Source organism: Pseudogulbenkiania sp. FW507-F1, assembly GCF_058781125.1.
This window is the reverse complement of record NZ_JBYSWM010000003.1, coordinates 170003-215630: the sequence shown is the minus strand read 5'-3', so window position 1 is coordinate 215630 and position 45628 is coordinate 170003. Positions and strand designations below refer to the sequence as shown.

The 45628-nt window shown below is 66.3% G+C and carries 36 protein-coding genes (1 of these 36 only partly in view); 30 read left to right on the top strand and 6 right to left on the bottom strand.

What is annotated here, in order from left to right; genetic code table 11:
* The 7 genes from AC3WG5_RS03570 to AC3WG5_RS03540 all read left to right on the top strand — a co-directional run.
* Positions 1-417 (top strand): dioxygenase family protein (locus tag AC3WG5_RS03570; RefSeq protein ID WP_492567813.1); only part of this gene is annotated, 417 nt, incomplete at its 5' end.
* A gap of 75 nt (positions 418-492) precedes the next feature.
* Positions 493-1860, top strand: a complete 1368-nt coding sequence (gene benA, locus AC3WG5_RS03565) for a benzoate 1,2-dioxygenase large subunit (RefSeq protein WP_492567812.1) — start codon at positions 493-495, stop codon at positions 1858-1860.
* Positions 1857-2348 carry a benzoate 1,2-dioxygenase small subunit gene (benB, locus tag AC3WG5_RS03560; RefSeq protein ID WP_008953949.1) on the top strand — a complete coding sequence of 164 codons (492 nt, stop codon included), beginning with the start codon at positions 1857-1859 and terminating at the stop codon, positions 2346-2348. The genes benA and benB overlap by 4 nt, the downstream gene beginning before the upstream one ends.
* A gap of 119 nt (positions 2349-2467) precedes the next feature.
* Entirely contained in the window at positions 2468-3487 is a 1020-nt protein-coding gene (gene benC / locus AC3WG5_RS03555) for a benzoate 1,2-dioxygenase electron transfer component BenC (RefSeq protein WP_492567811.1), read from the top strand.
* A 3-nt stretch (positions 3488-3490) separates the two neighbouring features.
* Positions 3491-4270, top strand: a complete 780-nt coding sequence (locus AC3WG5_RS03550; protein WP_492567810.1) for a 1,6-dihydroxycyclohexa-2,4-diene-1-carboxylate dehydrogenase — start codon at positions 3491-3493, stop codon at positions 4268-4270.
* Between the two features lie 87 nt (positions 4271-4357).
* Positions 4358-5596: a benzoate/H(+) symporter BenE family transporter gene (locus AC3WG5_RS03545; protein ID WP_492567809.1), complete on the top strand. Its 1239-nt coding sequence runs from the start codon at positions 4358-4360 to the stop codon at positions 5594-5596.
* Positions 5597-5816: 220 nt separating this feature from the next.
* Positions 5817-6755, top strand: coding sequence for a LysR family transcriptional regulator (locus AC3WG5_RS03540; RefSeq protein WP_482582329.1), 939 nt, complete (start codon positions 5817-5819; stop codon positions 6753-6755).
* On the opposite strand, the gene AC3WG5_RS03535 is transcribed toward AC3WG5_RS03540, so the two are convergent.
* The 6 genes from AC3WG5_RS03535 to AC3WG5_RS03510 form a co-directional block, all read right to left on the bottom strand.
* Positions 6745-7008 carry a helix-turn-helix domain-containing protein gene (locus tag AC3WG5_RS03535; protein ID WP_492567808.1) on the bottom strand — a complete coding sequence of 88 codons (264 nt, stop codon included), beginning with the start codon at positions 7006-7008 and terminating at the stop codon, positions 6745-6747. The genes AC3WG5_RS03540 and AC3WG5_RS03535 overlap by 11 nt on opposite strands.
* A 230-nt stretch (positions 7009-7238) precedes the next feature.
* On the bottom strand, positions 7239-8621 hold the full coding sequence (locus tag AC3WG5_RS03530) for an MFS transporter (RefSeq protein WP_014086923.1): 1383 nt from the start codon (positions 8619-8621) through the stop codon (positions 7239-7241).
* A 363-nt stretch (positions 8622-8984) separates the two neighbouring features.
* Positions 8985-9731 carry an alpha/beta hydrolase gene (locus AC3WG5_RS03525; protein ID WP_492567807.1) on the bottom strand — a complete coding sequence of 249 codons (747 nt, stop codon included), beginning with the start codon at positions 9729-9731 and terminating at the stop codon, positions 8985-8987.
* A gap of 247 nt (positions 9732-9978) precedes the next feature.
* Positions 9979-10578, bottom strand: coding sequence for a MarC family protein (locus tag AC3WG5_RS03520; RefSeq protein ID WP_492567806.1), 600 nt, complete (start codon positions 10576-10578; stop codon positions 9979-9981).
* Positions 10579-10799: 221 nt separating this feature from the next.
* Positions 10800-11360, bottom strand: a complete 561-nt coding sequence (locus AC3WG5_RS03515) for a frataxin-like domain containing protein (protein ID WP_492567805.1) — start codon at positions 11358-11360, stop codon at positions 10800-10802.
* Positions 11361-11451: 91 nt separating this feature from the next.
* Positions 11452-12414: a LysR family transcriptional regulator gene (locus tag AC3WG5_RS03510; protein WP_492567804.1), complete on the bottom strand. Its 963-nt coding sequence runs from the start codon at positions 12412-12414 to the stop codon at positions 11452-11454.
* Positions 12415-12581: 167 nt separating this feature from the next.
* Between AC3WG5_RS03510 and AC3WG5_RS03505 the strand changes: the two genes are divergently transcribed.
* From AC3WG5_RS03505 to AC3WG5_RS03395, 23 genes are all read left to right on the top strand, one after another.
* Entirely contained in the window at positions 12582-14285 is a 1704-nt protein-coding gene (locus tag AC3WG5_RS03505) for an AMP-binding protein (RefSeq protein WP_492567803.1), read from the top strand.
* 96 nt (positions 14286-14381) lie between these two features.
* Positions 14382-15890: a CoA-acylating methylmalonate-semialdehyde dehydrogenase gene (locus AC3WG5_RS03500; protein ID WP_492567802.1), complete on the top strand. Its 1509-nt coding sequence runs from the start codon at positions 14382-14384 to the stop codon at positions 15888-15890.
* Positions 15891-16110: 220 nt separating this feature from the next.
* Entirely contained in the window at positions 16111-17271 is a 1161-nt protein-coding gene (locus AC3WG5_RS03495) for an acyl-CoA dehydrogenase family protein (protein ID WP_492567801.1), read from the top strand.
* 35 nt (positions 17272-17306) lie between these two features.
* The gene (locus AC3WG5_RS03490) at positions 17307-18428 is read left to right on the top strand and encodes an enoyl-CoA hydratase/isomerase family protein (protein ID WP_492567800.1); all 1122 of its coding nucleotides are present in this window, start codon (positions 17307-17309) and stop codon (positions 18426-18428) included.
* A 23-nt stretch (positions 18429-18451) separates the two neighbouring features.
* Entirely contained in the window at positions 18452-19348 is an 897-nt protein-coding gene (gene mmsB / locus AC3WG5_RS03485) for a 3-hydroxyisobutyrate dehydrogenase (protein ID WP_492567799.1), read from the top strand.
* A 597-nt stretch (positions 19349-19945) separates the two neighbouring features.
* Positions 19946-22234: a phage tail sheath family protein gene (locus AC3WG5_RS03480; protein WP_492567798.1), complete on the top strand. Its 2289-nt coding sequence runs from the start codon at positions 19946-19948 to the stop codon at positions 22232-22234.
* 64 nt (positions 22235-22298) lie between these two features.
* Complete coding sequence (locus AC3WG5_RS03475; protein WP_008953973.1) at positions 22299-22823, top strand: phage tail protein; 525 nt, start codon at positions 22299-22301, stop codon at positions 22821-22823.
* Positions 22824-22891: 68 nt separating this feature from the next.
* Positions 22892-23602, top strand: coding sequence for a hypothetical protein (locus AC3WG5_RS03470; protein ID WP_492567797.1), 711 nt, complete (start codon positions 22892-22894; stop codon positions 23600-23602).
* A gap of 449 nt (positions 23603-24051) precedes the next feature.
* On the top strand, positions 24052-24378 hold the full coding sequence (locus tag AC3WG5_RS03465; RefSeq protein ID WP_492567796.1) for a hypothetical protein: 327 nt from the start codon (positions 24052-24054) through the stop codon (positions 24376-24378).
* A complete protein-coding gene (locus AC3WG5_RS03460) occupies positions 24375-25709 on the top strand; it encodes a Pvc16 family protein (RefSeq protein ID WP_492567795.1) in 1335 nt (444 codons plus the stop codon). Before AC3WG5_RS03465 ends, AC3WG5_RS03460 begins: the two co-directional genes overlap by 4 nt.
* Positions 25706-27598, top strand: a complete 1893-nt coding sequence (locus AC3WG5_RS03455) for an ATP-binding protein (RefSeq protein WP_492567794.1) — start codon at positions 25706-25708, stop codon at positions 27596-27598. The genes AC3WG5_RS03460 and AC3WG5_RS03455 overlap by 4 nt, the downstream gene beginning before the upstream one ends.
* Positions 27595-27864: a hypothetical protein gene (locus AC3WG5_RS03450; protein ID WP_492567793.1), complete on the top strand. Its 270-nt coding sequence runs from the start codon at positions 27595-27597 to the stop codon at positions 27862-27864. The genes AC3WG5_RS03455 and AC3WG5_RS03450 overlap by 4 nt, the downstream gene beginning before the upstream one ends.
* A 5-nt stretch (positions 27865-27869) precedes the next feature.
* Complete coding sequence (locus AC3WG5_RS03445; RefSeq protein ID WP_492567792.1) at positions 27870-31268, top strand: eCIS core domain-containing protein; 3399 nt, start codon at positions 27870-27872, stop codon at positions 31266-31268.
* Positions 31269-31289: 21 nt separating this feature from the next.
* On the top strand, positions 31290-31946 hold the full coding sequence (locus tag AC3WG5_RS03440; protein ID WP_492567791.1) for a hypothetical protein: 657 nt from the start codon (positions 31290-31292) through the stop codon (positions 31944-31946).
* Between the two features lie 118 nt (positions 31947-32064).
* Complete coding sequence (locus tag AC3WG5_RS03435) at positions 32065-32382, top strand: LysM domain-containing protein (RefSeq protein ID WP_492567790.1); 318 nt, start codon at positions 32065-32067, stop codon at positions 32380-32382.
* On the top strand, positions 32375-33499 hold the full coding sequence (locus AC3WG5_RS03430) for a hypothetical protein (RefSeq protein ID WP_492567789.1): 1125 nt from the start codon (positions 32375-32377) through the stop codon (positions 33497-33499). Before AC3WG5_RS03435 ends, AC3WG5_RS03430 begins: the two co-directional genes overlap by 8 nt.
* The gene (locus AC3WG5_RS03425; RefSeq protein ID WP_008953983.1) at positions 33496-34008 is read left to right on the top strand and encodes a phage baseplate assembly protein V; all 513 of its coding nucleotides are present in this window, start codon (positions 33496-33498) and stop codon (positions 34006-34008) included. The genes AC3WG5_RS03430 and AC3WG5_RS03425 overlap by 4 nt, the downstream gene beginning before the upstream one ends.
* A 144-nt stretch (positions 34009-34152) precedes the next feature.
* On the top strand, positions 34153-34476 hold the full coding sequence (locus tag AC3WG5_RS03420) for a hypothetical protein (RefSeq protein ID WP_492567788.1): 324 nt from the start codon (positions 34153-34155) through the stop codon (positions 34474-34476).
* Between the two features lies 1 nt (position 34477).
* Positions 34478-34837: a GPW/gp25 family protein gene (locus AC3WG5_RS03415; RefSeq protein WP_014086944.1), complete on the top strand. Its 360-nt coding sequence runs from the start codon at positions 34478-34480 to the stop codon at positions 34835-34837.
* Positions 34834-37263, top strand: coding sequence for a putative baseplate assembly protein (locus tag AC3WG5_RS03410; protein WP_492567787.1), 2430 nt, complete (start codon positions 34834-34836; stop codon positions 37261-37263). The genes AC3WG5_RS03415 and AC3WG5_RS03410 overlap by 4 nt, the downstream gene beginning before the upstream one ends.
* Positions 37260-40382: a putative baseplate assembly protein gene (locus AC3WG5_RS03405; protein ID WP_492567786.1), complete on the top strand. Its 3123-nt coding sequence runs from the start codon at positions 37260-37262 to the stop codon at positions 40380-40382. The genes AC3WG5_RS03410 and AC3WG5_RS03405 overlap by 4 nt, the downstream gene beginning before the upstream one ends.
* Entirely contained in the window at positions 40379-42517 is a 2139-nt protein-coding gene (locus AC3WG5_RS03400; RefSeq protein WP_492567785.1) for a hypothetical protein, read from the top strand. Before AC3WG5_RS03405 ends, AC3WG5_RS03400 begins: the two co-directional genes overlap by 4 nt.
* Before the next feature lie 32 nt (positions 42518-42549).
* Positions 42550-45628, top strand: the 5' portion of a protein-coding gene (locus AC3WG5_RS03395; protein ID WP_492567784.1) for a DUF6519 domain-containing protein. Its footprint extends 17 nt past the window's final position; 3079 of the gene's 3096 nt are visible here — the first part of the coding sequence; it begins with the start codon at positions 42550-42552; the stop codon falls past the right edge of the window.

Here is a 45628-nt window from a genome sequence, read left to right as displayed (position 1 = left end):
TCGGACTTCAACCTGCGCCGCACCATCGTCACCGACGCCAACGGCCGCTACCAGTTCCGCAGCATCATGCCGATGGGTTACGGCTGTCCGCCGCAAGGCACCACCCAGCGCCTGTTGAACCTGCTCGGCCGCCACGGCCGCCGTCCGGCGCACATCCACTTCTTCGTGACCGCCGCTGGCCACCGCAAGCTGACCACGCAGATCAACATCGACGGTGACGACTACCTGTGGGACGACTTCGCCTTCGCCAGCCGCGAGGGTCTGGTGCCGGCGGTGAACCGCATCACCGACGCGGCCGAGATCGACAGGAAGGGCCTGCAGAAGCCGTTCGCCTCGATCGACTTCGACTTCCGCCTCAACGGCGAAACCGCGGCCGCACCGACGACCGAAGTCGAACGCAAACGCGCCAGCGCCTGATCGACACCGAGCATAGAGCAACAGGGACGGGCCCTGCCCGGCAGGGTCCACTTGTCCCGATAGAGGAGAACGGCAATGATCCCCATCCATCCCGATGCCACCCCGAAGCTGAAGAAGCTGGACGATTACCTGATCGAGAACCCGCAGACCGGCGACTACCGCGTGCACCGCAGTGTTTTCACCGACGAAGCGCTGTTCGAACTCGAAATGAAGTACATCTTCGAGGGCAACTGGATCTACCTCGCGCACGAGAGCCAGATCCCGAACGTCAACGATTACTACACCACCACCATGGGCCGGCAGCCGGTATTCATCGCCCGCAACCGCCAGGGTGAGCTGAACGCCTTCATCAACGCGTGTACCCACCGTGGCGCCACGCTGTGCCGTCACAAGCGCGGCAACAAGGCGACCTACACCTGCCCGTTCCACGGCTGGACCTTCAACAACAGCGGCAAACTGTTGAAGGTGAAGGACCCGGAAGACGCCGGTTACCCGGATTGCTTCAACAAGGAAGGCTCGCACGACCTGAAGAAGGTGGCACGCTTCGAGAACTACCGCGGTTTCCTGTTCGGCAGCCTGAACGAAAACGTCAAGCCGCTGACCGAATTCCTCGGTGAAGCGGCCAAGATCATCGACATGATCGTCGACCAGTCGGCCGAAGGGCTGGAAGTGCTGCGTGGCTCGTCGACCTACACCTTCGACGGCAACTGGAAGCTGACCGCCGAAAATGGCGCCGACGGCTACCACGTCTCCGCCGTGCACTGGAACTACGCCGCCACCACCAGCCACCGCAAGGAACAGAGCGAGCGCGTCGATACCACCCGCGCCATGGACGCCGGCAAGTGGGGCAAGCAGGGCGGGGGCTTCTACGCCTTCGAGCACGGCCACATGCTGCTGTGGACGCAGTGGGCCAACCCGGAAGACCGCCCCAACTTCGCACGCCGCGACGAGTACGCCGAAAAGCTCGGCCCCGAGATGGCGGACTGGATGGTGCGCAACTCCCGCAACCTGTGCCTGTACCCGAACGTGTACCTGATGGACCAATTCGGCTCGCAGATTCGCGTGGTGCGCCCGCTGTCGGTGAACAAGTCCGAAGTCACCATCTACTGCATCGCGCCCAAGGGCGAATCGGACGAGGCGCGTGCACGGCGCATCCGCCAGTACGAGGACTTCTTCAACGCCAGTGGCATGGCCACGCCGGACGACCTGGAAGAATTCCGCGCCTGCCAGCAGGGTTACTCCGGCATCGCGCTGGAATGGAACGACATGTGCCGCGGTTCCACACACTGGATCGAAGGCGCCGACGAGGCGGCGAAGAAGATCGGCCTCAAGCCGGTACTGAGCGGGGTCAAGACCGAGGACGAGGGCCTGTACACGGTGCAGCACCGCTACTGGCTGGACGTGATGAAGCACGCCGTGCGCGAGGAAGGAGAAGAGGCATGAGCAACGTCAACATGGAGCAGATCCGCAGCTTTCTCTACCGCGAAAGCCGCCTGCTGGACGACGAGCAGTGGGACGAGTGGCTCGAGTGCTACCACCCGGACGCCGAGTTCTGGATGCCGTCGTGGGACGATGACGACAAGCTCGTCACCGACCCGCAGCGTGAAATCTCGCTGATCTACTACGCCAACCGCCAGGGCCTGGAAGATCGCGTGTTCCGAATCAAGACCGAGCGCTCCAGCGCCACCATGCCGGACACCCGCACCAGCCACAACATCAGCAACGTGGAGCTGGAAAAGCAGGATGGCGACCTGGTCACGGTGCGCTTCAACTGGCACACGCTGAGCCACCGTTACAAGACCAACTACAGCCATTTCGGCATGGCACGTTACGTGATCGACTTTTCCGGCGCGAGCCCGAAGATCCGCAACAAGTATGTGGTGCTGAAGAACGATTACATCCACCAGGTAATCGACGTCTACCACATTTAAGCAAGCATAGAGAGCCGCCGGCCCTCCCGGCACAGCGCGCCCGCCGTCTTGTATTGGACAGGACGGCGCGGCGATGCGGGACGGGGGAGGCGCGGCTCGGTACGGCAGGAGTAGGAATCATGAGCTACAACATCGCACTTCAATTCGAGGACGGCGTCACCCGTTTCATCAGCTGCAACGAAAACGAAAAGCTGTCCGACGCGGCGTATCGCCAGAAGGTCAATCTTCCGCTGGATTGCCGCGACGGCGCCTGCGGTACCTGCCGCTGCTTGTGCGAGTCGGGCGAGTACGACCTGCCGGAATCGAGCTACATCGAAGACGCCCTGGCCCCGGAGGATGCCGAGCAGGGCTACATCCTGACCTGCCAGACCCGGCCCAAGTCGGACTGCGTGATCAAGATCCCGGCTTCGTCGGTGGCGTGCAAGACCGGCGTGTCGAGCTTCGGCGGCACCATCGCGGCGGTGCGGCCGCTGTCCGATTCCACCATCGGCTTCTCGATCAAGCTCGACGATCCGGCGAGTCTTTCCTTCCTGCCGGGCCAGTACGTCAACGTCGGCATTCCCGGCACTGAACTGACCCGCGCGTATTCGTTCAGCTCGGCACCCGGCGCCAGCGAGGCCGCGTTCGTGGTGCGCAACGTGCCGAACGGTCGCATGAGCCACTTCCTGAGCCATGACGCCAAAGTGGGCGAGCGCATGACGTTTGCCGGCCCGTACGGCAGCTTCTACCTGCGCGAAGTGGCGCGGCCGGTGCTGTTCCTGGCCGGCGGTACCGGCATCGCGCCGTTCCTGTCGATGCTCGACGTGTTGGCCGAAAGCGGCAGCACGCAGCCGATCCGCATGGTGTTCGGCGTGACCAACGACGTCGACCTGGTGGCGCTGGAGCAATTGGATGCCATCAAGGCCCGGCTGCCGCAGTTCGACTACCGTACCTGTGTGGTGGCGGCCGAGAGCGCCCATCCGCGCAAGGGTTACGTCACGCAGCACATCGAGCCGGAATGGCTCAACGCCGGCGACGTGGACGTCTATCTGTGCGGCCCGGTGGCGATGGTGGAGGCGGTGCGCGGTTGGCTGCAGCAGTCGGGCGTGACCCCGGCGAGCTTCCTGTATGAAAAATTCTCCGCCAGCAGCGAGGCCTGAATCATGAGCACACGTTTCAAGGACAAGGTGGTCATCGTCACTGGCGCGGCCCAGGGTATCGGGCGCGGCGTCGCCCTGAGTGTGGCGGAAGAGGGCGGGCTAGTCGTGCTGGCCGACCGTTCCGAGCTGGTGCACGAGGTGGCCGGCGAGATCAAGGCCAGGGGTGGCCAGGCCACGGTGGTGACGGCCGACCTGGAAAGCTACAACGGCGCCCAGCTCGTGGTGGAAGCCGCCGAGGAGGCCTACGGCCGCGTCGACGTGCTGATCAACAACGTCGGCGGCACCATCTGGGCCAAGCCCTATCAGGAATACGAGGAGGCGCAGATCGAGGCCGAAATCCGCCGCTCGCTGTTCCCCACGCTGTGGTGCTGCCGCGCCGTGCTGCCGGGCATGGTCGAGCGCCAGCAGGGGGTGGTCGTCAACGTGTCGTCGATCGCCACGCGTGGTATCTACCGTATTCCGTATTCCGCCGCCAAGGGCGGGGTGAACGCGCTCACCGCGAGCCTCGCCTTCGAGCACGCCGAGGACGGCATCCGTGTCAACGCCGTGGCCACCGGCGGCACCGAGGCGCCGCCGCGCAAGGTGCCGCGCAATAGCGCGCCTATGAGCGAACAGGAAAAAGTCTGGTACCAGGGCATCGTCGACCAGACCCTTTCCAGCAGCCTGATGCACCGTTACGGCACCATCGACGAGCAGGTGCGCGCGATCCTGTTCCTGGCGTCGGACGAGGCGTCCTATATTACCGGCACGGTGTTACCGGTCGGCGGCGGCGATCTGGGCTAGGCGCCACCCACGAGTCCCTCTTGCATCATCGCGTTCGGACCTCTCATCCTGATGGGTGAGAGGTCATTTTTTGATGAGGCATACTCAATGAACAATTCATCCCAAGACCGTTCTTTGGCGTCCCCGGCACCCGATGCGAGCGGTTCGCTGCGCCAGGACTGGTCGCTCTCCGCCATCACCGCCGGCTTCCTCGCGGTGCTGATTTCCTATTCTGGTCCGCTGGTGATCTTTTTCCAGGCCGCCAAGGTGGCCAACATGCCCAACGAGATGATCTCGTCCTGGGTCTGGGCCATCTCGATGGGCGCGGCGGTGTCCGGCATCGTGCTGAGCTGGCGCCTCAAGGTGCCGGTGGTGACCGCCTGGTCCGCGCCCGGCACCGCCTTGCTGGTGACGCTGTTTCCCGGCGTCACGCTGAACCAGGCGGTGGGAGCCTATCTCACCGCCGCCGTGGTGCTGTTGCTGATCGGCGCGTCGGGTTCGTTCGACCGGATCATGCGCCACATTCCCAAGGGCATCGCCGCCGGGATGATGGCGGGCATTTTGTTCCAGTTCGGCGCCAGCGCCTTCAAGTCGGTCGGCTCGATGCCGGTGCTGGCGTTCGGCATGGTCGGCGCCTACCTGCTGTTCAAGCGGCTGTTGCCGCGTTACTGCATCGTGCTGGTGCTGCTCTGCGGCGCCGCGCTGGCCGTGCTCCTGGGGCAGACCCACCTGGGCGATGTGCGGCTCAGCCTGGCCACGCCGCAGTTCATCCGCCCGGAGTGGACGCTGGGCACCACGCTGAGCCTGGCGCTGCCGTTGGTGATGGTGAGCCTGACCGGCCAGCATCTGCCCGGCATGGCGGTGCTGCGTGTATCGGGTTACGACACCCCGGCCAAGCCGATCATCACCGTCACCAGCCTGGCCTCGCTGGTGGTGGCGTTCTTCGGCGGCATCACCATCGTCATCGCCGCCATCACCGCCGCGCTGTGCACCGGCAAGGACGCGCACGACGACCCGTCGCGGCGTTACGTCGCGGGCATCGCCAACGGGGCGTTCTACCTGATTGGCGGAATGTTCGGCAGCACCATCGTGCTGCTGTTCACCGCCTTGCCCAAGGAATTCGTCGCCGTGCTGGCGGGGCTGGCGCTGATCGGGGCGATTTCGGCCAACGTGCTGGGCGCGGTGGAGGAGGCCGATCACCGCGAGGCGTCGATGATCACCTTCCTCGCCACCGCCTCCGGCATGAGTTTTCTCGGCCTGGGATCGGCCTTCTGGGGCGTGGTGATCGGCTGCATCGCCTACCTGGTGCTGAATAAGCCGCACCAGCGGCAGGCCAAGGGGACTTAGCGGGGCCACGTCCCCGCGGCGCCCGTCCCTCATCCGGAGCCGGACGCGCAGGCCGGCTGGCCGCGCGGCCCCGCTCCACGTTGCCTGTTTTTTGCGGCCAAGTGGCCGGCGCCGACTCAGCCGCCTGCTGCGGGCGGCTATCGACACTCTTTCCGATACGACACTCCAGCCCGTGGCTTTCGGCCAACGGTGCGGTGTCGTGATGCCCTGGAGGTTTGCTATGGAACTGCGCCACCTGCGTTACTTCGTTGCCGTCGCCGAAGAAGGCAACATCACGCGCGCGGCCGAGCGGCTGCATATCGCCCAGCCGCCATTGAGTCGCCAGATTCAACAATTGGAAGACGATCTCGGGGTGGTGCTGATCGAGCGCGGCTCGCGCCCGCTCAAGCTGACCGAGGCCGGGCAGTTCTTCTATGGCCATGCCCTGCAGTTGCTGTCGCAGACGCGCGAGCTCAGGGCGATGACCCAGCGCATCGGGATCATCGACAGCAAGATGTCGATCGGTTTTGTCGGCTCGACGCTGTACGGCATGTTGCCCAAGATCATTCGGCGCTTCCGCGACGCGCACAAGACCATCGAACTGAGCCTGCACGAAATGACCACGATGGAGCAGATCGGCGCGCTCAAGGAGGGCCGCATCGACGTCGGGTTCGGCCGCATCCGTCACGAAGATCCCAATGTGCGCCGCATCGTGTTGCGCGAGGAGCGCCTGATGGCGGCCTTGCCCAGCGAGCACCCGCTGGCGACCAAGCCCGCCTTGTCGCTGCAGGATATTGCCATGGAGACGCTGATCGTGTTCCCGAAATCCCCGCGCCCGAGTTTTGCCGATCAGGTGCTGGCGGCGTTTCATGACCGGGCGCTGGAGCCAAGAAGCATCTACGAGGCGCGCGAGCTGCAGATCGCGATAGGGTTGGTGGCGGCCGGGGTCGGCATCGCGATCGTTCCCTCCAGCGTGCAGGGTCTGAAGCGCGAGGATGTCAGCTATCGGGAGCTGGATGTGCCCAATATGGTGTCGCCGATCATTCTCAGCACCCGCCTGCTCGACGAATCCAACGATGTCAAACTGCTCATCAAGATGATCATCGACATTTACGAGGCGGAATCGATGGCGCATGCCGTTTCCGCACACGACTTGAACGGCGTGCTGCTCAAAACCTGATCGGTGCTGGCCGATCCAGGGCCTTGCGGTATGCCTGGCTCAGGGCCAGCACTTTTGCCGTCACGCTGAAATAGCCTTTTGCCTCGCGCTGGACGAAGCCCATTTTGTTCAGCGTGTACAGGCAGCGATAAACCGCCGCATAGGAAATGCCGGTTTGCGCGCTCACCTCGGTGACGGAAAGGGTTGGGTTGTCGGCGGAGAAAGCCTGCAGTACGGCGAGGCCGCGTTCAAACGGGGTGTGGGAGGCATTCATCGTCAATCCCTCGGGAAAATAAGCGGCTGACACAGGGTGAATCGGCAGGGGTAAAGATGGGGAAATAAACAGTTTGGCGACGGCTGGAAAATAATCGGCACGACATTTGAGGTAACGCGGCCGGGCAGTAATCGGGCGTATCGCGCCATCCGCTCCGGATCGAGCCGGGCTGATATCCAGCCCGGCTCTGCTACGCGGTTTTTGTTTTCCCGCCCGTCAATGCGCCGGGTTTATTCCGCCGGTTTCAGCGAGGGCAGGGCGCCAGCCGCTGCCGTATCACGCCCGGTTTTCACCGACAGGGTCCAGAGGGCCAGCATGGCGATGCCGGCGGGGAGGGTGAGCAGGGTCAGGGTCTGGCTGAACGGCAGTTGCATCCCCTGCAAGACCCCGCCCAGCAGGGCACCGGCGATGCCACCGAAGCGGCCGATGCCCAGCATCCAGGCGATGCCCGTGGCACGCCCCTGGGTCGGGTAGATCGGCGCGGCCAGCGCCGGCAGGGAGGCCTGGGCGCCCGTCACCATGACCCCGGCGAGGAAGATCAGCACGGCGAACAGCGAAACGTTGTCCATGCTCTGGCCCACCGCGACCAGGAACAGCGCGGCCAGCACGTAGACCAGGCTCAGCACGCGGCCGGGGTTGTATTTGTCCATCAACAGCCCGCTCACAAGGGTGCCGATGCCGCCGCCAAGCGGGAACAGCGCGGTCAGCAGGGCCGCCTTTTGCGTGCTGAAGCCGGCGTCTTTCATCATCAGCGGCATCCAGTTGGTCAGCAGATAGAAAATCAGCAGGCCCATGAAGTAAGTGACCCACAGCATCAGCGTCGGTACCAGGAACGGCCTGGACAGAATCAGGCTCAGGGCCGATTTCTCTACCTTGCCCTTGCCGGCCGCTTCACCGATGACGCATTGCTTGACGTGGCTCAGGTCCTGGCGGCAAATCCGCTCCAGCACAGCTTTGATTTTCTCGATCGGGTACTGTTTGGCGGCCATGTAGGACACCGACTCGGGCAGGTGGCGGATCATGAACGGCAACAGGGCCAGCGGCAGGATGCCGCCCAGGATGAAGACGCCTTGCCAGCCATAGTGCGGAATCAGCCCGGCCGAGACGAACCCGCCCGCGGCGGCGCCCAGCGGAAAGCCGACGTAGACGGCGTTGACCACGAAGGAGCGACGTTTGGCCGGGGCGAGTTCGGCGATCAGGGTAACCGCGTTGGGCATCGCCGCCCCCAGGCCGAGGCCGGTCAGGAAGCGCAGCGCCGACAGGCTCGGCACGCTGCTGGCGTAGGCCGTCAAACCGCTGAAGACGGCAAACACGATGGTCGAGGCGATCAGCACGTTCTTCCGGCCGAAGCGGTCGGCACTGGGGCCCGCCGCCATGGCGCCAAAGGCCAGACCGAACAAGGCGGCGCTCAAGACCGGCGCCAGCGAGGGGCGGCTGATGCCCCATTCGGTGACAAGGGCGGGCGCGACGTAGCCGATGGCCGCGGTGTCGAACCCGTCCAGCGCCAGAATGGAAAAGCAGAAAAACAAGACCAGCCAGTGATATTTCGTAAAATCCTGCTCGTTGATTAATGCCGTCACATCGACGACTTCCTTGCTATATTCTCGACTCATTTTTCCTCCGTAAACTGATCGACTTGCCTGCTGGCGCCGGGTTTTTAGGGCGGCGCTGCATGGTTTTATTTTGTTTGAATGGGAGTGCCGAAATGAAAGCGCCGTTTTAATGAACGGCCCATTCAAGGCAGTCGTATCCTGGGGATAAAGAAATCGACCGTCTAATACTGTTTCAGTATCCGACGATACTCGGCCAGTATTGAGCAAGGCGGAGGCCCATTCCCGCTGGAAAGCGGGCTGGTAAAAAGTGCGGGGCGCCGGGGAAAAAAGCCCGCCTCTCGATGAAAGGCGGGCTTGGGGCCGGTATGGTCTGATGTGCCTGAGCGGCGCCTGGAGGGGCGCGGCGGCGGGCGGAGGGGCTCGTTATGCCAGGCAGCGTGCCGTCAGCCAGGCGACAAAGTCGTGGGCCATCACGGAGGTCAACTGATGGCCCACCGGGTAGAGGTGCAACTGGTGGGGTACGCCCAATTCACGGAGCCAGTTGCCGGCTTTTTCCGCCCAGCTCAATGGCAGCTTGTCGTCGAATTCACCGTGCGAGACGAAGCCCTCCAGCCGTGCCAGCGCGTCGGGCGCACCGAGATGCGGGGCGATTTCCGGCAGGATGCGCCCCGACAGCAGGCCGAAACCGCCCACCTGCTGCGGTTCGGTCAGAGCCAGGCCGGCGCTCATGATGCCGCCCTGGCTGAAGCCCGCCACGACGGTGTGCGCGGGATCGATGCCGCTGGCCGACTGCAGACTGGCGACCAGCTGCTGCAACTGCTGCCGGCTGCGTTCGGCTTGGTCCGGATTGATTGACGGGCCTTGCGGACCGAAGCTCACCTGGAACCAGCCGAACTGTCCCGGCCCGAACTCCAGCGGACCGCGCACCAGCGCCACCTTGATGCGGGCGTCGAGCAGCGGTGCGAGTCCGGCCAACTGCATCTCGTTGCCGCCCACGCCGTGCAGCAGCAACAGCAGGGCCTGCGGGCGGGGCGCCGACGCCGCGGCTGGCAGGACCAGCGTGCGGTAGGTTAGCCCCGAAGCCGCGTCGTGCTGCGGGGGCGAAAGCTGCGCGCTGGACAGGGTGAGCGGCTGCGGCGAGGTCGGGTCACGGTCTGGCGGCGGGGTCATTGGGTATCCTTGCAGGAAATGCGGCAACAGGGGCGAGCATGGCGTCCATTCTGAGGCGTCCCCAGGAGCCGATAAACCCGGGTTCAGGAAAATGACTGTCTCCCGACAGGAAACAATCATCCGGTGCTCCCGTGCTCATGCTCCGCCGCCCTGCACGCCCGGGTCCAGGGCGTGCGGGCAGCCGATCCGCAATGTGCAATCGCGGTGGTCGCGCAGGAGGTATTCCAAACGCGCGGGGAGACACGTCCTAGCCCAGCTTCTTGAGGTAGGCCGCCACCCCGCCCATCAGCATCTCAATCGAAATCGCGGTCAGCACCAGCCCCATCAGCCGTTCCAGCGCCGCGATCACCGGCTCCCCGAGCAGCTTCTGCAGCCGCCCGGAGGCCAGGAACACAGTGGTGCTGACCAGCATGGTGATTGTCAGCGCGCCGGTCCACTCCAGCATGCGTGCCGGTTCGCGCGTCGACAGCAGCAGCACGGTGGCCATGGCCGAGGGCCCGGCGATGAGCGGAATCGCAATCGGCACGATGAAGGGTTCGCCCTGGGATTTGCCGGGAAAGGCGCTTTCCTCGCCGGGAAAGATCATCTTGAGCGCGATCAGGAACAGGATGACGCCGCCCGCGACGCGCAGCGACTCGTCCGAGAGCTGCATCAGTTCCAGGAAATGGCGCCCGAAGAACAGGAAGATGAGCAGCACCGCGAACGCGATCAGGCACTCGCGCAGCACCACGCGCCGGCGCCGTTCCGGCCGGACCTGCTTGAGCGCGGTAATGAAGAGCGGGATGTTGCCCAGCGGATCGGTGATGAGGATCAAGAGCACGGTGGCCGACCAGAACGATGTTTCCATGTTTCTCCCGGAGTCAGCGCGGCATCAGGCCGCTGGCGGCGACAAAAAGGCGTCCGCCCGTTTTACCCAGTATGCCGCAGCGGCCGGCCAGTGCGGTATCGTCGACCCGTCGCGAATGTGGCGTTCACCCTGGCTGCAGCACGGGTGTCATAGGCAGGGTGGCTTCGGCCGACGTGTTGCCGTTCAGGGGCCTGGCTGTCGTTGCCGCGTCGCGATGGAAATCAGAAGCAGCTGAATCCGGTCACGAGGGCGAGACGGTCCACGCGAGAGGTCGGTCCGAAGATTTGCTCGAGCTCCTTCACCGTCATGGGGAAACCGACGGGGTGGGTGCCCTGCGCCGTCCTGAATATCTCCTTGAAGGCCGAGCCGCACGCGCCCAGGGTCAGGGAGTCCACCTTGCCGTCGGGTTTGATGTCGAAGGAAAAGTATTGATGTCGGCCCACCACCGATGCCCACAGCGGCAAATCGGGGTGCCAGATGGCCTGGGTGAGCGTGCCGTCCTGATCGATGTGGATGCCGTGTTCGCTCAGGGTCTGCCGGGTGATCTGCCGGGAGTCGACCCACGCGCCATCGGGAAAACGAAACTGGAAGGGGGCCGCCTTGTCCAGCTTGATCCAGAGATCGTCGATCGGATTCTGCTCGTTGCCGGCGTAGCGGAAACCACGCACCACCGGGCTGCCCCGCAGCTCGATGAAATAGTTCTCGCCGTACTGCGGCCGGGCGCAGCCGGAACAGGTCAGCAGCGCCAGCAGCATTACCCCGACCAGCCAATGGGTCTTCATGAACGTACTTCCGGGCGTTGCTTCGCCGCCCTGGCCGAGTCGGGAGCGGCAGGCGATGCCGCCGTGGCGATAGTTTCGCCAGAGCCTCGTTTCATGCCGCTTCCTCCGCTTCCAGGTAGCTCATCCGGGGCGCTTCGCCGAGCAGGAAGTCCTGATTGAGCTGGGCGCAGGTACGCAGGTAGTCCGCCGCCAGCGTGATGCGCTTGAGCTTGCGCAGGTCTTCACTGTAGTACATCCAGAATTGCCGTGTGACGGCCACCTGCTCCGGCAGTACCCGGACCAGCCGCGGGTCGTCGCCGACCAGAAAGCAGGGCAGGATCGCCAGGGCGCGGCCTTGCAGCGCGGCCTGGTACTGGGCGATCACGCTGGTGCTGCGCAACGGGCTCCTGGCGCCGGGCAGCACGTCGTCCATGTACAGCAGCTTGGGGCTGAAGGCCAGGTCATCGACGTAGGTGATGAAGCGGTGCCCGGCCAGGTCTTCCGGCTGCCGGATCGGCGGGTGGCGTGCCAGGTAGTCCGGGCTGGCGTACAAGAGCAGGCGATAGTCGCACAGCTTGGAGCACACGTAAGGCCCGCGCTCGGGCCGCTCCAGCGTGATGGCGATGTCCGCCTCGCGCCGCGACAGGTTGATGAAGTGCGGCACCGGCAGGATATCGACGGTGATGTCGGGGTAGCGGTCCTGAAAGCGGCTGATCTGCGGGGTGACGAAGCCGGAGCCGAAACCCTCGGTGCAGCCGATGCGCACATGGCCGGACAAGGCGAAGCCGGTCCCCGATACCTCTTCACAGGCGGCCTGCAAGGCGCTTTCCATCGCCTCGGCATAACGCAGCAACTGTTGCCCGTCCACGGTAAGGACGAAACCGGCCGAGCGTGACTTCTCGAACAGCAAGGCGCCCAGCGCCTGCTCCAGCGCGCGGATGCGGCGCGACACCGTGGTGTAGTCGACGCCGAGGCGCTTTGCCGCGCTGCTGGCGGTGTGGGTGCGGGCGACCTCGAGAAAGAACTTGATGTCGTCCCAGTTCAGCCGGTCGACGGGTATGGGGCTTTTTTGCATATCGCTCCGGTGTTTTTGTCTATTCCTGGTGGAATTTCTCCTATCTATACTCGTTTTCAACCACCCAGACCAGCGGCTTCGGCGGGTTGAAGCACAACAAAAAAAACGAACCGGGCCGGCATAGAGCGAGACGTGCCGGAGGTGTTCCATCCAGGAGAGAGACGTCAATGAATGCACGTTGCCAGGCCTTCGTGGCCGCGCGGGATTTTCTGCTGACTCACCGTACCGACTACGCCACGGCGTATCGAGACTTCCGCTGGCCTCAGCTCACCGAATTCAACTGGGCGCTGGACTACTTCGACGAACTGGCGCGCGGCAACCAGGCACCGGCGCTGTGGATCGTCAACGAGGACGGCAGCGAGGAGCGTTACAGCTTCGACGAACTGGCGCGGCGTTCCAACCGCGTCGCCAACCATCTGCGCGCCCTGGGAGTGAAGCGCGGCGAGCGCATCCTGCTGATGCTGGGCAACGAAGTGGCGCTGTGGGAAACCATGCTGGCGGCGATCAAGCTGGGGGCCGTGGTGATTCCCGCCACCGCCTTGCTCACCCCGGAAGACCTGTGCGACCGCCTCGACCGCGGCCGCGTCAGCCACGTGGTGGTGGGCCAGGCCCATCTCGACAAGTTCGCCGACGTCGCCGGCAGCTACACCCGCATCGCGGTCGGTCCGGCCACGGCGGGCTGGATCGAACACGCCGCCGCCGCAAGCTACCCGGACCGTTTCGAGCCGGACGGTACGACGCTGGCGACCGACCCCTTGCTGCTCTATTTCACTTCCGGCACCACCTCCAAGCCCAAGATGGTGCTGCACAGCCACCAGAGCTACCCGGTCGGCCATCTCTCCACGCTGTACTGGATCGGCCTGCAGCCGGGCGACGTGCACTTGAACATCTCGTCGCCGGGCTGGGCCAAGCACGCCTGGAGCTCGTTCTTCGCGCCGTGGAACGCCGGTGCCTGCGTGTTCATCCATAACGTGGCGCGTTTCAGCGCCCCGGCCTTGCTCGGCGTGCTGGAGCGCTGCCGCATCACCAGCCTGTGCGCGCCGGCCACGGTGTGGCGCATGCTGATCCAGGAAAACCTGGCGGCCTACCGCGGTCGGCTCAGCCTGCGCGAGCTGGTGGGTGCCGGCGAGCCGCTCAATCCGGAAATCATCGAGCAGATCCAGGCGGCCTGGGGCCTGACGCTGCGCGACGGCTACGGCCAGTCCGAGACCACCGCGCAGATCGGCAATACCCCCGGGCAGCCGCTCAAGGCGGGGTCGATGGGGCGGCCATTGCCGGGCTACCGCGTGGCGCTGATGGGGCCCGACGGCGAACTGGCGAGCGAAGGCGAAGTGGTACTGCCGCTCGAACCGCGCCCGCTCGGGCTGATGCTGGGCTACGCCGACAGCCCGGAGAAAACCGCCGAAGCGATGGCCGACGGCTACTACCGTACCGGCGACACCGCGATGATCGACGACGAGGGCTACATCACCTTCGTCGGCCGCGCCGACGACGTGTTCAAGGCGTCGGACTACCGCATCAGCCCGTTCGAGCTGGAGAGCGCGCTGATCGAGCACCCGGCGGTGATGGAGGTGGCGGTGGTGCCAAGCCCCGACCCGGTGCGCCTGGCGGTGCCCAAGGCCTTCATCATCCTGGCTCCCGAGCAGGTGGCGGATCGCGAGTTGGCCGAAACCATCTTCCGCTTTGCGCGCGAACGGCTGGCGGCCTACAAGCGCGTGCGTCGCATCGAGTTCGTCAGCGAGATGCCCAAGACCCTGTCGAGCAAGATCCGCCGCGTCGAGCTGCGCAAGCTGGAGGCGCAGCGCCGCGAGGAGAACGCGCGCGGCCCGCAGGAATACTTCGAAGACGATTTCCCGGCGCTCAAGGGCTGACCGGCCCATACCGCTCTCATTTCCCCGTTAACGACACATCCCCTCGGCCCTGGCGCCGAGGGGGCTGGCCCACTTCGTCCATAAGGCAGGCTCATCATGACTCTTTCCACCACCGTTCCCACCGTCAAGCTCCTGATCAACGGCGAGTTCGTCGAATCGCAGACCAGCGTCTGGCGCGACGTCGTCAACCCGGCCACCCAGGAGGTGCTGGCGCGCGTGCCGATGGCCACCCCGGCCGAGGTCGACGCCGCCGTGGCCGCCGCCAAGACGGCCTTCAAGAGCTGGAAGAAAACCTCGATCGGCAGCCGCGCGCGCATCTTCCTCAAGTACCAGCAGCTGATCCGCGAACACATGAAGGAACTGGCGGCCATCCTCACCGCCGAGCAGGGCAAGACCCTGGCCGACGCCGAGGGTGACGTGTTCCGCGGCCTGGAAGTGGTCGAGCACGCCGCCAGCATCGGCAACCTGCAACTGGGCGAGTACGCCGAAAACGTGGCGAGCGGCGTCGATACCTACTCGGTGCTGCAGCCGCTTGGCGTGTGCGCCGGCATCACCCCGTTCAACTTCCCGGCGATGATCCCGCTGTGGATGTTCCCGATGGCGATCGCCACAGGCAACACCTTCGTACTCAAGCCGTCCGAGCAGGACCCGATGGTGACCATGCGCCTGGTCGAGCTGGCGCTGCAGGCGGGTATTCCGGCCGGCGTGCTCAACGTGGTGCACGGCGGCCCGGACGTGGTCAACGCCATCTGCGACCACGCCGACATCAAGGCGATCTCGTTCGTCGGATCGAGCAAGGTCGGCACCCACGTCTACAACCGGGCGAGCCTTGCCGGCAAGCGCGTGCAGTGCATGATGGGCGCCAAGAACCACGCCATCGTGCTGCCGGACGCCAACAAGGAGCAGGCGCTCAACCAGCTCACCGGCGCGGCCTTCGGTGCGGCCGGGCAGCGCTGCATGGCGCTGTCCGTGGCGGTGCTGGTGGGCGAGGCGAAAAACTGGATTCCGGAACTGGTGGCCAAGGCCAAGGCGCTGCGCGTCGGCCCCGGCAAGGACAACCCGGACGTGGGGCCGCTGGTGTCGTGCACCGCGCGCGACCGCGTCGAATCGCTGATCGCCCAGGGGGTGGAGCAGGGCGCCAAGCTGGAGCTGGACGGGCGCGGCGTCAAGGTGCCTGGCTTTGAGCAGGGCAATTTCGTCGGCCCGACCATCTTCAGCGGCGTGAAGCCCGGCATGGCGATCTACGACCAGGAAATCTTCGGGCCGGTGCTGTGCCTCACGGCGGCCGACACCCTGGATCAGGCCATCGAACTCATCAACGCCAACCCCAACGGCAACGGCACCGCCATCTTCACCCAGAGCGGCGCGGCGGCACGCAAGTTCCAGGAGGAGATCGACGTCGGCCAGGTCGGCATCAACGTGCCGATCCCGGTGCCGGTGCCGCTGTTCTCGTTCACCGGTTCGCGCGCCTCCAAGCTCGGCGACCTGGGGCCGTACGGCAAGCAGGTGGTCCTGTTCTACACCCAGACCAAGACCGTCACCAGCCGCTGGTTCGACGATGCGGCCAGCAGCGGCAAGGTGAATACCACCATCTCGCTGAACTGATCGCCCGTCCCATTAGGCGGCTGCGCCTGCGCATCTCGAGGTCGGGCCGGACTGCGTGCGAATTTATCGCTGAGCAAATCGAAGGTTTGCACGCAGTAATTCGCTCAGCGATACGGAATCCTCATGGACCACATGTCCACTGCAGTTCCTGCGCCCCGTCCTTCCTCAACCTGCTTTGGCTCGCTCGCCTACTGGAACAAGCTTGATAAAAGGAATGACTATGGATTTCGCACTCAACGAAGAGCAGATCGCGTTCCAGGACAGCGCGCGCGAGTTCGCCCGCCACGAGCTGGCGCCCTACGCCGCGCACTGGGACGAGGAGGAAGTCTTTCCCAAGGACACCCTGCGCCGCGCCGGCGAGATGGGCTTCTGCGGGCTGTACACGCCGCAGCAGTACGGCGGGCTGGGGCTGACGCGGCTCGACGCCGCCATCGTGTTCGAGGAACTGGCCGCCGGCTGCACCTCCACCGCCGCCTACCTCACCATCCACAACATGGTGAGCTGGATGATCGGCAGCTTTGCCCGAGCGGAAGTGGCCGAGCAGTGGGGGCCGGCACTGGCGAGCGGCGCCAAGCTGGGCAGCTATTGCCTGACCGAGCCCGGCGCCGGTTCGGACGCCGCCAACCTGCGCACCCGCGCCGAGCGCGATGGCGACGTCTACCGCCTCAACGGTAGCAAGGCCTTCATCTCCGGCGCCGGCAGCACCGATGTGCTGGTGGTGATGGCGCGCACCGGCGGCCCGGGCGCCAAGGGCATCTCCGCCTTCATGGTCCCGGCCGATCTGCCCGGCATCAGCTACGGCAAGAAGGAAAGGAAGATGGGCTGGAATTCACAGCCCACCCGCACCATCACCTTCGACAACGTGGCCGTGCCTTCGGCCAACCTGTTGGGCGAGGAGGGCCAGGGCTTCACCTTCGCCATGAAGGGGCTGGACGGCGGGCGCATCAACATCGCCACCTGCTCGGTGGGGACCGCCCAGGCCGCGCTGGAAGCCGCCACCCGCTACGTGCAGGAACGCCAGCAGTTCGGCCAGGTGCTGGCCGAGTTCCAGACCGTGCAGTTCCGCCTCGCCGACATGGCCACGGAACTGGTCGCGGCGCGCCAGATGGTGCGCCTCGCTGCCTGGAAGCTCGACAGCGGCAGCCCGGACGCCACGGCCTACTGCGCCATGGCCAAGCGCTTCGTCACCGATGCCGGCTTCAAGGTAGCCAACGAGGCGCTGCAGCTGTTCGGCGGCTACGGCTACATCAAGGAATACCCGCTCGAGCGTCACCTGCGCGACAGCCGCGTGCACCAGATCCTGGAAGGCACCAACGAGATCATGCGCGTCATCGTCGCGCGCCGGCTGCTGCAGGACGGCGCGCTGGAGACGCTGCGCTGATCGCCACGGACAACAGGCTATTGAGGGAATTCGCAATGCAAGACATTGTCCTGTTCGAAGAACGCGCCACCGCCAGCGGCCATCGCCTCGGCATCGCCACGTTGAACGCGGGAAAAACGCTCAACGCGCTGACGCTGGACATGATCCGTCTGCTCCAGCAGCGGCTGAGCGCCTGGGAAGCCGACCCTGGCCTGGTCGCCGTGGTGTTGCGCGGCGCCGGCGACAAGGCCTTCTGTGCCGGCGGCGACGTGCGCTCGCTGCGCCGGGCGCTGCTGGACGACAGCCGCACCCCCAACCCCGACGCCGTGGCGTTCTTCAGCGAGGAATACCGGCTCGATTACCACCTCCACCGCTACCGCAAGCCCCTGATCGTGTGGGGCGGCGGCATCGTCATGGGCGGCGGGCTCGGGCTGATGGCCGGGGCCAGCCACCGCGTGGCTACGCCCTCCACCCGCATCGCCATGCCGGAAATCACCATCGGCCTCTACCCGGACGTGGCCGGCAGCTGGTTCCTGCAGCGCATGCCGGCCAGGCTCGGCCTGTTCCTCGGCCTCACCGGCGCGCCGCTCAACGCCCACGATGCCGTGCTGTGCAACCTGGCCGACCACATGTTGGCCGAAGACGGCCAGGAGGCCCTGCTGCGGGAGCTGGAACGGGCCGACTGGTCCCGCCCGGCGGCGCGGCACCACGGCATGGTGAGCGCACTGTTGAGTGCGCTGGCAGCGTCGCGTCATGAGCCGATGCCGGACGCGAACTGCGCGCGCAACCTGCTCACGGTGCAGCGCCTGATGAGCCTGGGCAGCCTCGACGCCGTGGCGGCGGCGCTCGCCGGCACCGCGTTCGAAGACCCCTGGCTTGCCGCGGCGGCCAAGAGCTTTGCCCAGGGCTGCCCGAGCTCGGCTGCGGTCACCTGGGAAATCTTCCGGCGCGCCCGCCACCTGTCGCTGGCCGAAGCGCTACGCATGGAGCTGACGTTGTCGGTCAACTTCTGCGCCCGGCCGGATTTTCGCGAAGGGGTGCGCGCCTTGCTGGTCGACAAGGACCGCGCGCCGCACTGGCACTACCCGACCCTGGCCGCCATCCCGGACGGCTGGGTGGAAAGCCACTTCATCAGCCCATGGCCGGCCACGGAGCATCCGCTGGCCGACCTCAAGTAACACGCCATCAGAGGAGAAACACCATGCAACACGTCGCTTTCATCGGGCTGGGCAATATGGGCGGCCCCATGGCCCTCAATCTGCAGAACAAGGGCTTCGCCGTGAGCGCCTTCGATCTCTCGGCCGAGGCGCTCGCCAGGCTGCAGGCCGCCGGCGCCCGTGCCGCTAGCAGCGCGGCTGATGCCGTGGCAGGGGCCGAGGTGGTGATCTCGATGCTGCCCGCCGGCAAGCACGTCGAAGGACTGTACCTGGGTGAGGAAGGCCTGTTCGCCCGCCTGCCCAAAGGCACGCTGGTGATCGACTGCAGCACCATCGCCGCCGCCAGTGCGCGCAAGGTGGCCGAGGCGGCCCGGGCCGCCGGTCTCTGCATGCTCGATGCCCCGGTCTCCGGCGGTACCGCCGGCGCCACTGCCGGCACGCTCACCTTCATCGTCGGCGGCGAATCAGCCGATCTGGAACGCGCCCGTCCGCTGCTTGAAGCCATGGGCAAGAACATCTTCCACGCCGGCGCCAGCGGCGCGGGCCAGACCGCCAAGATCTGCAACAACATGCTGCTCGGCATTCTGATGACCGGCACCGCCGAGGCGCTGGCGCTGGGCGTCAGGAACGGCCTCGACCCCAAGGTGCTGTCCGACATCATCGCCAAGAGTTCGGGACGCAACTGGGCGCTGGAGGTCTACAACCCCTGGCCCGGGGTCATGGAGAATGCCCCGGCGAGCCGCGGCTACAAGGGCGGCTTCGGCACCGATCTCATGCTCAAGGACCTGGGCCTCGCCAACGAAGCCGCGCGCGAAATCGAGTTGCCACTGGCGCTGGGCGCGCTGGCCGAGCAGTGCTACCGGCGTTTCAGCGCGGACGGTCACGGCGGACTCGATTTCTCCGCCATCATCCAGAGCTACGTGGCCGAGTTGTCGGCCTGAGCCGCCCCCCTAGACCTTACAGGGCGGCAGGTTGGGGGGGCGTGATGGCGTGCCCCTCCCGCTCTACGCTGTTGTGTGGGCGCGAAGCACTCCCTGCCTCCCGACGCCATCGCTCGGCTCCTGCTCGGTCGTCATTGCCGCAGCGGTGGCGGCCGGGCGGCGGTTTTTGGCCCGGCTTGCTACCGGGCATGGTTATGGTGGAGCAGGGCGGGGCCCTTGTTTCCCGCGTTGTCATGCTCACAACCAGTATGCCTCCGCTGGCCTGCGGTCAGGCTGCTCGGTGCCTTGCGCTCGATCCCGCTGCGGCCGTGTGAAAGCGCTCTAAATGGGGCGCTTTCAAGTCTGTAAATCATTATGTTGATGTCACAAAAAATCTATTTGTAGTGCGCAAAAAGGGTATCTATAGATAACTCACTGCCAAATAGTTTCGCGCACGGAAGAGGCAAAATGGCCCCGCTCGAGGTGCCTTATTGCCCTATCCGGATTGGGGGTGGTCGTGGTTGGGCTACGCGTGAGGCGAGCGGCAATGGCATTTTCTCAAGAAGAATCATGACATTGTTCGGCTGCACTTCGCTTTCACGTTAAGGAGTCGCCCCCATGACTGCTCAACTCAGCTACCCCGGCGTTTATCTCGAAGAACTGCCGAGTGGCGTGCGCACCATTACCGGGGTCGCCACGTCAGTGGCCGCCTTTGCCGGTTCCGCCCCGCGCGGTCCCATCAACAAGGCCGTGCACCTGTTCAGCTTTGCCGATTACGAACGACGCTTCGGTGGCCTGGCGCTGGATTCGGAGATGGGCTACGCCGTGCGCCAGTTCTTCCAGAACGGCGGCACCGAGGCGTACGCGGTACGCATCGTCAAGGATGCCACCGCCGCGGAAAAAATCCTGCTCAACGCCAGCGCCGCCAATGTGCTGAAGGCCACCGCGCTCGATGCCGGTTCTTCCGGCAACGGCATCGAGGTGCGGGTCGATTACCTCACCAGCAATCCGGGCAGCACCTTCAACCTCACCTTCACCCGCGCCTCGGACGGCCGTGCCGAACGCTACGAAAACCTCTCGATGAACTCCGCGGATGCCCGCTACGCTCTCGATCAGGTCAATGGCGTCTCGCAACTGGTGAAGCTGACCCGGCTCGTCAACCAGGCGACCCTGGACGGGCTGGCTGCCGGCACCTCGAGCAGCGCCACCCTCACCGACGTGGCGACGCTGCTCGATGCCAATCACAATGAATTCCGCGTCAGCGTCAACGGCCTGCCGCCGGTCAAGGTGGTGATTGCGCTGCCGGCCGACATCGGCGGCGGCACGCCGACCCAGCGGCTCGACGCACTGTGCGCCGCCATCCAGGCCAAGGTCCAGGCCCAGGCCAACAGCCAGCTGGCTTACCAGAGCTTTGCCTGTGCCCGTCCCGCCGGTACCCAGACCATCCAGATGAAGTCCGGTGTCGGCGGCGAATTCTCCAGCGTGCGCGTGCTGCCGGGGCAGAAGAACAATGCCAGTGCGGTGCTCGGCCTGGGCAGCGAGGCGGGGGGGACGGAAATCGATGCGGTGGCGGCCATTCGCCCGGTTCCGGTGCCCGACCCGGCCATGCTGAAGAGCGATACCTTCGGCGCCACGGATCTGGATGCCTTACCGGATGCAACGCATACCAGCTTCCGCCTGAGCCTGGACGGCAACGGCCCGGATGTCGTCAACATCGGCGATACGGCCGCCGCCGGCGCCAACCTGGCGGCCAAACTGGCCGACGTGGCGGCACGCATCCAGTCTGCCGTCCGGGCACTCAAGCCGAGCAACCCGGCGTACAAGTACTTCACCTGCAGCGTGGATGGCGGCACCAAGCTGGTACTGGCCACCGGCACCCAAGGGGCCGGTGCGAGCATTGCCGTGACGGCGGCGCCGCTCAACAGCATTGCCGACCAACTTCACCTGCTGGCCGGTTCGACGACCGTGCAGCCCGTGAACGTCACCCTGCAGGGCGGCAACGAAACGCCCTATGGCGCGGCCGACGTCTACCCGGCCTTCATCGCCGATCGTGCCGCCCGCACGGGAATCTACGCGCTGGAAGAGGTGGACCTGTTCAACATCCTCTGTCTGCCCGGGGTCACCGATACCGGCGTGTTGATGGACGCGGCGGCCTACTGCGAGGAGCGCCGAGCCTTCTTCGTCATCGACGCGCCCCCGTCCGCGGCCTCGCCCGAGGACATGGTGGCGGCCGTGTCCGGAACCGCCTTGCCCAAGTCCGATCACGCCGCGGTCTACTACCCTTGGGTGTACATTGCCGACCCGCTGAAAAACGGCAAGCTGCGGCTGACCCCGCCGTCCGGCACCATCGCCGGACTCTACGCCCGCACCGACGGCGACCGTGGGGTGTGGAAGGCCCCGGCCGGCACCGATGCCACCCTGGTTGGCGTTCAGGCCGTCAACTACCCACTGACCGATCGCGAAAACGGCAGCCTCAACCCGCTCGGCGTGAACTGCCTGCGCACCTTTCCGGTATACGGTGCGGTGTCGTGGGGGGCGCGCACCCTGCGCGGCGCCGATCAGATGACATCGGAGTACAAGTACATACCGGTGCGCCGGCTCGCCTTGTTCCTCGAAGAAAGTCTCTACCGCGGCACGCAGTGGGTGGTGTTCGAACCCAACGACGAGCCCCTGTGGGCGCAGATACGCCTCAACCTCGGCGCCTTCATGAACAGCCTGTTCCGCCAGGGAGCTTTCCAGGGCAAGACCGCCCGCGAGGCCTATCTGGTCAAATGCGACCGCGAGACCACCACCCAGGACGACATCAACCGGGGGGTGGTGAACATCCTGGTGGCTTTCGCTCCGCTCAAGCCGGCGGAATTCGTGGTGATCAAGATCCAGCAGTTGGCTGGCCAGATCCAAGTCTGACCGAGGGGAGTGCGCGCTCACTCCGGGCGCGTGACTCCGTTCCGGTTCATCAGGGAGAACACCCATGGCCCAATTCACCGTCAACGCGCAGCGCTTCGATCCGTACAAAAACTTCAAATTCCGCGTCAAGTGGGATGGACGCTACGTGGCCGGCATCAGCAAGGTCTCCGCGCTCAAGCGCACCACCGAAGTGGTGAAACACCGTGAGGGAGGGGACCCCAGCAGCAGCCGCAAGTCCCCCGGCCGCACCGAGTTCGAGGCCATTACCCTCGAGCGCGGCGTCACCCACGACCCGGAGTTCGAAAAATGGGCCAACAAGGTGTGGAACTTCGGTTCCGGCCTGGGTGCGGAAGTGTCCCTCAAGGATTTTCGCAAGGACCTCATCATCGAGCTGTACAACGAGGCCGGCCAGTTGGCGGTGGCCTACAAGGTGTACCGCTGCTGGGTCAGCGAGTTCCAGTCATTACCTGATCTGGATGCCAACGCCAACGCCGTGGCCATCGCCCGCCTCAAGCTCGAGAACGAGGGCTGGGAGCGTGATTACGAAGTGGCCGAGCCCAGCGAGCCCAGCTTCACCGAACCGAGCTGACAACGACGTACTGACGCGTGGCGCGGGCTGAACGCGGTACCCGCCACGGCTACGGATGGAGGTCAACCTTGCGCGCACTCACTGCCGATGATTGGTTGCGGGCCTGGGAGCACAGCCAGACCCTGCCGCCGCCCCTGCGCCCCTGTGCCCTGCTCGCGCCCCTCATGGAGGACGGCCAGGCGGCCGCTGAACGACTGCCGTTGGGCCGGCGCGACAGTCAGTTGCTGGCACTGCACGGTGCCCTGTTTGGCTCCCGCCTCGACGCCACCACCCATTGCCCATCCTGCGGCGAACGCCTGGAACTGAGCCTGGATTGTCACGCCCTGCGGCTGGACGCCCCGGCGCTGGACGAGTCGACGCTGAGCGTGGAGTGGCAAGGCCGGTCGTTCCGCTACCGCTTGCCGGACAGTCGCGATCTGGCTGCACTGACGCAGGCCGGCGATGTCGAGCAGGCGCGCACCTTGCTGCTGCGCCGCTGTGTCGACGGCGAGATGCCCGAGGCACCGCCGGCGGAGCTGCAGGCCCTGTTGGCTCAGGCCATGGCCGAGGCCGATCCCCAGGCCGCGACCGAGCTGAGCCTCGATTGCCCCGCCTGCGCCCGGCAATGGGACGAACTGTTCGATATCGGTGTCTACCTCGACGAAGCGCTCGGACACTGGGCGGAGCGTCTGCTGGATCAGGTTCATCTGCTGGCGCAGGCCTATGGCTGGAGCGAGGCGCACATCCTCGCCCTGAGCCCGGCCCGGCGTGCCCGCTACCTGGCACGGGTGCTGGCATGAGCGATCACCTGTCCACGCTGGCCCGCCGCGCCTTGCAAGCCCCGCGCATTCACCCCCGTGCACCGTCGCGCTTCGAAGGGGAGTCGGCCGCGGTCACTTTCTCCGAAACGGCGGCCGATGTCCCCAGCGCTCCGGTCGACACCCCGCCCCCTCGTAGCGTGCCGCCTTTACGGCCCGATGCTTCCGTCCCGCTGCGGCCCGAGACGGAACCGGTTCTGGATATGGAAACGCCGCCACCAGGCGAGCCCCGCGAAGGGCGGAACCCTCTGCCTCCTGCGGTGCCACGGTGGCCGATCGAGACAGTCTCTGCGCGAGTCGAGGAGGCACCACCGCTCACGCAGCCAGTAGCTCTCCCATCCGAGCCGGCGCTGCCTGGCGTTGTGGTGGCGCCACGACTGGAACCTCTGGCGAGCGAGCCGGTGGAGCACCGGGTGCATGAGCGACTCGACGTGCACCACGAGAGAATCGAGCACCGGGACACGGTGGAACACACGCTCGAACAGCGGGTGGAGCGCCTGACTCTGGTAGAGCCGCACGGCTACCCTGCGGTGGCGCCACCGGCCGCTCCGCCGCGATCTGAGCATGCTGCCGTGCCCGCGCCGCAGCTGGGGGCGCCTCGAGTGGAAATCAACATCGGCCGTATCGAGGTGCTGCCGGCGGAGCCACCCACTGTACCGCGTCATGACAATGCGCCGCGGCAGCCGGTGGTGCAGTCCCTCGAGGCGTATCTGCAGGAGCGCAACAACGCCGGGCGTGGCCGGGGAGGGCGAGAATGAGCAACGCGCTCGGGGTCGCCGCCACTGCCGCCGTATTGCAGCAGGTGCTGCAGAGCGGTTTCGCTGCGCTCAAGCTGGACGATGTTCTGGGGGCCAATGCCGTCCCCGTCACCTGCATCCCGCCCGAACGCATCGCGTCGGACAGCGGCTCCAGCCAGCTCAACATTTTCTTGTACAACCAGACGCGCAATCCCGGCTGGGCCAACCTCGATCTGCCAAGCCGCGACGGACGCGGCGAACGCATCGCCAACCCGGCCCTGGCGCTCGACCTGCACTTCCTGCTCTCGGCTTACGGAGTGGCCGACTTTCACGCCGAGATCATGCTGGGGGCCGCCATGCAGATCCTGCACGATACCCCCGCCCTGGGCCGCGCGGCGATCCGCGATGCACTGAAGCCGGCGGCCAACAAGCCCAACCTGCCGCAGGAGCTGGAACTGGCCGGGCTGGCCGACCAGCTGGAACAGCTGCGCATCACGCCCCTCAACCACACCACGGATGAGATTTCGCGCATCTGGGCGGCCTTGCAGACGCCGGCACGGCCGAGTGCCGCCTACCTCGTCAGCGTGGTGCTGATGCAGTCGCCGCAGAGCGTGCGTCGCCCGCTGCCGGTTCTGGCCCGCAACCTCTACGTGGTGCCGTTGCGGGCGCCTCGCCTCGATCGGGTCGAATCCAGCGCCGGAGCCTCGGCGCCTATCGTGCCCAGCGGCACGGTGCGGATCGGCGGCGTCAACCTTGCCGCGCCGACGGTCAGCCTGCTGCTCAACGGCCAGGAATTTGCCGGGGGCGTGCAGAGCCTGGGAGCGGATGAACTGGCGTTTGGCTTTCTTTTGCCCGATCCGCCCAACCCTCCCGCCATTCCGGATACGCTGCGCGCCGGGGTCTGCACCGTGCAACTGATTCACCCGCAGTGGATGGGGCAGCCGCCACAGGTGCACGGCGGGCAGGAATCCAATCTGGCCGCCTTCGTCCTCAATCCCGAGGCGAGCTTCACCGTCCAGCCCGGTGCCACCAGCACCGTCGTGGACGGCGTCACCTACCGCAGCGGCACGATCAAGATCGGCTGTGTGCCGCGTATCGGCAGCCGTCAGCGCGTCCGCCTGCTACTCAACGAGAAGAGCCCGCCGCCCAACCGGCCGGCACGCGCCTACAGCTTTGCCGCGCGCGAGGGAAACGGCATCGTTGCGCCCGCCGAGAGCACCGCCGAGGTTACTGTCGATTACCGCAACGTGGCCCAGGGCAGTTACCTTGCCCGGGTCCAGGTGGATGCGGGAACCAGCCCGCTGGTGCTGGGGCCGGACGGGCGCTTCAGCGGGCCGGAGGTGCTGCCATGAGCTCGCGTCGTGATCTGGCCGCTAACCGGCGCCTGCTTGCCTCCGCGCTGGACGCCTTTGCTGACTACCTGGCTCGTTCGCTTTCCGGCCAGCCCACCCCGTACGGCACCTACCTCGAAACGCCACCGGCGCTGGCCAGTTTGTCCCAGCGCCTGGAACTGAACCGTTTCGAGCAGGACGTCCTGCTGCTGGCCGTGGCCACCGAGCTCGATGTGCGCTTTCGCACCCTGCTGGCCCAGGCGCAGGGCGACGAGAACAAACCCTGGCTGAGTTTCGAGCTGGCGCTGGCTCTGCTGCCCAAACCGGATTGGGCAGCCGCCACGCCGGTCGGTCGTCTGCGGCGCTGGCGCCTGCTGGAACTGGCCGGCAGTGGCGGGCCGTTGCAGGCAAGACTGGTGGTGGACGAGTCGATCCTGCATCAGGTGGTGGGACTGAGCTACCCGGACCCACGGCTGGAGCCCTGGTTCCGGCCTGTTGAGGCGGGCGCGGACACCCGCTTCGACCCCGAGATCGCCCGGCTTGCCGAACACTGGCAGGGCGCCCCGAGTCTGGCGACGACTGTGGTCGCCCGTTTCGAAGAGGGTGACGGAGAGACTTTCGCCAAGTCACTGGCGGCGCAACTCAAGCTGCGGCTGTACCGTCTGCAGGCGCGCGAGTTGCCTGCCGCGCAACAGGAGCGCGAGCTGCTGGCGCGCCTCTGGGAGCGCGAAGCCTTGCTGCACAACGCCTTGCTCTGGGTTGAACTGGAGCGGCCCGAGCCTGCTCAGGCGCAGCGGCTGGGGGACTTCATCGAGGGACTGCAGGGGCTGATCCTGGTCAGCGGCGACGGCAACCTGACGTTGCGCCGCCCTCAATGGCGCGTCGACTGGCACGGCGGTGATACGGCCAGCCGCCTCGCGGTCTGGCAGCAGGCGCTGGGGGAGAGAGGCGAGGGGCTGAACGGTCGTCTCGGCCACATCGCCGAGCAGTTCCATCTTTCGGCCAACGTCATCGTGCGTATCGCCTCAAATTGGGATGGCGCAGCCGGGCAGGGGGGCGAGCAACTGTGGGATGCCTGTCGCAGAGAGGCACGCCACGACCTTGAGCAGCTGGCGACACGCGTCGAGTCTCAGGCGGGTTGGGACGATCTGGTGCTGCCGGAAACGGCCATCACCATGTTGCGCACCCTCGCCGCTCAGGTGCGCCAGCGCCGCCGCGTGTACCGCGAATGGGGCTTCGCCGAGCGCAGCACGCGCGGGCTTGGCATCAGCGCATTGTTTGTCGGCGGCAGCGGTACCGGCAAGACCCTGGCCGCCGAAGTGCTCGCCAACGAGTTGCGGCTCGATCTGTTTCGCATCGACCTGGCGGCGCTGGTCAGCAAGTACATCGGCGAGACGGAGAAGAACCTGGCGCGGGTGTTTTCCGTTGCCGAGCGCAGCGGCGCCATCCTGCTCTTCGACGAAGCCGATGCGCTGTTTGGCAAACGCAGCGAAGTCCGCGACAGCCATGACCGCTACGCCAACCTGGAGGTGAGCTACCTGCTGCAACGCATCGAGACCTACCACGGCCTGGCGATTCTCACCAGCAACCTCAAGCAAGCCATCGACACCGCGTTCCAGCGGCGCATGCGGTTCATCGTGCCATTCCCGTTTCCGGACGCCGCTGCCCGCAGCGCCATCTGGGCGCGGGTGTTTCCGTCGAACACGCCGGTGGCCGACCTCGATCTGGGCAAACTGGCACGGCTGTCGCTGTCCGGAGGGCACATCCGCAACCTGGCGTTGAATGCGGCCTTCCTTGCTGCCGACGAGGACACCGCCATCGCCATGCGTCACTTGCGTACCGCTGCCGAAAGCGAATTCGCCAAGCTCGAGAAACCGCTGTCGGCTGCCGAGGTGGGGGATTGGCTATGAAAGGCGCAACGAAGCCAGTCGCGCCGGCGATCAATCTGCACATCGGCAGCCTGGCCTTGCCGGGGTATTCCTTGCGCGATGGCACCCGGCTGGCCGAGGCCCTCAAGCGCGAACTGGGCCGCCTGCTGGCGGCGCAACCGCTGCCGGCGCAGGGGTTCCAGGCCGATCGGCTGCAGATTGCGCGTTTTCGTCGCCAGGCGGGCGAGCGTCCGGAACTCACCGGGCGGCGGCTAGCACGGCTGATAGCCCAACAGTTGGGAGACTGACCGTCATGGCCGAGCACGTACTGACGCCGCAAGCCGAGCGCGAGCCGCCCGCCAGCAAGGCGTCGGCGCGTGGCCTGCTGCAGCGCAAGTGCGCCTGCGGTGCCAACGCCGGCGGCAGTGGCGAATGCGAAACCTGCGCCGCCCAGCATCAGCTGCAGCGCCATGCCAGCCGCCCGGTGACGCCGCAGACGGGGCTGCCGGCTTCGGTCGGGACCACCCTGGAGCGCCCAGGGCGGCCGCTGGATGTCGATACCCGGCACTTCATGGAAGACCGTTTCGGCAGCGACTTTGGCTCTGTGCGTATCCACGACGACGGCGCCGCCGCCGCTTCCGCGCGCGATGTCGACGCCCACGCTTACACCGTGGGGCAAAACATCGTCTTCGCCGATGGGCAGTACCAGCCCCACAGCGACAGCGGCCGCCATCTGCTGGCTCACGAGCTGGCGCACACCGTGCAGCAGCAGGGGCTGCAGCGCGCCGGCATCAGCAACCTGGCCGACCAGGGGCCTGATTACCAACGCCTGGAACGCGAGGCCGACTTTGCGGCCGACCGGGTGATGAGCGGGCAGCCGCTGCCCAATGGCGCACTCAGCCAGGGTGGTCCGCGCCTGTCGCGCAAGCCGGCCACGCCGACTGTCACGCCACCGGCGCCGGCCGCTACGCCGGCAGGAGCCACTCCCGCCGCCGAAGAAAAGGATCCGGCACCGGGCTTCACCGCCGAGTACGAAACCTCCACCTACAACCGCAGCTTCAGCCTCACCAGCAGCGAGGTGCCGGTACAGGTGTCGGGCTCGGTGAGCAAGACCCAGGCCGACTACGAGGTCGAGAAGCTGGTGCTGCCGGCGCAGAAGGGCCCGTACGCGCTGGCCTTATGCAACAAGCCGTACCGGCCGTTGACGGCCGTGTTCGAGTGGGCCGGCGGCGTCCCCAAGCCGTACAAGAACATCCCGCGCGACCCCACGGATACCCTGCAGCGCACCTGGTTGTCGAAGTATGGCTACAAGCTGGGCAAGGAGGCCCACAAGCGCTGGAAGGAAGTCGGGGGCGAGTCGACGTTCCCCAAAATCCCCAATGGCCCGACCTGCGAAATCGACCATGTCCAGGAGCTGCAGGTGGGCGGAGACAACAACGCTGACAACCTGCAGGTGCTGGACAAGGTGGACAACGGCTCCAGCGGCAACCTGATACAACAGCAATTGCGCTATCTCGCCAGCGCCGCTTTCGATGACGCCAAGACCGCACTGGGCAACAAGCGGCCCAAGCGGGTATCGCTGTCCTTCAAGGGCGCGGTGATGCAGGGCAGCCCGAAGTGCTCGCTGTGCTGCCAATTGGGGCAACGCTTCAACGACCCCTCGATCACGGCCGCCAGTGGCGCCGTGGTGGTGGACTACGACCTGATCATCCTGGGCAACCCGGTGAAGCTCAAGTTGCCGGCGGACAAGAGCAAGTCGATCCCGCTGGCGGGCTCGCCCTATGCCGAGAACAAGGCGGCCGCCGGCAGCATCAAGGGTCTGACCCTGGTCAGTTTCGAGCGCGATGGCAAGGGCAAGGGGCGGGACAAGATCCGCGCCAGCATCGACGGCGAAATCATGCATCTCAAGCCCAATACCAAGGGCGGGGATCTGCTGCTCGGCATCGGTCCGGACGGCTCGCTGTTGCTGCCGAAGGGCAAGCCGAGCGCGCCGATCAAGTTCGAATATACCAAGTTGAGCCCCGGCCAGTTCACCAGCCTGACCGTCGATTCCACCGGCATCAGCGCCGAGGGCACCATCAAGCCGAGCATCCCGCTCTTGCCGACGCTCAACGTGGCGATGGACGCCAACAGTTTCCGTGTCACCAAGGGCATCGACAAGGACAAGATCAAGCCGCCGTTCCCCGGCGTGAAGGTCACCGAGGCGAGCATCGCCCTTGAATTGGCGCCAGTGTTCAAGCCGGTGGGCACGCTGGCGTTGGAGTTCGGAGCAGGAAAAAAACTGGCCGATCTCAAGCTCACCGCCTCGGCTGACGACGCCGGCCTGGTGCTCAAGGGCGATTTGCTGGTCTACCTGCCCGGAATCGATCAGGCCAAGGGCGAGGTCAAGTACCAGGGGGGCGAGTGGAGCGGCGGGGCGCACATCGAATCCGGCCAAATGGCCGGCAAGATACCCTACGTGAAGAGCGGCTCGGTCGACGTCTGGTTCAAGGCCGGCAAGATCGACGCCAGCGGCAAGGTCAACCTGGAACTCCCGGGCAACAACGAGGCCACCCTGGAGCTGAACTACACCGCGAGCAAATGGGTGTTCCAGGGGCGGGGCCGGATCAAGGTCAAGAATCCCTACCTGAAACCGATCCAGGCCAGCCTCTGGTACGACGGGGAGCTGTTCATCGCCAAGGGCCAGGCCGGCTTCGCCTTCTCCGGCCTCGACGGTACGGTGGATGCCACCTATGAGAACAAGGGTGGCAAGGAAAAGGTGTACGGCAAGGGCGACATCAAGATCGACAAGGGCAAGGCCAAGGGCAATATCGTCGTCGAGCTGCACCCCAACGAGAAGATCAGCGGCAAGGGCCGGCTCTCCTACGAGATCAAGAAGGATCTGGTGGCGACCGCCGGCATCACCATCGACGAGCACCAGAAGATCACCTTCGATGGTGAACTGAGTTTTCCGGACATCAAGCTCTTCGGACGTTTCCCCGAGAAGCAGGAAGACCACACCATCTTCCAGGCCTCCGGCAGCATCCCCATTCCCGGCGCCTCGATCGGCAACATCGGCCTCAAGGTCAAGCTCTGGGGCAGTCTCGGGTACTACTACTACGTCGGCCCCGGTGTCCTTACCGGGGTCAAGGCAACGGTCAAGTTCAGCCCGTTCGAGGACAACCCCGACTTCAGCTTCACTCTACAGGCCAAGGCCAGCATCCCGGCGGGCGGTGGCATCACCGGCAGGATCGGCGCCGACGTGGTCATCGACGCCTATATCGCGGAAGTCGGCGGCGGCCTCAACGTCTCCGCCAAGGCCGGTCTGGAGGGAAAGGCGGAGCTGTCGAGCGAGATTGCCTACAGCAAGGACAAGTTCAGCGTCGATGCCAGCGCCTATATCGGTGGCAACGTGGTCTTGGCGGCCGCGCTTTGCGCCCGGGTATATGCCGAGGCCGGCGTATGGCGCTTCAAGGTGCGTACCGAAAAGAGCTGGGAGTTGTTGGGCGGCAAGTTTGACACCGGCCTGGGGCTCGGGGTGCGCCTGCCTCTGCATTACGACAGCGTCGAAGGCTTCCGGATGCCGCGCCTCTCCGACATCAAGCCGGAGCCGTCGGAACTGAAGCTTGATCCATCCAGGATGTTGTCCAGCCTGTTTGGCGACGCCAACAAGAGCGACGAGCGCGAGGCCGGTTCGAAAGAAACCGGCTTGTGCTCGGTCAAGGGCGATTAGGCGCGCGATGAGGACCACGCCATGACCGGATTAACGAATTCACCGAAGTTGCTCAAGGGGGGGCTGATCCTGATCGACCCGTCCAGCGGCACGGTGCAGCGGGTGATCGCGCTGCAGTACAACCCCGACCTGCTGACCCGCAGCCTGCAGCCGCAGAGCACGGGCGGCAGCGCGGCACACAGCGAGCCGCTGCGGCTCAAAGGACCGCCGGTGGAAACCATCAAGCTGGACGCCGAGATCGATGCCACCGACCAACTGGAGTTTCCCGACCAGCATCGCACCGTGGTCGAGGTGGGCATCCACCCGCAACTGGCAGCGCTGGAAACCATCGTCTACCCGGAGAGCGGTGCCCTGATCCGCAACAACCAGATGGCCAACGCGGGCACGCTGGAAATCATCCCGGTGCAGGCACCGCTGCCGCTGTTCGTGTGGAGCAAGGAGCGCGTGGTGCCCGTGCGCATCACCGACTTTGCCATCGTCGAAGAGGCGTTCGACACCCAGCTCAATCCGATCCGCGCCCGCATCACGCTCGGCATGCGTGTGCTCAATGTCAACGACCTCGGTTTCGGTGACAAGGGCGGGCACTTGTACATGGTCTACCACCAGAGCCGGGAGCGGCTGGCGGCCAAGGCATCCAGCTCAACGCTGGCGAGCCTGGGCCTGAACAGCCTGTTCTGAGGCGGGCAGGGCATGCAGGTGATCCGGTGATGCAGACAGATTAGAGGCGCGAGCCGCTCCCCACAAGGGGCGGACGGCGCAGCACAGCGTGCAGGACTTGGCATGGAGGTGTTCGCGAATGAGTGACCGGTTCCCACCCAACAGCCGTTATTACGGCTGCGATACCGCCGAACTGTACGACGCCGACGGCCGCAAGCGGGTCTACCTGCGGCGGCGCTTCGTGCCCGATCCGGCGCGCTTTGTGGCGCTGCAGGAGTACCGCGTGGTCGAGGGTGACCGTATCGACCTCATGGCGGCGACCGTGCTCGGCGATTCCGAGCAGTTCTGGCGCCTGCCAGACGCCAACGGCAGCCTGCATCCGCGCGAGCTGGAGGAATTGGGGCGGCGCATACGCCTGACCCTGCCGGAAGGCATGCCGGGGATGAACGATGCTTAAGGGCATCCATCTCTCCCTGCTGGCGGGCCCGGCGGTTCCGCTACCGGTGCCGAAACCGGTGATGGACGCCCTGGCGAGCGTCCAGGTGACGTCGGCGGCCGGCTCGCGCAGCGGTTTCCAGATCAGTTTCGTGCTGGAGAACAACTCGCCGCTGCATACCCTGCTGGTGCTGACCGGGGGCCGGGTGCCCTGGTTGCGGGTCCTCATCGTGGCCACCCTGAACAGCCTGCCGCTGGTGATGATGGACGGGCTGATCACCAAGCAGGAGGTCAGCGGCTCCAACGAGCCGGGGCAGAGCACCCTGACCGTTACCGGGGAGGACCTCTCGGTGGCGATGGATCAGCAGGAGTTCAACGGCATTCCCTACCCGGCCATGCCGGCCGAGGCACGGGTGGCGCTGGTGGTCGCCAAGTATGCGATGTTCGGCATGGTGCCGCTGGTCATCCCGCAGATCTTCAGCGACGTGCCCATCCCTGTGGACAAGATTCCCACCCACGAAGGCACCGACCTGGCCTATGTGCAGAAGCTGGCCAAGGATGCCGGCTACGTGTTCTATGTCGACCCCGGGCCGTTGCCGGGCATGAACACCGCCTACTGGGGACCGGAGATCAAGCTGGGCGTGCCGCAACCGGCGCTCAATCTGGGCATGGACGCCCACAGCAACGTCGAATCGCTGTCCTTCGCCGTGGACAACACCAAGGCCTCGTTGCCGATCGTGTTCATCCAGAACGCCTTGACCAAGTTTCCCATCCCGCTGCCGATTCCCGACATCAGCCTGGCCAACCCGCCGCTGGGGCTGCTGCCGCCGCTGCCGAAGTCGATCAACCTGATGAAGGAAACCGCCAAGCTGTCGCCCATGGCGGCCTTGTCCAAGGGGCTGGCGGCAGCGGCCGGCTCCGCCGACGTGGTCACCGCCACCGGCTCCCTCGACGTCCTGCGCTACGGCAACGTGCTCAAGGCGCGCCAACTCGTCGGGGTACGGGGTGCCGGCCCGGCATTCGACGGTTTGTACTACGTGAAGAACGTCAGCAGCACCTTCAAGGCGGGCGAGTTCAAGCAGAACTTCACGCTGACCCGCAACGGCCTGATTTCCACACTTCCGAGGGTTCCGGTATGAGCGAAGGCAAGTTCTACGGCAAGTATCGCGGCGTGGTGCTGAACAACATCGACCCCATGCAGATGGGCCGCGTCCAGGTGCAGGTGCCCGATGTGCTGGGTGTCGGCCTGTCGAGCTGGGCGATGCCCTGCGTACCCTTTGCCGGCAAGCAAAGCGGGGTGTTCGTGTTGCCGCAGATCGGCGCCGGGGTGTGGGTGGAGTTCGAGCAGGGCGACCAGGACTACCCGATCTGGGTGGGCGGCTTCTGGGGCAGTGCGGCCGAGGTGCCGGCACTGGCGCTGGCGGGCCTGCCGGTGTCGCCGAGCCTCGTCTTGCAAAGCGGCAACCAGAACACGCTGATGCTGTCCGATCTGCCCGGCCCGACGGGCGGCATCCTGCTGAAGAGCACCACGGGGGCACTGATTTCCATCAACGAGGTTGGCATCACCATCAGCAACGGCCAGGGGGCGACCATCATGCTCAATGGCCCGACGGTGAACATCAACCAGGGTGCCTTGACGGTGATCTGAAATGCGCCACGTGAGCACGCGTCAGCGTCCTGGCCTGAGCCCTCCGAGGACGGCACCGGCGGACCCGCGCCGCATCGCGCCGGGCGAGGGCTGGCCGGCCCGTGCCGATCGACCGGTTTTGCCACGTCAGGGGAGGAGACAGTGATGCCTGGTTTTCTCTTGCACCTTGGCGCCACGGTGATGTGCGCCCACGGCGGGCAGGCGACGCCGACCGCGCCGTTTCCGCGCGTGCTGGTGTCCGGTCAGCCGGTCACCACGCTCACCGCGCCCTACGTCGTCGCCGGCTGCAGCATGCCGCCGCCCAGCGCCGGCAATGGCCCCTGCGTTACCGGGCAATGGCTGGTGGGGGCGACCCGGGTGTTTGCCGGTGGGCAGCCGGTGTTGCTGCAGTCGAGCACCTCGGTCTGCACGCCGACCGGCACGCCGATGATGGTCACGGTGACGCAGCTAAGGGTTTCGGGGGTGTGACATGGCACTGGCTTTCCCATTCGGCATCGATTCTCGCGGGCGCAGCCGCGAGGTGTATGACGATGCCCATATCCGCGACATGATCGAACAGGTGCTGTTCACGGTGCCGGGCGAGCGGGTCAACCGCCCGGACTTCGGCTGCGGCCTGCTGCAGCTCGCCTTCGCCCCCAACAACGACGCGCTGGCCGCCGCCGTGCAGATGACGGTGCAGGGTTCGCTGCAGCAATGGCTGGGCGAGCTGATCGAAGTGGAGGCGGTGCAGGTCGAGAGCCTGGACGCGCGTCTGAGCGTGACGGTGCAGTACATCGTGCGCCGTGATCGCGAGCGGCAGCTGGCCCGGTTCAGCAGGGGGCTGGCATGAAACGGCAATTCCGCACCGACAACCCGCGCCGCCTGCAGTTGCTGCGCGACCTCGATCCGCCGACCCTGAACGGCATCGACTACCTGGAAATCGCCAGCAAGAATCAGCTGACGCTGAAGGTGGTGTTTGTGCACCCGCTGGCGGGCCTGACCCTGGCCAACTGCCGGATCGAAGGCGGGGTGAGGGTACGCGACGTGCGCATCGTCGGGCTGAATGTGAATGGCAACGTGCTCGAGCTGAAGGTCGACCAGCCGGGAGATTTCTCCTGGTACCTGTTCAGCCTGGTGAATCCGGCCTCGCCGGACGACGTGCCGTCCGGGTTCGACCCGGTGCTGTCGAGCATCCGCTTCACTTTCAAGGCGCAATGCCCCTCGGAATTCGATTGTGCCGACGGGCATGTCTGTTCTCCACTGCTGCCGCCGGAACCGCTGCTGGACTATCTGGCCAAGGACTACGCCAGCTTCCGCAGGCTGATGCTCGACCGCATGGGACAACTGATTCCCGGTTTCCATGAGCGCAACCCGGCCGATTTTTCGGTGGCGCTGGTGGAAATGCTCGCCCATGTCGGCGACCAGCTCAGCTACTACCAGGATGCGGTGGCGACCGAAGCCTATTTGGGAACCGCGCGTCGGCGCGTGTCGCTGCGCCGCCATGCCCGCCTGCTGGATTACCCCATCCATGACGGTTGCAACAGCCGTGTCTACCTGGCCCTGAGCGTCAAGGCCGGGGCCGATGGCCAGGAGCTGCCGGCGCGCAGCCCCATGCTCACCCGTGGCCAAGACCCCGCGTCGGTGGTGCCGTCGTCGATTCTCGACACCCTGCCTGACGGCGACACCCAGGTGTTCGAAACCCTGCATGCGCTGCGGCTGCAAGCCGCGCACAGCGAGATGGCCATCCACAACTGGGGTGACCCGAATTTCTGTCTCGCCAAAGGGAGTACCGAGGCGGCGCTGGTCGACCAGCCCAAGCTGGCGTTGCAAAAGGGGATGGTGCTGATTCTGGAAGAGGTGCTGAGCCCCACCACCGGACGGACTGCCGATGCCGATACCAGCCATCGTCATGCCGTACGCCTGGTGGCCGTGGAGCCCGGGCAAGATCCGCTGACCAACACCGCGCTGCAACTGGTGCGCTGGCACGAGGAGGACGCCTTGCCATTTGCGCTGTGCGTCAGCGCCGAGATCATCCAGGGTGGGGGCAGCGAGGTGCATCCGGTTGCCGTGGCGCGTGGCAACGTGGTGTTGGCCGACCATGGCCTGACGCGAGGCTGGGAGCCCTTGCTGCCGGAGCGGGTGCCGGGGCAGGGGCGCTACCGGCCGCGTCTGCGCGAACCCGGCCTGGCGTATGCCGAACCGTATGCCCACGACGAGGTACTCAAGGCCGGCTGGTCCGCGCAGCGCGCACTGCGTCAGGAGCCGCGCCAGGCCCTGCCTGCCGACATGGAACTGCGTGCCGGCGATAACGCCCTGTATGGCACCCAGCCGCTGCCCGACGCCACCCCGTGGCGACCGCAGCGCGACCTGCTGGGCAGCGACCGCTTTGCCCAGGAGTTCGTGGTGGAGAACGAGGCAGACGGCACCGCCAGCCTGCGCTTCGGCGACGGCCGCTACGGCCAGCGCCCGGAAGCCGGCATGCGTCTGCTGGCCCGCTATCGTCAGGGCGGCGGGGTTTACGGCAATGTCGGGGCGGAAAGCGTCACCCGCCTGGTGTGCGACGACGTCGCCATCGCGCCGTTCGTCGAGCGCGTGCGCAACCCATTGCCGGCCGAGGGCGGGGCCGAGCCGGAAAGCGGCGATGCGATCAAGCTGTACGCCCCCGAGGCGTTCCGCACCCAGGAACGCGCGGTCACCGAGAGCGACTATGCCCGCGCCGCCGAACGCCATCCCCAGGTCCAGCGCGCCGCCGCTCGCCTGCGTTGGACCGGCAGCTGGTACACCATGTTCGTCAGTGTCGACCGCAAGGACGGGCTGCCGCTGGACGAGGCGTTCCGGAACGACATGTTGCAGCACCTGGATCGCTTCCGTCTGGCTGGTTATGACCTCGACCTCAGCGAGCCGGTGTACGTGCCGCTCGATATCGAGCTGACGGTCTGCGTGCTGCCCGGCTACTTCGCTGCGGCGGTCAAGCTGGCGCTGCTCAAGCGCCTTGGCCGCGGCCAGGACGAGCAGGGCCGGCAAGGTTTCTTCCATCCCGATTTCTTCAGCTTCGGCGAGGGGCTGGCGCTGTCCCGGCTGATCGAAGCGGTGCAGGGGGTGGCCGGCGTGGCGTCGGTCGACGTGCCGCGCTTCCAGCGTTGGGGCAAGGCCGCCGGCAATGAGCGCGAGGAGGGCCTGATCGCGCTTGCACCGTTGGAGGTGCTGCGACTCGACAACGACCCCAACTTCCCCGAAAACGGGCGGCTGCGCTTGAACATGCGAGGTGGGCTATGAGCGACGGCGAACGGTGTGGCTGCTGCAGCGGGCTTGAAGCGCAGACCCCGGTGGACGAACTCAATCCCCCCGGGCAGCCGGAATTGCGCTATCGGGTCGGTACCCACGGCCGATTTCGTGCCAGCCAATTGACCCGGCTGAGCGCCCATCCCGTGCTGCAGGAACTGGGCACGCGTGCGGCCGATGATCCTGCCCTGGCGTTGCTGGACGCCTGGTCCGCGGTGCTGGACGTGCTCAGCTTCTATCAGGAGCGCATCGTCAACGAGGGCTTCCTGCGCACCGCCACCGAACGGCGCTCGGTGCTGGAGCTGGGGCGGGCCATCGGCTACGAGTTGCGGCCAGGCGTCGCCGCCTCCACCTTCCTCGCCTTTACCCTGGAAACCGCGCCCGGCGCCCCGGCCGAAGCGCGCATCGATGCCGGCTGCAAGACGCAGAGCGTGCCCGAGCAGGATCAGCAGGCGCAGGTGTTCGAAACGCTCGAGCCGCTGCAGGCGCGGGCGGCGTGGAATGCGCTGGAGGTGCTGAACCAAGAGGCAGTGCTGCCGTACTGGGGCGGACGGACGCTCTATCTGAAAGGGCAGAATACCGGCCTGCAGCCGGGCGACGCCGTGCTGGTGGTGGGGGACGAGCGGCAGAACGATCCCGGTAACGAGAACTGGGATTTCCGCCATGTTGCGCGCCTGCAGGTGGTGCCGCCCAGTGAGCCCAGCGCCGACGCCCTGGCGGGCTATACCGTGGTCACCCTCGACAAGCCGTTCGGCTCGGTCGTTCCGCATGTGGAGCCGGCCAAGACGAATCCGCGCTGCTACGCGCTGCGCACCAAGGCCGCGTTGTTCGGCCAGGCGGCCCCGGACTGGAAGGCCATGCCGCGCAGTCTGCGGGCCAGTTACCGGGGGTCGGATTCGCCGGAGTCGACCTCGATCGACCAGCATCCGCAATGGCCGGGGTTCACCCTGGCGGACATCTCCGACCCGCCCGACGGTCTCGCCAGCGGCACTGGCCTGTACGGCGAGTATTTCGAGGGCAAGGGGTTTGCCAGCCGCAAGCTGAGCCGTACCGATGCCTCCATCGATTTCAACTGGGGAACGGGCAGTCCCGACCCGGCCATCACCAGCGATACCTTTTCGGCGCGCTGGACCGGCTGGCTGCAGATTCCCGCCAGCGGCAGCTACACCTTTTACGTCACCGCCGATGACGGCGTCAGGCTCTGGGTGGATGGCCACCTGCTGGTGGACCAGTGGACCGACCACGCTGCCACCGAGTACAGCGCCACGCTCGGCGACCTTGAGGGCGGGCGCAAGGTCGACATCCGACTGGAATTTTACGAGAACACCGGCGCGGCCGTGGTCGCCCTGCGCTGGTCCGGCCCTGGCATTGCCAAGCAGATCGTTCCGCAGACCAGCCTCTATCCGCGCGACGTGCATACGGTGCATCTGGACGCCAGCTACCCCAAGCTGGTGAGCGGCAGCTGGCTGGTGCTGGCGATTCCCGAGTACCAGGAGCTCTATCAGGTGCTGGACAACCGCGAGGATGCCCGTAGCGCCTTCACCCTGAGCGGCAAGAGCACTCGTCTGAGCCTGCGCGGCGAACGCCTGCGCGAGCTGTTCAACGAACGCCTGCGCGATACCAGCGTGTTCGGCGAAGCGGTGGCGTTGCCCTGGGCGACGCGGCCCATCTCCGGCTTCATCGAGGGCCATCTGGTGACCCTGGCCACGCTGCAGCCCGAACTCGAAGCCGGGCGCTGGCTGGCCTTTGCCGGCCACACTCTGAGCGACTGGAACGGCAATGCCCGTGCGCGCCAGCGCCTGCTGGACGGTGCCGCGTTGGCGGCGCTGGAACTGGCGCAGGATGGGGTCAGCGCCACGCTCAGCTTTGCCGACGGAGAACGCTGTGCCGTGCGCCTGGTCGCGGTGTCGGAAGTGCGGTGCCTGCGCCGCAATGACACGATCGCCGGCCGCTCGCGGCTTGAGCTGGAGGCCGACCTGCAGTATGGCTATCTACCGCTGACCCTGCGCATCAATGCCAATGTCGTTCCGGCCAGCCATGGCGATAGCAAGCAGATGGCGATCCAGCCCGAGATCCTCGGCAGCGGCGACGGCAGCAGCGCCTTCCAGCGCTTCACCTTGCGCCAGAAGCCGCTGACCTACATCAGCGCGCCGACCCCGAGCGGTATCGCCAGCAGCCTGGAGGTGCGGGTGGACGGCGTGCGCTGGCGCGAGGCGCCGCGCATCGGTGAGCTGCTGCGCGACGATCGCGCCTATCTGGTGCGGCACGGCGACGACGGCAGCGTGACCCTGCAGTTTGGCGATGGCGCTCACGGCAGCCGTCTGCCCAGCGGCCAGATGAACGTGGCGGCGCGTTACCGTGTCGGCATCGGCGTCGCCGGCAATCTCAAGGCAGGGCAGATCAGCCTGCTGCTCAACCGTCCGCCGGGCGTCAAGGCCGTGATCAACCCGGCGCCCGCCAGCGGCGGCACCGATCCGGAGAGCGGCGAGCGCGCCCGGCGCAACGCGCCGCTGACGGTGCTGACGCTCGAGCGCATCGTGTCGCTGCGCGACTTCGAGGACTTTGCCGCCGCCTTCGCCGGCATCGGCAAGGCCCAGGCCGTCTGGCTCTGGAATGGCGAGCAGCGGCTGGTGCATCTGACGGTGATCGGCAGCGACGGCGCGGACATCGCTCCGGATTCGGCACTGTATCGCCATCTGGCCGATGCGATTGACGCCGTGCGCCCGGCCTACCAGCCGCTGCGTCTGGAGCCGGGGGTGATGCTGAGCTTCGGCCTCAGTGCCAAGCTGCGCCTCGCTGCGGACCAGGACAGCGCGCGCGTGCTGGCCGCGGTGCGGGCGGCGCTGGGCGATGCCTTCGGTTTCGCCGCCCGCGGTTACGGCCAGTCGCTCAGCGGCAGCGAAGTCATCGCGACGATGCAGCGGGTGACAGGGGTGGAGCGGGTCGATCTGGACAGCCTGCGGCGGCACGACGGCAGCGGCAGCCTGAGCGTGGCCGGCCCGGACGGCCGCCTGGAGGCGCGTGGCGCACGCTGGCAGGACGGGCAGATACGGCCGGCGCAACTGCTGTTGGTCGATCTGGACGACGTCATTCTCACGGAGCTGAGCGCATGAGCATCGATGCCGAATTTCTCCTGTCGCGCCTGCCGGCCTTTTATCGCGAGCGTGACGCCGAGCAGGGCGGACCGTTGCGCGCCTTGCTGGATATCATCGCGGAGCAGGGCAACCTGCTCGAACAGGACATCGCGACCCTGTACGACAACTGGTTCATCGAGACCTGCGACGACTGGCTGATCCCCTACATCGGCGACCTGCTCGGCGTGCGGGGGCTGTACGCGGTGGGGGGGACCCAGTCCTTCGGCCAACGTGGCTTGGTGGCCAACACCCTGCGCCTGCGCCGGAGCAAGGGAACCGTGCCGGTGCTGGAGCAACTGGCCTTTGACTGCACCGGCTGGCGCGCGCGCGCGGTGGAGTTCTTCGAGCTGCTGGGCACGACCCAGTATCTCAACCATCGCCGCCTGCACAATCAGCGCACACCGGACATCCGCGATGCCATCGCCATGGAGCGGGTGGACGGGCCGTTCGACCGCAGTGCCCACAGCGCCGAGGTCAGGCCGCTATCGGCCGGCCGCTACAACATTCCCAACGTCGGCCTTTACCTCTGGCGCTTGCAGGCCTACGCCTTGCAGCGGTCCACCGCGCGCGCGGCCGGCGGCGAGGCCGGGCGTTACTACTTCGATGCCCTGGGGCGCAGCGTAGCGGACGATGCCGGCACCGCCGAAGGCGTGCTCTACAACCGGCCCCGCACCGAAAGCGAGATCACCCAGCTGGCGCAGCCGATCCACGTGCCGGAGCCGCTGTCCCGCCGCGTGCTGCACGCCGAGCTGACCGCACTGCGCCAGGCCATCGCCGACGGTGAAACGCCGTCGCCTCGCTACTTTGCCGAGGACGAGGGTGGCCCGGTCCTGCGGATCTGGCTGGACGGCAGCGAAGTGCCGCCCGAGCATCTGGTGGTGTGCAACCTGGCCTTGCTGGCCAAGGCCAATCCTGGCGACCCGGACGACTGGCGCCGCCCGCCTGCGCAACTGGCAGTGCTGCCCCGTGGCGGCGGTCCCGCGCGCGCGTTCCCCGATGCGCCGGGGCGCTACCTGGTCGGTTTCGACCCGGTGCTCGGGCGCATCGCGCTGCCCGCCGGCAAGACCGTCGGCACGGTCGAGGTGGCCTACGCCTACGGTTTTCCGGGAGATGTCGGCGGCGGCCCCTACGACCGGCGGCCGCTGCGCCGCGAGGACGATGAAAGCGAGGGCCTGCTGGACCCGGCCGAATTCGAGGTGGTCTGGCGCGTGCCGGGCGATCATCCCAGCCTGGCGGCGGCGCTCGCCGCGCTCGCGCCCGGCAGCCGCACGCTGATCCGCCTGCTGGGGGACGCCAGTGAAAGCCTGACGCCGGGGCTGAACCTGCCGGATACTCACCTCGCCATCGAGGCCGAGAACCGGCATCGCCCGGTGCTGTTGGGCGACTGGAGCCTGCAAGGCAACGCCAGCACCCGCCTGACCTTGTCAGGCCTGTTACTCGACGGTGCCTTGACGCTGTCCGGTCCGCTCGCCGTCGTGGAGTTGGGTCATTGCAGCCTGAGTCCCGACAAAGGGGGCATGCGTCATGCCGGTAGTGGCAGTGGCCTGCTCATCCGGCTGAGCCATTGCCTGTGCGGCGCGCTGCAGGTCAGCCAGGCCATTGCCGGCGTCAGCGCGCGTTATAGCGTGTTCGACAACGGCGACGCGCTGGTTTTCGACCTCCCCGATACCCCGCTCGAGCTGGAACGGTGCACCGTGCTGGGCAGCACCAAGGCGGGGGGGCTGACCGCAAGCAACAGCCTGTTCAGCCAACCTCTGGCCATCGTACGCAAGCAACAAGGCTGCGTGCGCTTCTGCTACGTCCCCCCGGGGTCGCAGACGCCGCGGCGCTACCGCTGCCAGCCGGACCTGGTGATCCAGGGTCTGACCCCGGCGCTGGCGCAGCAGGAAAGCGTGCGCGTCACGCCGGCCTTCACCTCGACCCGCTTCGGCCACCCGGCCTACGTCCAGCTGCGCCTGAGCACCGCCCCGGAAATCCGCAAGGGCGCGGAAGACGGCGCCGAGATGGGCGTGTGGAACCTGCTCCAGCAGCCGCAGCGCGAGGCCAATCTGCACCAGGCGCTGGACGAGTACCTGCGCTTTGGCCTGGAGGCCGGGATTATTTATGTCAATTGAGTCGCACCCTCTAACCAACCAGGACGACGACCATGAAAGCCGATCTCACGCGCTCGACCGACCGACCGGATAAGCATTACCGCAGCGTCCGCATGCAGCAGGGGCGGGTGCAGCTGGATGCCGACTGGAACGAACAGCAGGACATCCTGAACCGGCGCATCGAACTGGAAACCGTGGACGTCATCGGCCACACCGGCGCGCCCCTTGCCGCTCCTGGTTTCAAGCTCTCCGGCAACGGCCAGAACATCGACATCAGCGCCGGTCACTTCTATCTGGAAGGCCTGCTGTGTGACAACCCGGCGCCCGCCTCGCTGATCGCACAGCCGTCGCTGAAGAACACGGTCTCGCCGATCCTGCCGGCCGGTTTCACGCAGTTGCCGCTGCCGCCGGCGAATGCGGCTCCGCTTGCCGGGATCATGCTGTACGACGGCAGCGGCAACGCGGTAACGCCGCCGGACGGCATCTACCTGGGCTACCTGGAGGCCTGGCTGCGCCATGTCACGGCGCTGGAAGACCCGCTGATCCGCGAGGTGGCGCTGGGCGGGCCCGACAGTGCCACGCGCGACCAGCTGATCTGGCAGGTGAAACTGATGCGGGTGGCCGACCCCGGCACCGATATCGCGTGCAATAGCGCCTTCACCGCCTGGGATGCCCTGGTCGACGCCCCGGACGGCAAGATGGGCGCCCGTGCCGAGCCGAGCAAGCAGCCGAAAGACCCTTGCCTTCTTGCCCCGGAAGCAGGCTTCCGCCGCCTCGAGAATCTGCTCTACCGCGTGGAAATCCACGAGGATGGCAGCGCCGGCGGCAAGCTGCGCTACAAGTGGTCGCGCGACAACGGCAGCATCGTCAGCCGGGTGGTGCGCTGGCTTAACGACCCGGCGGCTGATGAGTTCGAGGTGGCCAGCATCGGCCGGGATGCCTATCTCTCGATCACGGCAGGCTGCTGGCTGGAATTCTTCGACGACACCCATGAGCTGCTCGGCCGCGCCGGCACGCTGGTGAAGGTGCTGAAGACCGAGGGCAACGTGGTCACCCTCGACCTGTCCAGCGCCACCGGGACACTCGACAAGGCCCTGTTTGGCGACAATCCGCGCGTGCGCCGCTGGGACGGCTGGGACGACATGGTGCCGCTCGCCGCCAACAGCCCCTATGACACCGGCTGGGTCGAGCTGGAGGATGGCGTCGAGATCAAGTTTCTCACCGGCAACTACCGGGTCGGCGACTACTGGACCATTCCCGCGCGCACCGCCACCGCCGACATCGAGTGGCCGCAGGCGAGCGGCAAGTCGCAGTTCCGCGCGCCCGAGGGCACGCTGCGCGCCTTTGCCCGGCTTGCCCTGCTGAGCTGCCAGAGCGGCAACTGGACCACCTTGTCGGACTGCCGCCCGCTGTTCCCCGCGCTTACCGAGCTGACCAACCTCTACTACGTTGGAGGCGATGGCCAGGAGGCCAAGCCCAATCCGATCGCCCCGCAGAACGTCAAGCTGGATCATCCGCTGGAAGTCGCGGTGTTCAACGGCGAGTTCCCGGTGGCCGGGGTGCCGGTGCGGTTTACCGCCGGCAGCGGCTCGCTGAACGGGGCCGGCTTGTCGGTCACGGTGAACACGCAGAGTAACGGCGTCGCGGCGGTCGAGTGGAGCCTGGCGCCTACCGGCGTCAGCCAGAGCTGCAAGGCGGAACTGCTGGAAGCCGGCCAGCCGGCCGTGGGCAAGTACAACCAGATCGATTTTGGCGCCCGCCTGTCGCTGGCCACCCAAGTGGCCTACGACCCGAGCCAATGCCCGGATTTCCAGGCCCAGGGCATCAGCGACGTCCAGGGCGCCATCGATGCGCTGTGCCACAAGAGCCACGGTGGAGGCTGCTGCATCGGCGTCGGCAAGGGAGGGGAATTCTCCACCCTGGACGAGGCCCTCAAGAAGCTGATCGGCAGCGACCAAAAGGATATCTGCCTGTGCCTGCTGCCGGGCGAGCACCAGCTGGAGGGCGACATCGAGCTGGGCGGCAAGGGGGTGAATCTCTTCATCCACGGCGCCGGTCCGGCCAGCCGCCTGATCCTGCGCGACCAGGCGCTGCAGCTGTTCGACTTCGCCTCGCTCACCCTGCAGGATTTCGACCTCATCGCCTTGGCAGCCAACCCCTCGCTATCCTTCGACGGTTGCGAGGAGCTGCGCATCCAGCGCATGCACCTGTCGGGTCTGACCGAGCCCGGCAACAGCCTGGTGCGTGTCGAGGGAGCGCAGCGTATCGATCTGGGCGGATGCGTCATCAATGCCTACCAGCCGGCCTCCGTGCAGCGAGCCCACGTGCTGATCGACCACTTGGTCGCGCTCGCCCCCATGGCCGCCGCGCTGGAAACGGGCAAGGGCGAGCTGTTTGCGTCGGTGCCGCTGACGTTGGCCGAAGCTTTCGCCAACTGGAGCGGGGCGGAGCGTGAAGCGTTCGGCCAACAGGTGGATACGCTGCTGCGCTCCAACGCGCTGCCGCTCGCCAACGGCGAATCCGAGGCACTGCTGGCTTTGCGGGCCGATATCGTCGCGGGTGCCGGTGCACGCCGGCTGGTGTCGGGGCTGAACCGTCTGCGCGGCGAATGGTTGCTCAACCCCTCCGGCTGCGCCCTGGCGCTGGCCGACGCCGAGGCGGACACCCTACTGGCCGACAACCATATCAACGGCCGCGTAACCTTGTATGGCGACGCCACCAAGGAAGAGCGGCTGAACCAGGACATCATGGAAAAACTCGGCCAGGGTTTTAGTCAGGGGAAGATTCGGTGGCTACGCGGTCGGGGCGAACTGCGCCTGCGCAACAACCGCCTGCGCGAGCTGCGCTTGGGTGACGCCATGCTGCAGCGTCTGCAGGAACTGGCTCTGGACGGCGGCACGCTCGCGGACGTCTATCGCAGCCTGGTTGCCGACGCCAATGTCCTGGCCGGGCTGGAAAGCGAATTATTGGGGTTCGACTTGGCGCTGGGCCAGAACGTGCTCGATCCGAGCGGCTCAGACGTCGGAATCGCCATTGCCAGCCAGGGCAAGTACCTCGGGAATTTTGCGCACAACGATTTCCGTCTCTTCACATTGGGACATGTCCCCGAAAAATTTGGCAATGGCGGGCTGA

Excerpts from the sequence above, each read along its gene's own strand:
- AC3WG5_RS03480 (WP_492567798.1), top strand. The coding sequence starts at position 19,946 with ATGACTGCTCAACTCAGCTACCCCGGCGTTTATCTCGAAGAACTGCCG.
- AC3WG5_RS03435 (WP_492567790.1), top strand. The coding sequence starts at position 32,065 with ATGAGTGACCGGTTCCCACCCAACAGCCGTTATTACGGCTGCGATACC.
- AC3WG5_RS03540 (WP_482582329.1), top strand. The coding sequence starts at position 5,817 with ATGGAACTGCGCCACCTGCGTTACTTCGTTGCCGTCGCCGAAGAAGGC.
- AC3WG5_RS03450 (WP_492567793.1), top strand. The coding sequence starts at position 27,595 with ATGAAAGGCGCAACGAAGCCAGTCGCGCCGGCGATCAATCTGCACATC.
- AC3WG5_RS03545 (WP_492567809.1), top strand. The coding sequence starts at position 4,358 with ATGAACAATTCATCCCAAGACCGTTCTTTGGCGTCCCCGGCACCCGAT.
- AC3WG5_RS03500 (WP_492567802.1), top strand. The coding sequence starts at position 14,382 with ATGACTCTTTCCACCACCGTTCCCACCGTCAAGCTCCTGATCAACGGC.
- AC3WG5_RS03430 (WP_492567789.1), top strand. The coding sequence starts at position 32,375 with ATGCTTAAGGGCATCCATCTCTCCCTGCTGGCGGGCCCGGCGGTTCCG.
- AC3WG5_RS03490 (WP_492567800.1), top strand. The coding sequence starts at position 17,307 with ATGCAAGACATTGTCCTGTTCGAAGAACGCGCCACCGCCAGCGGCCAT.
- AC3WG5_RS03495 (WP_492567801.1), top strand. The coding sequence starts at position 16,111 with ATGGATTTCGCACTCAACGAAGAGCAGATCGCGTTCCAGGACAGCGCG.
- AC3WG5_RS03505 (WP_492567803.1), top strand. The coding sequence starts at position 12,582 with ATGAATGCACGTTGCCAGGCCTTCGTGGCCGCGCGGGATTTTCTGCTG.
- AC3WG5_RS03475 (WP_008953973.1), top strand. The coding sequence starts at position 22,299 with ATGGCCCAATTCACCGTCAACGCGCAGCGCTTCGATCCGTACAAAAAC.
- AC3WG5_RS03530 (WP_014086923.1), bottom strand. The coding sequence starts at position 8,621 with ATGAGTCGAGAATATAGCAAGGAAGTCGTCGATGTGACGGCATTAATC.
- AC3WG5_RS03400 (WP_492567785.1), top strand. The coding sequence starts at position 40,379 with ATGAGCATCGATGCCGAATTTCTCCTGTCGCGCCTGCCGGCCTTTTAT.
- AC3WG5_RS03425 (WP_008953983.1), top strand. The coding sequence starts at position 33,496 with ATGAGCGAAGGCAAGTTCTACGGCAAGTATCGCGGCGTGGTGCTGAAC.
- AC3WG5_RS03415 (WP_014086944.1), top strand. The coding sequence starts at position 34,478 with ATGGCACTGGCTTTCCCATTCGGCATCGATTCTCGCGGGCGCAGCCGC.
- AC3WG5_RS03515 (WP_492567805.1), bottom strand. The coding sequence starts at position 11,360 with ATGAAGACCCATTGGCTGGTCGGGGTAATGCTGCTGGCGCTGCTGACC.
- AC3WG5_RS03535 (WP_492567808.1), bottom strand. The coding sequence starts at position 7,008 with ATGAATGCCTCCCACACCCCGTTTGAACGCGGCCTCGCCGTACTGCAG.
- AC3WG5_RS03460 (WP_492567795.1), top strand. The coding sequence starts at position 24,375 with ATGAGCAACGCGCTCGGGGTCGCCGCCACTGCCGCCGTATTGCAGCAG.
- AC3WG5_RS03525 (WP_492567807.1), bottom strand. The coding sequence starts at position 9,731 with ATGACCCCGCCGCCAGACCGTGACCCGACCTCGCCGCAGCCGCTCACC.
- AC3WG5_RS03405 (WP_492567786.1), top strand. The coding sequence starts at position 37,260 with ATGAGCGACGGCGAACGGTGTGGCTGCTGCAGCGGGCTTGAAGCGCAG.
- AC3WG5_RS03410 (WP_492567787.1), top strand. The coding sequence starts at position 34,834 with ATGAAACGGCAATTCCGCACCGACAACCCGCGCCGCCTGCAGTTGCTG.
- AC3WG5_RS03440 (WP_492567791.1), top strand. The coding sequence starts at position 31,290 with ATGACCGGATTAACGAATTCACCGAAGTTGCTCAAGGGGGGGCTGATC.
- AC3WG5_RS03520 (WP_492567806.1), bottom strand. The coding sequence starts at position 10,578 with ATGGAAACATCGTTCTGGTCGGCCACCGTGCTCTTGATCCTCATCACC.
- mmsB (WP_492567799.1), top strand. The coding sequence starts at position 18,452 with ATGCAACACGTCGCTTTCATCGGGCTGGGCAATATGGGCGGCCCCATG.
- AC3WG5_RS03445 (WP_492567792.1), top strand. The coding sequence starts at position 27,870 with ATGGCCGAGCACGTACTGACGCCGCAAGCCGAGCGCGAGCCGCCCGCC.
- AC3WG5_RS03550 (WP_492567810.1), top strand. The coding sequence starts at position 3,491 with ATGAGCACACGTTTCAAGGACAAGGTGGTCATCGTCACTGGCGCGGCC.
- AC3WG5_RS03455 (WP_492567794.1), top strand. The coding sequence starts at position 25,706 with ATGAGCTCGCGTCGTGATCTGGCCGCTAACCGGCGCCTGCTTGCCTCC.
- benA (WP_492567812.1), top strand. The coding sequence starts at position 493 with ATGATCCCCATCCATCCCGATGCCACCCCGAAGCTGAAGAAGCTGGAC.
- AC3WG5_RS03510 (WP_492567804.1), bottom strand. The coding sequence starts at position 12,414 with ATGCAAAAAAGCCCCATACCCGTCGACCGGCTGAACTGGGACGACATC.
- benC (WP_492567811.1), top strand. The coding sequence starts at position 2,468 with ATGAGCTACAACATCGCACTTCAATTCGAGGACGGCGTCACCCGTTTC.
- benB (WP_008953949.1), top strand. The coding sequence starts at position 1,857 with ATGAGCAACGTCAACATGGAGCAGATCCGCAGCTTTCTCTACCGCGAA.
- AC3WG5_RS03420 (WP_492567788.1), top strand. The coding sequence starts at position 34,153 with ATGCCTGGTTTTCTCTTGCACCTTGGCGCCACGGTGATGTGCGCCCAC.